Annotated in this window: 57 protein-coding genes (2 of these 57 running past the window's edge); 24 read left to right on the top strand and 33 right to left on the bottom strand. The window is 66.0% G+C overall.

Features of this window, described 5'->3' with window-relative positions; all coding sequences use genetic code 11:
- From NBY65_RS32940 to NBY65_RS32870, 15 genes are all read right to left on the bottom strand, one after another.
- A protein-coding gene (locus NBY65_RS32940; RefSeq protein ID WP_456312501.1) for a hypothetical protein crosses the window boundary here: on the bottom strand, positions 1-585 show its 5' portion. The gene continues 42 nt to the left of window position 1, outside the view; 585 of the gene's 627 nt are visible here — the first part of the coding sequence; its start codon is at positions 583-585; the stop codon falls past the left edge of the window.
- 75 nt (positions 586-660) lie between these two features.
- On the bottom strand, positions 661-4,833 hold the full coding sequence (locus NBY65_RS32935) for a cellulase family glycosylhydrolase (RefSeq protein WP_150041348.1): 4,173 nt from the start codon (positions 4,831-4,833) through the stop codon (positions 661-663).
- A 156-nt stretch (positions 4,834-4,989) separates the two neighbouring features.
- Positions 4,990-6,339 carry a hypothetical protein gene (locus NBY65_RS32930; protein WP_150041349.1) on the bottom strand — a complete coding sequence of 450 codons (1,350 nt, stop codon included), beginning with the start codon at positions 6,337-6,339 and terminating at the stop codon, positions 4,990-4,992.
- A gap of 103 nt (positions 6,340-6,442) precedes the next feature.
- Positions 6,443-7,882, bottom strand: a complete 1,440-nt coding sequence (locus NBY65_RS32925) for a hypothetical protein (RefSeq protein WP_150041350.1) — start codon at positions 7,880-7,882, stop codon at positions 6,443-6,445.
- Positions 7,883-15,154, bottom strand: a complete 7,272-nt coding sequence (locus NBY65_RS32920) for a VgrG-related protein (protein ID WP_150041351.1) — start codon at positions 15,152-15,154, stop codon at positions 7,883-7,885.
- Between the two features lie 49 nt (positions 15,155-15,203).
- The gene (locus NBY65_RS32915) at positions 15,204-15,584 is read right to left on the bottom strand and encodes a hypothetical protein (protein WP_150041352.1); all 381 of its coding nucleotides are present in this window, start codon (positions 15,582-15,584) and stop codon (positions 15,204-15,206) included.
- Positions 15,585-15,597: 13 nt separating this feature from the next.
- Complete coding sequence (locus NBY65_RS32910) at positions 15,598-15,909, bottom strand: hypothetical protein (protein WP_150041353.1); 312 nt, start codon at positions 15,907-15,909, stop codon at positions 15,598-15,600.
- Positions 15,910-16,015: 106 nt separating this feature from the next.
- Positions 16,016-16,468 carry a hypothetical protein gene (locus NBY65_RS32905; RefSeq protein ID WP_150041354.1) on the bottom strand — a complete coding sequence of 151 codons (453 nt, stop codon included), beginning with the start codon at positions 16,466-16,468 and terminating at the stop codon, positions 16,016-16,018.
- 62 nt (positions 16,469-16,530) lie between these two features.
- Positions 16,531-18,270: a phage tail sheath subtilisin-like domain-containing protein gene (locus tag NBY65_RS32900; RefSeq protein WP_150041355.1), complete on the bottom strand. Its 1,740-nt coding sequence runs from the start codon at positions 18,268-18,270 to the stop codon at positions 16,531-16,533.
- A gap of 38 nt (positions 18,271-18,308) precedes the next feature.
- A complete protein-coding gene (locus tag NBY65_RS32895; protein ID WP_150041356.1) occupies positions 18,309-18,602 on the bottom strand; it encodes a hypothetical protein in 294 nt (97 codons plus the stop codon).
- Positions 18,595-19,470: a hypothetical protein gene (locus NBY65_RS32890; protein ID WP_150041357.1), complete on the bottom strand. Its 876-nt coding sequence runs from the start codon at positions 19,468-19,470 to the stop codon at positions 18,595-18,597. Before NBY65_RS32890 ends, NBY65_RS32895 begins: the two co-directional genes overlap by 8 nt.
- A 39-nt stretch (positions 19,471-19,509) precedes the next feature.
- Positions 19,510-20,406: a hypothetical protein gene (locus NBY65_RS32885; RefSeq protein WP_150041358.1), complete on the bottom strand. Its 897-nt coding sequence runs from the start codon at positions 20,404-20,406 to the stop codon at positions 19,510-19,512.
- Positions 20,403-21,065: a hypothetical protein gene (locus NBY65_RS32880; protein ID WP_150041359.1), complete on the bottom strand. Its 663-nt coding sequence runs from the start codon at positions 21,063-21,065 to the stop codon at positions 20,403-20,405. The genes NBY65_RS32885 and NBY65_RS32880 overlap by 4 nt, the downstream gene beginning before the upstream one ends.
- A 1-nt stretch (position 21,066) precedes the next feature.
- Complete coding sequence (locus tag NBY65_RS32875; RefSeq protein WP_150041360.1) at positions 21,067-21,810, bottom strand: hypothetical protein; 744 nt, start codon at positions 21,808-21,810, stop codon at positions 21,067-21,069.
- A 33-nt stretch (positions 21,811-21,843) separates the two neighbouring features.
- Positions 21,844-22,281, bottom strand: a complete 438-nt coding sequence (locus NBY65_RS32870; protein ID WP_150041361.1) for a phage tail fiber protein — start codon at positions 22,279-22,281, stop codon at positions 21,844-21,846.
- 258 nt (positions 22,282-22,539) lie between these two features.
- Between NBY65_RS32870 and NBY65_RS32865 the strand changes: the two genes are divergently transcribed.
- Positions 22,540-23,070: a hypothetical protein gene (locus tag NBY65_RS32865; protein WP_150041362.1), complete on the top strand. Its 531-nt coding sequence runs from the start codon at positions 22,540-22,542 to the stop codon at positions 23,068-23,070.
- Positions 23,071-23,103: 33 nt separating this feature from the next.
- Positions 23,104-23,469: a hypothetical protein gene (locus NBY65_RS32860; protein WP_150041363.1), complete on the top strand. Its 366-nt coding sequence runs from the start codon at positions 23,104-23,106 to the stop codon at positions 23,467-23,469.
- A gap of 118 nt (positions 23,470-23,587) precedes the next feature.
- Here the strand turns inward: NBY65_RS32860 and NBY65_RS32855 are convergent, their stop codons facing one another.
- From NBY65_RS32855 to NBY65_RS32805, 11 genes are all read right to left on the bottom strand, one after another.
- On the bottom strand, positions 23,588-23,875 hold the full coding sequence (locus tag NBY65_RS32855) for a hypothetical protein (RefSeq protein WP_150041364.1): 288 nt from the start codon (positions 23,873-23,875) through the stop codon (positions 23,588-23,590).
- The gene (locus NBY65_RS32850) at positions 23,872-24,108 is read right to left on the bottom strand and encodes a hypothetical protein (protein WP_150041365.1); all 237 of its coding nucleotides are present in this window, start codon (positions 24,106-24,108) and stop codon (positions 23,872-23,874) included. The genes NBY65_RS32855 and NBY65_RS32850 overlap by 4 nt, the downstream gene beginning before the upstream one ends.
- A 62-nt stretch (positions 24,109-24,170) precedes the next feature.
- Positions 24,171-25,631, bottom strand: coding sequence for a hypothetical protein (locus NBY65_RS32845; RefSeq protein ID WP_150041366.1), 1,461 nt, complete (start codon positions 25,629-25,631; stop codon positions 24,171-24,173).
- A 47-nt stretch (positions 25,632-25,678) separates the two neighbouring features.
- Positions 25,679-26,353, bottom strand: a complete 675-nt coding sequence (locus NBY65_RS32840; RefSeq protein WP_203330508.1) for a hypothetical protein — start codon at positions 26,351-26,353, stop codon at positions 25,679-25,681.
- Positions 26,350-27,267, bottom strand: coding sequence for a hypothetical protein (locus NBY65_RS32835; RefSeq protein ID WP_150041367.1), 918 nt, complete (start codon positions 27,265-27,267; stop codon positions 26,350-26,352). The genes NBY65_RS32840 and NBY65_RS32835 overlap by 4 nt, the downstream gene beginning before the upstream one ends.
- Positions 27,268-27,329: 62 nt before the next feature.
- Positions 27,330-27,593 (bottom strand): hypothetical protein, encoded by a 264-nt coding sequence (locus NBY65_RS32830; protein ID WP_150041368.1) that lies wholly within the window; start codon positions 27,591-27,593, stop codon positions 27,330-27,332.
- Between the two features lie 45 nt (positions 27,594-27,638).
- Entirely contained in the window at positions 27,639-27,941 is a 303-nt protein-coding gene (locus tag NBY65_RS32825; protein WP_150041369.1) for a hypothetical protein, read from the bottom strand.
- Positions 27,938-28,339, bottom strand: coding sequence for a hypothetical protein (locus tag NBY65_RS32820; RefSeq protein WP_150041370.1), 402 nt, complete (start codon positions 28,337-28,339; stop codon positions 27,938-27,940). Before NBY65_RS32820 ends, NBY65_RS32825 begins: the two co-directional genes overlap by 4 nt.
- Positions 28,340-28,418: 79 nt before the next feature.
- Positions 28,419-28,598 (bottom strand): hypothetical protein, encoded by a 180-nt coding sequence (locus NBY65_RS32815; protein ID WP_150041371.1) that lies wholly within the window; start codon positions 28,596-28,598, stop codon positions 28,419-28,421.
- A 103-nt stretch (positions 28,599-28,701) separates the two neighbouring features.
- Positions 28,702-28,926 carry a hypothetical protein gene (locus tag NBY65_RS32810; protein ID WP_150041372.1) on the bottom strand — a complete coding sequence of 75 codons (225 nt, stop codon included), beginning with the start codon at positions 28,924-28,926 and terminating at the stop codon, positions 28,702-28,704.
- An 18-nt stretch (positions 28,927-28,944) separates the two neighbouring features.
- Positions 28,945-29,211 (bottom strand): hypothetical protein, encoded by a 267-nt coding sequence (locus NBY65_RS32805; RefSeq protein ID WP_150041373.1) that lies wholly within the window; start codon positions 29,209-29,211, stop codon positions 28,945-28,947.
- 495 nt (positions 29,212-29,706) lie between these two features.
- On the opposite strand from NBY65_RS32805, the gene NBY65_RS32800 reads away from it, so the two are divergent.
- From NBY65_RS32800 to NBY65_RS32720, 17 genes are all read left to right on the top strand, one after another.
- Positions 29,707-30,339, top strand: coding sequence for a hypothetical protein (locus NBY65_RS32800; RefSeq protein WP_203330509.1), 633 nt, complete (start codon positions 29,707-29,709; stop codon positions 30,337-30,339).
- 25 nt (positions 30,340-30,364) lie between these two features.
- Positions 30,365-30,634 carry a hypothetical protein gene (locus tag NBY65_RS32795; RefSeq protein WP_150041374.1) on the top strand — a complete coding sequence of 90 codons (270 nt, stop codon included), beginning with the start codon at positions 30,365-30,367 and terminating at the stop codon, positions 30,632-30,634.
- Between the two features lie 14 nt (positions 30,635-30,648).
- The gene (locus tag NBY65_RS32790; RefSeq protein ID WP_150041375.1) at positions 30,649-31,098 is read left to right on the top strand and encodes a hypothetical protein; all 450 of its coding nucleotides are present in this window, start codon (positions 30,649-30,651) and stop codon (positions 31,096-31,098) included.
- Positions 31,095-31,499, top strand: coding sequence for a hypothetical protein (locus tag NBY65_RS32785; RefSeq protein WP_150041376.1), 405 nt, complete (start codon positions 31,095-31,097; stop codon positions 31,497-31,499). Before NBY65_RS32790 ends, NBY65_RS32785 begins: the two co-directional genes overlap by 4 nt.
- Before the next feature lie 19 nt (positions 31,500-31,518).
- The gene (locus NBY65_RS32780; RefSeq protein WP_150041377.1) at positions 31,519-32,031 is read left to right on the top strand and encodes a DUF6011 domain-containing protein; all 513 of its coding nucleotides are present in this window, start codon (positions 31,519-31,521) and stop codon (positions 32,029-32,031) included.
- Positions 32,032-32,033: 2 nt separating this feature from the next.
- Positions 32,034-32,216, top strand: coding sequence for a hypothetical protein (locus NBY65_RS32775; RefSeq protein ID WP_150041378.1), 183 nt, complete (start codon positions 32,034-32,036; stop codon positions 32,214-32,216).
- 2 nt (positions 32,217-32,218) lie between these two features.
- Complete coding sequence (locus tag NBY65_RS32770; RefSeq protein ID WP_150041379.1) at positions 32,219-32,659, top strand: hypothetical protein; 441 nt, start codon at positions 32,219-32,221, stop codon at positions 32,657-32,659.
- 2 nt (positions 32,660-32,661) lie between these two features.
- A complete protein-coding gene (locus NBY65_RS32765; RefSeq protein WP_150041380.1) occupies positions 32,662-32,946 on the top strand; it encodes a hypothetical protein in 285 nt (94 codons plus the stop codon).
- Between the two features lie 91 nt (positions 32,947-33,037).
- Positions 33,038-33,640, top strand: coding sequence for a hypothetical protein (locus NBY65_RS32760; RefSeq protein ID WP_150041381.1), 603 nt, complete (start codon positions 33,038-33,040; stop codon positions 33,638-33,640).
- Positions 33,640-33,969 carry a YjbH domain-containing protein gene (locus tag NBY65_RS32755; RefSeq protein WP_150041382.1) on the top strand — a complete coding sequence of 110 codons (330 nt, stop codon included), beginning with the start codon at positions 33,640-33,642 and terminating at the stop codon, positions 33,967-33,969. The genes NBY65_RS32760 and NBY65_RS32755 overlap by 1 nt, the downstream gene beginning before the upstream one ends.
- Positions 33,970-34,311: 342 nt before the next feature.
- The gene (locus NBY65_RS32750; RefSeq protein WP_150041383.1) at positions 34,312-34,995 is read left to right on the top strand and encodes a dual OB domain-containing protein; all 684 of its coding nucleotides are present in this window, start codon (positions 34,312-34,314) and stop codon (positions 34,993-34,995) included.
- Positions 34,992-35,675: a DUF488 domain-containing protein gene (locus NBY65_RS32745; protein WP_203330510.1), complete on the top strand. Its 684-nt coding sequence runs from the start codon at positions 34,992-34,994 to the stop codon at positions 35,673-35,675. Before NBY65_RS32750 ends, NBY65_RS32745 begins: the two co-directional genes overlap by 4 nt.
- A complete protein-coding gene (locus NBY65_RS32740) occupies positions 35,665-36,108 on the top strand; it encodes a DUF488 domain-containing protein (protein ID WP_150041384.1) in 444 nt (147 codons plus the stop codon). Before NBY65_RS32745 ends, NBY65_RS32740 begins: the two co-directional genes overlap by 11 nt.
- Complete coding sequence (locus tag NBY65_RS32735; protein WP_150041385.1) at positions 36,075-36,281, top strand: zinc-finger-containing protein; 207 nt, start codon at positions 36,075-36,077, stop codon at positions 36,279-36,281. The genes NBY65_RS32740 and NBY65_RS32735 overlap by 34 nt, the downstream gene beginning before the upstream one ends.
- A 491-nt stretch (positions 36,282-36,772) precedes the next feature.
- A complete protein-coding gene (locus NBY65_RS32730) occupies positions 36,773-46,066 on the top strand; it encodes an SNF2-related protein (protein ID WP_150041386.1) in 9,294 nt (3,097 codons plus the stop codon).
- Entirely contained in the window at positions 46,063-46,422 is a 360-nt protein-coding gene (locus NBY65_RS32725) for a hypothetical protein (protein ID WP_150041387.1), read from the top strand. The genes NBY65_RS32730 and NBY65_RS32725 overlap by 4 nt, the downstream gene beginning before the upstream one ends.
- Positions 46,423-46,590: 168 nt before the next feature.
- A complete protein-coding gene (locus tag NBY65_RS32720) occupies positions 46,591-47,055 on the top strand; it encodes a DUF2157 domain-containing protein (RefSeq protein WP_150041388.1) in 465 nt (154 codons plus the stop codon).
- Positions 47,056-47,240: 185 nt separating this feature from the next.
- On the opposite strand, the gene NBY65_RS32715 is transcribed toward NBY65_RS32720, so the two are convergent.
- The 4 genes from NBY65_RS32715 to NBY65_RS32700 all read right to left on the bottom strand — a co-directional run bounded on the left by NBY65_RS32715 (position 47,241) and on the right by NBY65_RS32700 (position 49,416).
- The gene (locus NBY65_RS32715; RefSeq protein ID WP_150041389.1) at positions 47,241-47,474 is read right to left on the bottom strand and encodes a hypothetical protein; all 234 of its coding nucleotides are present in this window, start codon (positions 47,472-47,474) and stop codon (positions 47,241-47,243) included.
- 6 nt (positions 47,475-47,480) lie between these two features.
- Entirely contained in the window at positions 47,481-47,861 is a 381-nt protein-coding gene (locus NBY65_RS32710; RefSeq protein WP_150041390.1) for a hypothetical protein, read from the bottom strand.
- Between the two features lie 110 nt (positions 47,862-47,971).
- On the bottom strand, positions 47,972-48,934 hold the full coding sequence (locus tag NBY65_RS32705; protein ID WP_150041391.1) for a hypothetical protein: 963 nt from the start codon (positions 48,932-48,934) through the stop codon (positions 47,972-47,974).
- 17 nt (positions 48,935-48,951) lie between these two features.
- Positions 48,952-49,416, bottom strand: coding sequence for a hypothetical protein (locus tag NBY65_RS32700; RefSeq protein WP_150041392.1), 465 nt, complete (start codon positions 49,414-49,416; stop codon positions 48,952-48,954).
- A gap of 264 nt (positions 49,417-49,680) precedes the next feature.
- Between NBY65_RS32700 and NBY65_RS32695 the strand changes: the two genes are divergently transcribed.
- The 3 genes from NBY65_RS32695 (at position 49,681) to NBY65_RS34240 (ending at position 50,553) form a co-directional block, all read left to right on the top strand.
- Complete coding sequence (locus tag NBY65_RS32695) at positions 49,681-49,899, top strand: hypothetical protein (protein WP_150041393.1); 219 nt, start codon at positions 49,681-49,683, stop codon at positions 49,897-49,899.
- Positions 49,896-50,381 (top strand): dUTP diphosphatase, encoded by a 486-nt coding sequence (locus tag NBY65_RS32690; protein WP_150041394.1) that lies wholly within the window; start codon positions 49,896-49,898, stop codon positions 50,379-50,381. The genes NBY65_RS32695 and NBY65_RS32690 overlap by 4 nt, the downstream gene beginning before the upstream one ends.
- A gap of 61 nt (positions 50,382-50,442) precedes the next feature.
- Positions 50,443-50,553 carry a hypothetical protein gene (locus tag NBY65_RS34240; RefSeq protein ID WP_150041439.1) on the top strand — a complete coding sequence of 37 codons (111 nt, stop codon included), beginning with the start codon at positions 50,443-50,445 and terminating at the stop codon, positions 50,551-50,553.
- 256 nt (positions 50,554-50,809) lie between these two features.
- Here the strand turns inward: NBY65_RS34240 and NBY65_RS32685 are convergent, their stop codons facing one another.
- The 3 genes from NBY65_RS32685 to NBY65_RS32675 form a co-directional block, all read right to left on the bottom strand.
- Complete coding sequence (locus NBY65_RS32685) at positions 50,810-51,730, bottom strand: replication protein RepA (RefSeq protein WP_150041395.1); 921 nt, start codon at positions 51,728-51,730, stop codon at positions 50,810-50,812.
- Between the two features lie 597 nt (positions 51,731-52,327).
- Complete coding sequence (locus NBY65_RS32680) at positions 52,328-54,022, bottom strand: methyl-accepting chemotaxis protein (protein ID WP_150041396.1); 1,695 nt, start codon at positions 54,020-54,022, stop codon at positions 52,328-52,330.
- A gap of 626 nt (positions 54,023-54,648) precedes the next feature.
- Positions 54,649-55,554: an EAL domain-containing protein gene (locus NBY65_RS32675; protein ID WP_203330511.1), complete on the bottom strand. Its 906-nt coding sequence runs from the start codon at positions 55,552-55,554 to the stop codon at positions 54,649-54,651.
- 276 nt (positions 55,555-55,830) lie between these two features.
- On the opposite strand from NBY65_RS32675, the gene NBY65_RS32670 reads away from it, so the two are divergent.
- Both NBY65_RS32670 and NBY65_RS32665 read left to right on the top strand, forming a co-directional pair.
- On the top strand, positions 55,831-56,133 hold the full coding sequence (locus NBY65_RS32670; RefSeq protein ID WP_150041397.1) for a hypothetical protein: 303 nt from the start codon (positions 55,831-55,833) through the stop codon (positions 56,131-56,133).
- Positions 56,134-56,683: 550 nt separating this feature from the next.
- Positions 56,684-56,724: the 5' portion of a hypothetical protein gene (locus NBY65_RS32665; protein ID WP_150041398.1), read on the top strand. It continues 184 nt past the right edge of the window; 41 of the gene's 225 nt are visible here — the first part of the coding sequence; it begins with the start codon at positions 56,684-56,686; its stop codon lies beyond the right edge, outside the window.

Here is a 56,724-nt window from a genome sequence, read left to right as displayed (position 1 = left end):
CGCGCCGGCGACGCCATCCAGCGCCATCGCCCCGCCGACAAAGGCGGTGGCCGCGTTGATGGCCGCATTGATCGGATCCGCGACGCCGGTTGGCAGCGCAAGGTCTTGTAGAACCAGCAGTTCTATGTTGTAGCGTTGCAGGAGCGGGCTCGTCTTGCTGCGCTTGAGCGTGAACACGCGCGGCGCGACCAGCGCGGCCCGCATGTCGAGCGCGTCCACGAACTCAAGCCGGACCACGTTCGGGTCGCCGCCGCCCCGGGCAATGGCCGTGCGCGTGTCATTCCAGACCTGAAAGCTCGTGTCGCGGAGAGAGATGAAGGCGGCTTCGCCCCCGCCGCCCCCGCCCAGGCCGCCGGTTGGCCGCCAACCGGTGTGACCGCTGATTCGGATCGTCTGCACCGCCCGGTCCCAATGGTCCGCCCAGGCGCCGCCCAGCGTGTTCTGCACCGTTAACCGCGTGGGCTCGATCCACGTCAGCTCCTCCGGCCGGAGCGCCATCATGTGCAATGCCCCGGCCCCGCCTCCGGAGAGGCGGAACCCGATGGGGCGGAGGCTCTGATCCGGAGGGGTAATCCCGTAAGGCATGGTGGTGAGCGAGCACTCGAAAGCTGCCCGCCCACCTTCTCGTCACGACCTCGCCGGCGGCATAGCCGCCGCGGGTCAAGTCATGCGGCGGCGGGTCACGCCGCTGTTGTCGAAGTAGTAGCCGCCGATCAGCACCTTGGAAGCCGCCGCCGCATCGTTGGCGAAGGGGCCGGGCAAGGCCGTGATGCGGGATTCCGCGAGATCATTGCGCAGGCTCGCCAGCTCCGCAGCCTGGGCGTCGTTCTCCGTCTCCAAGGCCGAGACGCGGGCCTCCAACGCCGAGATGCGCTCGCGGGTGTAGGTGTGGAGGGCGATCAGCTCCGCCAGCAGGTCTTTCAGAACCTCCGTCAGCGCCGCGAAATAGGCGCCGATCGTGTTGAAATTGTCCTGCGCCTTCCGGATCGTATTCCGGATCGTGATCTGGTTGAGCTGATTGAACGGGTCGGTGCCGTCGAACAGCCCCTCCAACTGCGGCGGCAGGGGGATGACCACATTGCCGCCGGGGTCGCTGCCAGGATCGCCGCCGTTGCCCGTGTCGCCCAGGTCCGCCCGGATGGCCGCGGCCAGATCCTTGAACCGCGTCAGCAGGTCAGGCCCGCCGTCGCTCCCGTCCTTGATGGCGGCGTCCGAGGCCGACTTGTTGAGGCGATAGGCATTGCCGTAGGTCACGGCCCAGAAGCCCGGCCGCTGGCTGTGCATGGCCGGGAACATGGCGTCGATGTTGCGCATCCAGGCGACAGGGTCTTGCTCCTGCCCCTGGTGGTAGACGCCACCGCTGTCAGTCCAGCCGCCGTAGCCGAGGCCGGCTTCCGTCCAGATGGTGACGAGCCCACCATTCGCGGCGGACCACGCCTGAATCTGCCCCTCGATCGTCCCCCACTCCGCGGCAGATTTCGCGTCGTAGCTGTGGTGGTCCCAGAGCACCCGCCCGTCTGCGACGAACGGGCGCTTGGAGATCATCGCGCTGTAGTGCTTCCAGTTGTTCGCGCCGCACACCAGCACATAGCCGGGGAGAGCTTCGCGCAGGATGCGGTGCAGCGCGACTTGGTGCAGCGTGTAGTCGGAATTGCCGCCCCATTCGTTCGCCGGGCCACACGCGAACTTCGTCCGGTCAAACTGGCGCTCCGCAATCCAAGTCGTGCAGTTGCGGATGTGCTGGTAAATCACCGCCTCGTTTGCGGTGAAATCCTCCCAGGTGGTGAGCACGTCGGCGCAGTCGAGAATGACCTTGAGGCCGGCATCCATGTATGCCTTCGCGGCGTCGAGGATGCGCGTGAACTGCGCCTTGGTCGGCGGGCTTTTGCCTTCGCCCATCATGTCATATGCAGGGCGCCAGCCATAAAACAGGCGGACGTAATCGAAGCCCTGCGCCTTGAGATACTTCCCATAGGTCAGGGCTCCGCCTGGGACGGCCCAGGCCCACCCGCGCTCGATGTCGGCCCCCATGTAGATGTCTTTGACCCAGGCTTTGGCGAAGGCGATATCCGCAGGATCGAGCGGCGCGCCGCCGGTCGGGTCGAGCGCGACTTTGCAGAGGCCGGAGTCAACATAGTAGGCGAGATCGTTGGCGTCGTAGACCTTCACGAAGTCGCCGGTGGCGACCATCCGCGCCGTAACCTGAATCTGCCCCGTGGTCGGCACGACATTCAGCGCGGTGCGCCATGAGAAGTCCGACGACTTGACGACAACCCAACCGATCTTGCTGATGCCGGTGGACTTGACGGTGAAGGTGTAGGGCGCGCCGGCGCCGGCCGTCATCTCGTAGACGGTGCCCGGCTGCTGCGGCGTGATGGAGAGCGAGCGCGTGCCGCCGCCCGGCGTGGAGGTGGCGATGGTGCAGACGCCGGAATCCGTCGTCACATTGAAGTCGTCGGCGTCCCACACCTTAACGAAATCTCCAGTCGCCATCAGCCGCGGCGCGATCATGACGGCTTTGGATGGCGGGACTGACACGACCGTCGCGGAGCTGCGCCAGGAGAAGTCAGACGACTTCACGACGACATAAGCAACCCTGGAAACGCCGTTGGTATCAACCTGAACGTTCCAGACGGCCCCCTGCCCCTGGATGCTTTCGACCAGGGTTCCAGGGCTCCATGGGTTGAGGCGCACATAATGCCCGGCCTGCTTGCTCGCCAGCGTGGCCGCGCTCGTTGCCTGCGCCTTGGCGACAATGCCCCAGGACGACACCGAGATGAGTGTGACCTTCTGGGAATAGAACTTCTTGCTGTCGTCGCCGGGTTTCCTCACCACGAGGTAGTCGCCGGAGGCGCGGAACGGCACTTTGATCTGCTTGCCGGTCGAGGAGCCCGTGACGAGCGCCCAGGCGTTGCGGCCCCAATTCTGGGCGGTGAACACCGCCCACTCGAAGCTGTCGCCGCCCTTCGTCGTGACCGTGATTGTCCACTCGGCGCTGCCGTCCGGCGCCGCGGGCAGGCTGTCGGGAGACGACGGCGAGAGGGTGGCCTGGAACTCCACCACGGGCGGGACATAAGGGTTGACCGTGACCGGATCGGAGTAGGTCCGAACGGAATCGGTCCCAGGCTTCCGGACCGTGAGGTAATCGCCCGTCGCCAGGAACGGTACAGCCAGCGTAGCGCCGGCCAGGGTGCCGGTCAGGGTGGCCCACCCGGAGCGCGCGGCGTTCTGCGCCGTGAACACGGCCCATTCGGCGCTATTGCCGGCCGTCGTCGTGACCGTGGTTGTCCAGATCGCGGTTCCGCTTACCCCGGCCATGATGCTCCCGGGACTCTGCGGGGAAAGCACGATGGCGAACGGATCGACATAGGGCGTGACCGTTACCCGGTCCGAATAGGCTTTTTTGCTGTCGTCCCCGGGCTTGCGGACAATCAGGTAATCGCCTGTCGCCCGGAACGGGACAGAGAGCTGGGCGCCCGCCGCGGTGCCGGTCAGGGTGGCCCAATCGGCGCGCGCGCCCTCGCTCAAGTCATGGATGCACCACTCGACGCTGTCGCCGCCGGTGGTGGTGGTGGTGATGGTGGTGGTCCAGGCCGCGGTGCCGTCCGCCGCCGCGGCCAGGGTGCCCGGGCTCTGCGGGCTCAAGCTGATCGTGTAGGGCACCGTGCCCTCTGCCGTCTCGGAGGCAACGAGCGGCAGGAACGTCCCGGCAATCGGCAGGTCGAGGGCGAAGCTGGCACTCATGCCGGCCGGCGGCGTGAGAGTGCTGGCGTTGTCGTAGATGCAGCCGTTGCGGCCCGTGCGTTCGCCGAAAAGGCAGTAACCGATTTCACGCTGGGCCGCGGTGCCGGCGCAGGCCGCATGCGTGATCCGGACCTTGTTCGCGCCGATGATCGCGGCCGCCGAGACGGCGCGGATGGCGCCGTTGTCGCGCACCGACCAGCCGCGCCCGTCCAGCGCCTTGGCGTCCAGGGTCTTGAGCTGGGTGCCGCGGTCGTGCGTCACCGTTATGACGGTGGTGGTGGCGGTTTCCGCCCAGGCGTGCGTGATCCGCGGCCCGAGGCCGCCATAGTCCGCGGCCGGGCCGATGCCATACAGCGCCCGCATCCACCGGCTGACAGACAGGGCAAGGCGCAGGCCCCAGGTCTTGAGATCGGGGCCGTCGATGTGGCTGGTGTCAGTCCCGCCCCGCGGTTCGGCGTCGCTCGTGTTCCGCAAGGCGATGTGGAAGTTCATCGCCGGATCGGTGGCCAGCTCGTGGAACACCTCGCGGATCATCCGCTGCGCCGCGGTGTTGCTGGGTGCGTAGGGGATCGGGAGCGGGGCGAATACAGGGAGCCGATCGGCGCTCTTACCCACCCAGGACCGCAGCAGGGTCAGCCAGCGAATGACCGCGGCCTTGTAAGTCGCCTTGTCCGCAGTGGTCCGCAGTTGGCTGTCAGTCTCCGTGTTGAGCCACCAAATGAGCGGGATGCGGTTGCGGTCCGTTGCAGTCAGCAGGCTCGTGACGAAGTTCCGGACGCCGATGCCGGCATATCCCGGCCCCCAGGTGGACGGATCGCCACCGGCGGACGCATCGAGAAACCCGCTGTTGCTGCCAGAGACGTAAACCGGCGTCCCACCGTATGTTGACCACGTATTGTCAACGGCCCCCTGTTGCAGAGCCCAGCCGTCCGGCCCGGTCCACCCGCCAAGGGTATAGACCGCCCGCGGCACCCCCCACGCCGTCGAAAGCCCGCCCAGCAACTGCCCAAACGGCCATGGGTCGCCGCCGATGAAGTAGCCTTGATTCGACTGTCCAACCGCCAGCGCACCCGCATGGGTGACGGTCATTGTGCCGATCGGGGACGACGGAGGATCGAGGAGGAGCGCGGACATACGCTCCGTTGTTCCGTCACGACCAAAAAAGACGGGGGCTCGCTTCCGCGGCCCCCGCAAGTTTCTGATCTTAGGAACTAGCTAACAAAGCTAAGGGGAGAATCATAACGGCTAACTGTAGCCAGGGCCAGTCCTCTGGCCAGTGCCCACGGCTTTGTCAGAGGATTCCTTCGCCAGACGTGCATGCTCCTGCGTATCGGCTGTCGCCGCCTCCGCGTCTGCCTGGGCCTTGGCCGCCTGTTCCTGGGCCGCATCCGCGGCCGTCGTGGCAGCCTCCTCCGCCTGTGTGGCGGACAGCTCGGCGGCGATCCTCATGCGGGTGGCCATCTCGCCCGGGTCGCCCAGGTCGAGCCCTGTCATGGCCTCCAAGGCGGCCTCGGTCACGACATCGCCCACCGGACCGAGTATGGCCTCCATCATGTCATCAAGGGACGATGTCTCGATGATGTCCCCAGTGACCACCATGGCCTCGCAGTTCACCAAGACGGCCTTGGCGTCCAGCACCAGTAGCTCTGATGAGGCCACCGCCACCGGGCCGCCGCCGCCCACCTTGGTTGTGCCGGCCGCCCGCACGACAGCGTCCCCGCCGGTGCTGATCAGAGAATCGCCGACGATCTGAGCTGTCAGGTCCCCGCCTGCATTGACCTTGACCGCGCCCGCCGCTTGCACGCTCGCGTCGCCACCGGCAGCGATGCGCGCGTTGCCGACTGCCTGCGCCGTGACATCGCCGCCCGCCGTGACCGTGGCGTTGTCGGGCGTCTGCACCGTGATAGGCCCTCCTGCCGACACGTCCGCGGAACCGGCCACATGCACGGTGGCGTTGCCGCCCAGCTTCACCGTGCCGTTGCCGGTATAGTAGATTTCGAGGTTCCCGCCGCTCTCGATCAGCGTGTCCCCGCCTGGGCGGATGCGGGCCTTGAACGTCTCCGTGACGATGGTGATCGTGGGAGGATCGTTCTTCGGCAACTCCCAATTCTCGTTCGCCCCGTAGGGCGTCAGATCCTCGTGCTCGTCTGCCGGCCCTGATTCTGAATCGAAGCCGATCCGCACATAGGCGCCGCCCGTGTGATGAAATTCATAGCTACCATCAGGAGCGATCTGTTGCAGCGTGCCAGAGGGGTGCCTCCACAGCAGGTCACGGTCCTGCTGATCCTCCGTGAACATGATCTGCGAGAGCGGGTGCGGGATGAAGCCGATCACGACCGACCGCCCCTCGACCTTCGCCACCATGGCGAGCGTTGTTCGCTCCTCGTCGTTGGGATGCAGCCCGCCAGCTTCCAGCTCGGAAGGCGGGCGAGGGAGGTTATGCATTGACCATGCGCCCGTATCGGAACTGACGAACCAGTTCAACACGGGGACATTGTTCTCGCGCCAGCCGTCGTCGCAGTAGACGATTTCGACGCACCGGCGCTGCGGCCACACGGCAACGACCTGGGCAAAGCGGAGGTTCATATTGGTCATGGTGCCCAGGTTCCTGTCACGACTTTCCCGTGTTTTCGCCTACGAGAATGCCGGGCGGCAGCGGCGAAGCTCGACGCCTCCCGCCCCCAGCCAGATATAAACTTTAGCGCGAATATGGACCTTCCCTTCCCTCCTGCCAGTACGGACGCGCGGCCTGATCCCTCATAAGGAATCCGGTGCCGCGCTCAAGCGTCAGCGCAGTTTCGAACAGCTTGAGAGGACGGAAGATGTGGGACACACGGGTAATATAGGCTTCCGACACGATTGTCCCGCGCGTGAGCTGGAAGTATCGTCCGATCTTGTATTCCTCATGGCCTTTCATGACAGCCGTGACTTCTTCAAGCGCCGAGTTGTCACGATTCATTTCCTTGAGTTCGATCGCCCGATGGCGATGCCACTCGATCACCTTGTTGCCTTCCTCGATGCGCCGCTGGCCGTTGAAGCGGATTGGCGTGTCCGTCACGTCATTCGGCAGCAGCCGCGTCTCGACAGTCATCTTGCGCTGTCCGAAAAGGGCCTGTGCAGAGTTGGGATAATCGAAATCTTGCAGGTCGCCGTTCTGTAGCGAGGCAACATTTGCCTGCACGCTGGTATCGAGCATCGAACTTCCAGGTGGCACCCAATAAAAATTGGACACCCGATAGTCAGACCGCTTCGCATCCCAGGAGACGACATCTTCCTCAGTGCGAGCGATCAGCCCCGGGTCCTCGGCGCCCTCCATGATGAAGCCGCCGCCGTAGACGTGCTTGAGCGGCGCGGGGCGGAAAACCAAGTCCGGCCCTTCCTCCGTGTCCTCGACAAACAGCTCGTTCCACGGCCTGTCCGCGACCAACTCGGCAAGGCGCCAAAACGGCCCCGTGAAAGGCGCGACGAGCGAGCACGAGACGATGCCCTCCGGCACGCGCGGACCGACGAGGCGGAAGGGAGGGACATAGGCGCTCGCGAAGGCGGAGAGCTGCTCCACCTTCTCGTTCATGACGATTTCCACAAGCTGCTGCATGAAGTCGAACACAGGAAGATATGCGACCTCGATCCCGGTGGCCGCTTGCAGCCGGTATGTGTCGAGGTATGGCGACGTTTCCGATGCATAGATCGTTTCAGGCAGGAGCTGATGAATCTGCCAGAGCTTGCCCATGTCCTGGCCCGTGATGATGACTGCCCGCTGGGGCTTGCCCTCCTCGCCGGCCAGGGTTTCGGAGCGGCGCAGCTCGGAGACGAAGCCGCGCATGACCAGCGGCAGCGTGCCGCCGGCATAGCGCCACGGCTCGCGCGCCATCCGGATCTCGATCATGTCCATCGGCTCGATCAGCCCGTACAGCGTATCGAGGCCCGCCGGATCCTCTCGGTCGGCAAAGCTGATTGAGAAACCGCCGCACGGATCAAGCAGGCTTTTCGTCGTCCGCACCACGCCGGCGTCGCCCAGCATGGAGGTTATGTTGAACTCGGCATTGGCCGTCTGCCAGCGATAGGCGACGCCATTCGCGACGCCCACCAGCTTGATGAGCCGGATCTCTATGCCGGGACTGTCGCAGCGCACTACCATTTATGCTGAAGCTCCCCACGCCTTCGGCGCTTCGTATGCAGTGACGGGCAAGAACTCCTCGCCCCGGTCTTCGCCCTTGTCGGTTTCGTGGACCACGCGCAGCGGGGCGATGTTCGCGCTCGTGGAGACGCTGATCTGCTGCGCACCAGCGCCGGCGCCGGCCATGCCGGGCGAGCCCTGCTCGGCCAGCCGTGCGCGCTCCTCCGGCGGGAGCGCGGTCCCGTAACCCGGCGATGGGACGGCCCCAGATGCCGCGGTTGCCGGTTCTGGCGACGGCATCCCGGTCGGGGCCTGGGGCAGATCGGCAGCAGGCTGCGGCGCATGAGCGGCCGCCGGCAGGACGATTGCCGATTCCGGCGGGCGGGGGGCGCCCGGCGGGACGATTGCCGGCCCTGGGGGACGAGGAGCGCCAGGGGGGACAGCCATGGCGGCGCCCGGCGGCATAGCCTGGGCGCCCCCTTGCGCAGCTCCGGCCGCCGCCTCCGGCCGCGGGACCTGCGGCGCGGCAGCGATGGCCGCCCGCTCCTCCCCGATCCGGCGGAGCGCCAACGCCCCCTCTTGGTCGAACCGCCGCATGACGCTCGCCCGCTCGTTCGGGGTGGAGTTGCTGAAGCGGGTCCTGCGCTGCGCGTAGATGGCCTGCGAGATTTGCTCGTCGGTCAGACGCGCGACCTGTTCCGGGGTGCGCGCGCCCAGGCTCCGGACTGCGTCTTGCAGCACGCTCGCGCCGCCGGTTGGCCCCCGACTGCTATTCAGGCTCCGTCCAGGCCCGTGCTGCACGGCCGTAGACCAGACCACGTCACGCAAGGCGGCGCTGCGCCCCTGTAGGTCGATGCCCAGCTCGCCAGCGGTGCGCGCCAGCGGGTTATAGTGCGTGGCCTGGATGTGGGCGTGTTCGATGCCGGCGAAGCGCGGGTCGGTCGCGGCCTGCTGCCACGCCTGCCGGAACTGAGCCGTCCCTGCCAACGCCGCCCGGCTGCCGCCGGCGGCATCGAGCCGCGCAGCAATGTCGGGGGCCTCGCGCCGCAGGGTTGCCAGGAACGGCTCGACAGAGCCTCGCGCGCTGGCAAATTGATAGGTGCCATAGCTCCACCCGCCGGTGCTGTCCCGGCCGATCGCCGTGGCGCCGGCGCGCGCGCTCTCGAATCTGGCCGACAGGCTCCCTATCGGCGCGCCGTTGCCGGCTCCCCCGCCGGCGCCGGGGGGCGAGAGCTGCGGCGCCTGAGACACCCCGCCATTGGCGCCAGGAGAGAAGGCGACGCGCCCAATCCCCGGCTGCGAACCCGGCGCGCCCTCCTGCGCGCCCATTACGCCCGGCGGCACGCGCCCGCCCGCGCCACGCCCCGGGCGCGTCAGCTCCGGAGAAACAGCGCCGCCCTCCATCGGCGTGCCCGCCGCCGGCCCGTGTTCCTGACGCCGGATGGACGGCCCGATCCAGCCGCCTCCCTGCGGCCTGTTCTCAGGCAGGCGCCAATCGCCGCGAGGCTGCTGCGGCACCTGGGCGCTCGGCCCCGGCTGCCCCTCCGGCTGCGCCGCGCCGGGCGCGGCTGGTGCGCCAGCTCGACCAGCGGAGCGCGGCTGCGCAGCCAGCCCGGGCGGCCGCGCCGGCGTGCCGGGTTGCGCCGGGCCGGGCGCTGCGCCGGGGCCTCGATCACCACCGGCAGGCCCAGCATTTGCGCCAGTTTCGGGCGCTGCGCCGGCGCCTCCCGTCACCGCCCCAGGCGGTTGCTGGGGCGCGCTGGGGCGGCCCAGGTTCGGGGCCGGGGCGCCCGCCGGCGCGGCCTGATTTCCGCCCGCCGGCGCCGAACCTCCCACCGGCGCGCCCGGCAGCGGGGCCGGGTTGGTCAGGGCATAGCGTTCGCCTGGGTCGCGGACGATCGCGGCCTCGCTGGGCGGCGGGACGGCCTGCTCGCCAGCAGTGCGCGCGGCCTCGACCTCGCCGGCCTGGGCGATCGGTGCGCCGGCGGCGGCTTCCTCCGCGGTGCGAGGCGCGCGCGCGAGCGGCGGCGGCTGGGTCGGCCGGCGCACGGCCGCGCCCGGCGGGCGGGTCGGGGTGGCGGGGAGAGGTGGAGCCGCCGCGGCTGGCGCCTGGGGCTGGCCGGCTGCCGGGACGGCAGGAGGCGCGCCGGGCGGTGCGGACTCTGCCGGGGGCGCCACCTCATGGCCGCCATCGAGAGGAGGCGCCGTGACGGTCCCCGGCATAACTTCGCGGCCAGCCTCCGGGACCGGCACGGCCTTGCCGTCGCGCTCCGCCCAGCCTGGGGCGCTCCATCCGGCGGGGACCGGGTCGCCCTCGATCGGTCGCCAGGACGGATCAACATGCGTCGGCGTGACGCCGAACAGGCGGCGGAAGCGATCGCCGAGCGTGCGCTGCTGCGCCGGCGGCGGGGCAGTCAGAGGTTGCGGGTCAGGCGGGATCGGCTGACCGGTCGGCGCCGGTGTCGGAGCAGGCGCGGGGGCGATCGCTCCGGCGCCGGCGACGCCAGCCACCGCACGAGCGGAGGGAGGCGCCGCCGCAGTCTGCCCACGCCCCTGGGCAGGAGGCAACGCAGGGAGCTGCGAGCCCGCACCCGGCGCGACAGAGGACGGCAGAGCGGCAGGAAGCGAAGCATCGCGCCCGTCGCGGCCGCCATCACCGGGCGCGCCTTCACCACCAGCTCCACCCGCACCGGCGGCGCTTGGAGTCTGCGGCTCCTCGCCCTGGCGCGGCACGCGCGAAGGCCGACGCGGGAGCGGCGCGACAGCGCCGCCGGCAGGGGGAGGCAGAATAGGCGCCGGAGAAGCCGGCAGGGGCGCATTCTGCCCCCCATCGGCCCCGGGCGCCCCCGGCTGACGTGCGTATCCCTGATCGGCGCGGCGGATAATGTCGGACGACGGCCGGACAGATGCCGGCGGATAGCCGGACACCGCGCCGGGGCCGCGCTCGCCAGCGGGGCCGACAGCGCCGGATCCGCCCTCGCCGCCCTGGGCGCCGGCGCCACCGGCACCGCCAGCACCAGCACCAGCGGCTGGGCCAGCACCGCCGCGGCCGACTTCCGGCGCCACGGGCGGCGCAGAAAGAGGTTGCGGCCCGATCACCTGGGGGCCGGCGCCGCCGGCGCCCGGCCTGAGAACGGGCGCGGCCCCCGGCGCCGCCGGCGGGGCAGTCATGGGTTGCTGGGGTTGCGAACCGGGCGGGACCGGCTGCGCGCCAGGGCGGCCAACCTCCGCCGGCGCGGTCGGCGTCGCCCCACCAACACCCGATGCCGCCGGCGGGACAGTCAGCGGGGATGGCCCAGGCGGAATTGCCTGCGCGCCGGGGGCGCCGGCCAGCGCCGAGGCGGCGTCGCGCCCGCTCTGGCCCGCCACGCCCTCCCCGCCGGCACCACCGGCACCCGGTTCGAGAACAGGAGCTGCGCCAGCCCCCACCGGCGCGGTCGGCACTATTCCTGGGTGTCGCGTGGGCGCCCCAGGCGCGGCCGGCGTCGTCCCACCAACACCCGGCGCCGCCGGTGGGGCCGCCAGAGGAACCGGCCCGGGCGGGATTGCCCGCGCGCCAGCACCAGCGCCCCCCGGCGCCGCATTGCGCCCGTCCCGCCCTGCCGTGCCTTCGCCACCGGCACCGCCGGCGCCACCAGCGCCAGGGGCGCCCGGCGCCGCCGGCGGGGCAGTCAGAGGCGGCGGCCCTGGCGGAATCGCCTGCCCGCCGGCGCCGCCAGCACCAGGGGCACCCGGCATCGCCGGCGGGACAGTCAGCGGGAGCGGCGCGGGCGGAATCGCCTGCACGCCAGGGCGGCCGGCCGGCGCCTGGGCAGCGTCGCGCCCATCGCGGCCGCTCTCACCCGGCGCGCCAGCACCACCGGCGCCGCCAACACCACCCGCGCCACCGGCGCCAGCGCCAGCACCGGGGCGAAAAACAGGGCCGACGCCCGTTCCAGCCTGCGCGCCCGGCACCACCGCGGGCGGCTGCTGCGGCAGGGCACCGGCGGTCGATTGCCCGGGAGAAGGCGCGACCTGCCCCGCGGCCGGAGCCGGCCCGCCGACCGGACGGCCCAGCGCGTCAACCTGCCGCCCCCGCCCGTCAACCGAACCGGGCGCCTCGACAGCCGGAGACGCCGCCGGCGCCGCGCCAGCGTTGCTGGGATCCGGCGAGACGCGAGGCTCGTTGCCTCTCATTTCCCCCGGGTTCTGAGAGACAACGGGCGGCACCGGCACCGCTTCGCGGCGCGCCTCCGGCTGCGACGACACGGCCCCGACCAGAGATGCAGGGGCCTGCGTGCCCGGCGCGGGAGGGGGCACGGTCACGTTGACGCTGACGTTTGGCGGCGGGGCCGGCCGGCGCGGCTCGATCGCCGTTGGCTCGCCGCGGGGCGGCCCCTCGACCAGCCCCATCGGCGGCACGGTGGCCAACGGCTCCGGCCCGGGCGGCGGCGGAGGCGGCAATGGCGGGACTGCCGCGCGCTCTGGCGGAGGAATCGGCACGTACCAATCCGGCCGCTCCGGCGGCGGGAGCGTCGGAAGCGGCTGCGGCAGGTCGGCCGGCTCGCGCGGAGGAATCGCCTGCGGCTCCGCCGGCTCGGGCGGCTCGGGCGCGGACTGCGGCGGGACAGTCGGCAGCGCCGCCGGCCCCTCCGGCAACGGCTCGCCCTCCGGCGGCGCAGGCGGACGCTCGACCAAGGGCGGGTGCGGCGGGCGCTCGTTCGGCTCCGGCAGGGGGCTGGCCGGCGGCACCGGCACAACATCCGGCTTGCCCGGCAGCTCAGAAGCCGGGGCGGGCCGCTCCTCCTCCGCCGGCGCCTCCGCCTGGGCGCGCGGCCGCTGCGGCGCCATAGGCTCCGGAGGAGCGACGGTGGCGGGACGAGCCGACGCACGCGGGGAAAGCGCAGCCTGGAAGGCGCGGCTGATGTCCTCTCGCGTTGCACGCGCCTGCGGAGTCTCCGGCTCCTCCTTCTCCTCCTCCCGGGGACGCTGCGGGACGAGCGGGATCGGCTCCTCCCCGCGCTCGCTCTCCGGCAGCGCGCCCTCCGTAACCTCGATCCCCTGGGCGCGCAGCTCGTCAGCCGAGAGAGGCGGGAGCTGGCGCGGCCGCGTGACGGGCGGGACCTGCTGCGCCTGCCCGCCCTGGCCTGCCGGGCGCTGCCAGGATGGGATGGCGGAAGGCTGCGCTGCCCCCGGCTGGCCGGCGATCGCGGCCGGAGCTGTGACGCCGGGCGGCGACGCCGGCTTGTCCTCGCCCTTGCCGTTCCACCACTCCCGCAGCCACGATCCCAGCTTCTGACCGGCCCCCTGGACCGCTTCGATCGGGGGGCGGTTGTAGCCCTCGCCCAGCGCCTCGCTGATGCGCGTGAGCGGGCGGGCAATGGCGCTGATTACGGTCTTCAGATCGTTGATGGGGGCGACGAGCCCCGTCATGGCCCCCGTCAGCGTGTTGCTGAACGAGGCCATCGCTTCGACGGTGCGCGTGCCATCGTTGGCTTCGAGCCCGCGGGCGTTGATGGCCTGGGCGAGAGCGGTGCGCAGCTCGTCATCTGTGCCCGCGCGCTGCAATGCTTCGCGCCGCTCGGGTGGAAGCGCGATGGTGGAATCTTCGAGGAGACCCCGCCGGCGGGCCTCCATCTGCTCCCGGTTCTCCCCGGCCAGCGTGATGAGCGGCTGTAGAGCGCCAGGGTTCACGTCCGACATGGAAATGCCGGCACGCTCGATGGTCGGGAACAGTCGGCCGATGTCACCGCCGGGCGCGGCCTGCTCGAAAGCCTCGACCTGCCGGATGGTCAGGCCCATGTCGCGCGCGATGCCCGCGCGCCGCCGGTTCGCCTGCTGCTGCGTCTCCGTCCTGGGCGCCGGCGTCTCCGGCCGCCCTGTGTACATGCGGTTCGCTTCTTCCCACTTCGCCTCGAACAGCGTCGGCGCGGTGGGATCGTCCTCAAGCTCGCCCCGCTCATTCCGGCGCCGGCGGATGCGGGCGAACATGCCGCCCTCCTCGATCCGCTGCCACTCCCAGGGGTCCGTGACACCGGCGCGGGTCAGCGCCCGATAGGTCAGATGCCGCGACGCCTCGCCGGCGCCGCCACCCTGCGTCAGCACCGCGTTGATGCGGTTCAGAACGTCCTCTGCTCCCTGCCCCTGCAAGCCGGGCCGGCCCAGGGAGGAGAGCGAGGAATACATGCCCGCGAACAGATCGACGTTGCTGCGGTCGGCGAGCTGGCGGTTGCTCTGCTCGGTCCAGCGCACGAGGGCGTCCATGACCTCGCCGAAGCGGCCTGTCATGCCGCTCTCGCGCACCGCCTCGCCCACCAGGGCGGCGAAGCGCCGCGGATCCTCCCCCTGCTTGGCGGCGCGGCCCAGGCCCTGCACCACCTCGCCCGGGTCCTGGCCGTAGGAGCGCGCGACACCGGCTGCCCAGCTCACGCCAGCCTGCGTCGCCCTGCCGCTCGTCTCGTTGGTGAGCCGCGCCCATTCCAGGCTGTATCTCTGGGCCTCTTGGAAGGTCAGCCCGAAAGCGTCGGCCGTATCGCGGACCTGCCGGCGAAGCGTCTCGAAATCAGTCCCAGCATCGCGCAGGGTCTTGGACAGGCGATCGTTGGAAACCGCCTCGTCCTGGGCGTTGCCAAGCCCCTTCACGGCCATACCGCCCAGCGCCGAGATGCCAGCCAGCGCCAACCCGAACTTCGTCGCCTTCAGCAGTCCGCCGGCGCCGCCCATGTCGAGGATGCCGGACAGGAGCCCCTTGTCGGTGCCTCCCTCCTCGCCCCCTCCGCTCCCGCCACCGCCACCGCCGCCACCACCACTGCCGCGGCCGGTCATGCCCAGGCGGCGGGAGAGCCACGTATCGAGGCCGTAGAGCCAGCCAGTGCGCGTCTGATGCTGCGGATCGGGCTGGCCCGGCGCTGGGCTTGGGCCTGGGGATGGAGGAGGCGCCCATTGCGTGCCGCGAATCAGGAACGCGCCGGCATTCGCCTCGTAACGCCGCAGGTCCCGCTGGTCAGCGAAGATTTGGGCCGCGCGATCACGCAGATTGAGGACATCGACGTGCTCCGGACCGCCCGCCTCGTGCGTGATCTGCCGGGTAGCAGCGCCGGTATCGCCGCGGGCGCGCCGGAGCTGTTCGAGCTGCGCCTGCATCCGCTGCAAGTCGTCGCGCACCGGCGCGAGGGCCGGGTGCGCGGACGCCAGCACTTCCGCGAGCCGCTTGCCTTCGAGGCCGGCCGCTTTGATGGCCGCCTGGATTTGCGAAAACGCCTGGGTCGCACCGCTTGGATCGGCGCTGATCCCGATAGATACCCGACCTGCCACGCCGCAACCCTTTCTGCGCTCGCAGAGAGGGTTGCGTCACGACCGGCGGCTATCTGCCGGCGTCTCCCCAGCGGCTATCCGCGACGGTTTCCCAGGCGTCCCCGTCCGCCTCGTTCGCGGCGTGGACGGCGGCGACCTGGGCTTCGTGCTGTTCCGCCTTGGCGATCTGGTCTGCGGTTGGCTCCGGAGCCTTGGCGCCGGAGGCAGCGATTTGCTCCTCCAACATCGCTTCCAGCTCCGCCATTTCCTGCTCGAAATCAGGGTTGATGTGCTCGTCGCGGAGCTTGGGATTGTCCGTGACGGCGTGAGCCCAATAGTCGAGGACGATGTCCTCAACGGTCATGTCGAGGAAGCGCGGATCGGTCGGAGGAAGGCCGTAGCGGCGCCGGACATGGAAGTCCATCCGGTCAGCCAGCTCGAAGCCCCACATGCGCCCGTTGCGCTCAAGCTCCGCCGCGAAATCGGTCCTCCGCTACGCGGAGCGCGCCAAATACCTTCCAGAGTTCCGCAGACACGTCCCTGTCCAGAGGATCAAGGTATTCCACGTTCCAGCCGGCGGGAGCCTCTTTAATCAGGACGATCAGCGTCGCCATCGCAAGGCTGATGTCTTTCAGGTCCGGATCGTCGGTCGGCCCGCCTGTGATCCGCACGGCCTCGGCCTGGATGCGGATCTGATCGCGGATCAGACGCTTGCGGAATACGAAATGGCCGACGCCTGGGACATCGACCGGATAGGTGCGCTCTGCGGCTTGCATGGGAAAGCCCGTCCCTTGTGAGAGGGACGAGCTTTTTCGTCACGACCTGACGCGCGCTATGCTGGGAGCGGCGCCAGCTTACCCAGGCGTCGCAACCGCAGGGGGATTAAAGGCCCTGACCGCGCACATCCAGGGCGCGGAACTGACCGGATTGCATCGTGATCCGGTGCGCCGTGATGTCCACGTCGCCGCTGTCGAACGAGCAGCCGATGATCTCGCGCAGGATTTCGCCGGCGCCGATCGCCCGGGGGCCGGGACCGCCCTTGGACAGAATGACGATGTCAAAGATCAGCGCCCGCATCACGGCTTCGCCGTTCTCGTTCATCTGCGCGAGTTCGGAGCGAAGATTTTGCCTGACAAGCGCCATATTAGAGATACTGACGGAATGCACGGCCTTGGAAGGGACATGCTCCACGACATGGATGTCGCCGATTCCAGAAGCATCTTCAAGGCCATAGTTGTCCGACAGGCGAACGGACTGGATCAGGCCGATAACCCTGTCGTCCACGCGGACCTCAATGCGGTTGCCGCTGAACGTTTGATGATTCTCGCGAGGCATACTCTATGCTCCTCTGCGGAGCGCGGCTGCCCACCGCGCCCGCCTGTGCGGTTGCGGTGCTGTTAAGTCAGGGTCGCCGTGCCGCTGTAGGGCGTCACGGAGATACCAACGGTGGTGAAGTTATTCGGAATAACGGGCGAGCATTGGAAGGTGATGCCCGTCACGTCACCGTTGATGCTTGCAGCAAGGTTTTTGTAAGCTGGGCTTTTCGTGTCGCCAACAAGGATGCCAGGGCCGGCCGGCTCCTCTTTGGCGAGATAGTCCAGCACCGTCCGCGTGATGGACAGCCCGCGCGACATGAGAGACGGGCTGGCCTTCTGACCGCGCAGCACATCGAGGGCTTTGCGCACGCTGCGGGCAACATAATCGACCGCAGAGCCGCAGGAGTTCTCGACGCGGTTGTAATTGTCGTCGGACAGCCACGTCGAGATGTCGCGCACGACCTTGAACCCGTCCTCCCCCGCGTTCTCCACGACGCAGATGCCGAACCGGATCAGCTCGTCAGTATCGACGGGGTTGCGCGCCTCGAACTCAAGCCCGCCGACACGGACCGGCTTGTTGGTCAGGCTCGTGCCCGGGTTTACGCCGGCCGCCATCGCCGCCAAAAGAACAGCGGTCATGTAGCCCGGCAGCACCACCCGGTTGCCGCGGTTGTCGAAGTCATAGTGCGCCGGCCAGCAGAAAGAGGTCCGGTCGGAGCCGATCGCGGCCGCGAGCGACTTGGCCTCTTCCATATCGGTCCCGGCCGGGCCGCCAACACGCGCGCGCCGCTCGCGCTGCCCCGCATCGCTCATGAAGATGCAATGCGCATCCACCATCGCGTGAACCGCCGAGTCGGCGGAGAGCGGGACGATGTGCTGGATGTCCAGCCGCTCGCAGGCGTCGATGGCGGTTGACCAGTCCTCGTTCGTCACGGCCGGATCAGCCGCGCCGGTGAGGAAGGTCCAGGCGACGTTTGCCGGCGGCGAACCGGCGCCGGTGGCGCGCTCGCCAATCGCAAGGCCGGAGGCCGGGCTGTTCAGCCAGTCCACCACGGCCTGCAAGTCCCCCTTGACGGTGAACGAGGCGGTTTTCACGTCCTGGGCGGTCACGAAGTCCAGGGCGGACGCCGCGCGAAGCAGCTCGGAGCCGGAAGCAGGCGTTGCGGAGAAGCCGGCGACGGCGTTGATGCGGTCGCAGACCTCCTGAATGGTCGGGAAGTCCTCGAAGGCGATCGTCGCGCGGACCGCGGCCGTGCCGGCGTCGGCGCCCGACTTGAGGACAACGTTCGCGCCCGCCACAGTGATGTTCGCCACCGCATCAGCGCCGGTGTAGTGGACGCTGAAGGCGTTCCGCGCGAGGTTGTCGCCAACGCTGTATTCGTTGCCGGCCTGCACGGTGATCTTCTTGCCGCGCAGGGTGCCGGCCTCGACCTTCGCGCGAATGGTGTTGGCCGGGATGCCATAGAGCTTCGAGCGCAGCACGATGGAATCGGCCGCCGAGCCATCCTTGAGGGTCAGGCTGGAACGGGTCGCCTGACCGACGCGGATCAGCGTCAGGGTGCGCGGCCCGCCCGTGGCAGAGCTGGGGCCGAACGCCTTGCGGGCGGCAACCAGCAATTCGCCACCGCGCACCTTGCGCTTGGCGTCCTCGGGGGACTGGACCCGGATGGGCACGTTCGGCTGGCCGCCATCGGCGCGGCCGACAATGACCATGTCATTGCCAACCGCGGGGTTCCGCGGCGACATGTCCTCGTCATTGACCTGGGAGAACGTGCCCGGCGTATAGTGCAGAATGCCGTTGAAAAAGACACTGGAAGCCACGGAGTTGCGCTCCTGCGTTCAGAGTTGCGATCAGGCGATCAGGCGGTCGGGCGACGCCGGAAGCCGACGAACCGGGCGCGATAGGCGGCTTCCGTGTCGCGGAGGCGTCCCGCGGCCTTCTCTTCGGCGTGGAAGGCAGAGACGAGCGTTGCAGAGCGGATGCCCTGCGAGATCGCTGCTGCGGCTTCCTCAAGGGAGACAAGCGGCGCTTCATCGGCTACGGGAGCCGGCGCCGGACCGGCCGTGGTCGGCTTCGCCTTGGGCGCCGGGGCATCGGACGCTGCGGCGGTTTCTTCCGCCGCAGCCGCGGCAGGAGTTGGGTTCTTAGCCATTGCCTTCGTTGCTCTCCTGAGAAGGGAAGAAAGCGGACGCGGACACTTCCACGTCCCTGATCGGCCCCACGCGATGCGACGCATAGGACGGCGCGATGCACGAGAACTGCCCCACCGACATGAACAGAATCGCGTTGCTGTTCTTCGGCCCTTCGTCCTCGTGGTCGGACAGCGAGAACTCGACTTGATCCAGGCCCGCGGCCTTGAAAACAGGCAGGTTCGCGATGACGATGCGCTTGATGGCGCGGCGCAACGCGATGCGCTCGTCCCCGTTCAAGGAGACGGCGACGACGCGCAGCACCACGCGCGAGAGCCAGCCTTCGCCATCGTCCCAGCCCACGCCCTCGATCACCTCGCCGTCGCCGAACGACTCCCCGATGCCGCGGTAGGCGGGCAGGTCGCTTTCGAGGTGGACGGACACGCAGGGAAAGGTGACGTGCTCGACCATCGCGAAGGGCGCGGTCACGACCTGAATCTTGCCGGACTGCGGCAGCAGCGCCCCGCGCTGCACTTCGGTCTTGAGCCCCGCTTCGAGCCGGTCGCGAAGGACCGTCTGCGGGTCCGCATCGTCGCCGGCATAGGACGCCTGGGGCACCCCCTGGCCTTCGTCATGGCCGATCCAGGCGCCGGTGCGGCCCCGGTAATAGACGCGGTAGTGGTAGGTCGCCCCGTTGGACAGCCCCTTGGCGTCCATCACCACGTTCGCGTCGGTCCGGTCCACGACCATGGCCGCCCCGGGATCGTCCGGCCCGGTGAAGGCCGCCGGGTTCGTGCGACGAAGCACGCGCCAGCTCGTCGCCTCGTTCGGAGGCGTGAGATAGAGGCGCAGCGCGCCGCCGGCCATGAGTGTTTCGATGTACGAAATCATCGTCCGCAGCTTTCCGTCACGACCTGCCCCGCGGAGGCCCTATTCGGAGCCAGATCCCAGGTGGCGCCGCATGTCGCGCGCGACGGCGGCCGCGAATGCCTTCTCGGCGTCGGGCTGGATCTCCTGGGCCGTGGTCCGCGCCGGGTGCAGCCCCGGCCGGGCGGGCGCCTGCCAGCCAGAACTCCACTCGCCCATGACCCTGAACGTCAGGCTCTTGCTGTGCGAGCTGCCGCCGCGGCCGCCGGGCTTCCTGAACTGGACCATCCCCTCCATGCGGCGGGCCGCCTGCCCGGTCACGCCCAGGGACGCCAGCGTGTCCTTGTCCAGCCGCGTGCCCCATTGGTAATCGCGCTGGCGGACCTGCACGACCTGCCCGCGCTCCGTGCGCCAGCTCTGCCCGCCGCCGCTGCGCCAGCCGATCGCCCCGGTGCCTGAATCGCGCCAGCCCAGCCCCGTGACCTGGGACGGCTTCTGGCTATGCCACCAGTTCTGTACCGCCTCCGGCATCTCGTGCCGGCCGGCTGCCGCGACCGTCCCCTCTCCGAACCACCGGAACGGGATGATCAGATACCGCTGCCCCTTGTGCGCCCCGTTCTGCACCACCCGGGTCTTGAGCGAGCTGCCCAGGATGCGCTTCATGTCCCGGGCCGGGGCGCCCTCCTCGATCGCCCAGGCGTAGGCTAAATCGCTGTAGACCTCGGCGCCGAAAGGCCCCGTCTGCTGCAACTGGATGCTGCGCAGGTAGGTGCCAGAGCGCGGCTCGATCGTGCCGCCGCCGGGCAGCGGCGCCCCGGAGGCATAGTCCTGCCACTTCGCATGCGCCGCTTCCGAGACGGCCCGCACCGCCTGGGCCAGCGACGGGAACAGCTCCGCGGTCAGGGGCGACCTGTCCGAGATCAGGTGCCCCATGTCCACGCTGATCCGAAAGCCGGTCATGTGCGCGGACCGATGTTGCCGAACAACTGGAAGCGCCGGGCCGCCACGCGCCGGGGCAGCGGCAGGCCGCCATGGTGCGCTCTGTCCTGCGGCAGCTCGATCAGCAGAAAATACTCAGGGCGGCGCCGGCCGACGATGCTGAACTGCTGTCCCGGCTCCGGCGCGTTGGCGCCGGCGGCCCAGGAGAGCGTGCCATCCGGAGCTGCGACGGGGGCGTCCCCCTCCACGATCGCATCCCCGGCCCCGAGCCAGAAGCAGCGGTCAATCTGCACTACCAGCCCGTCGCGCACGCATGCCGGCGCGTCCGTGCCATCGTGCGTCAGCACGAGCTGGAACGGCTCAGACGAGTCCATCATCAGGATTCGATCATGCTCGCCGGCGGCGAACAGAGGCGAGGCCCCGGGGATCGTCAGCACCACATCGCCAGATTCCCAGCGCCCGAACGCCGCATACTCCCGGGCCAGCTTCATGCCGGAGAGGCCGGTCCATGCGGGGATGGGATCGCCCCATATCGTGCCAAGGCCGCGGCAGCGCAGGCAGCCGTAGCGCCCCTGCCCCGTGTTCGGGTCGCGGCAGGGGCACGGCGCGGCGCGGCGCCAGGACACACGCTGCCCCAGATCGCGGAGCATCCGGTCGAATCTGGCCGGAGACAGCCGCATGCTACAGCCTGCCCATCACAACGCCGCCGATCAACTGCCGGAGGCGGGCCAGCTTCTTCTCGATGATGTCCTCGTATTTCGAGGTGTCCATCGACAGGGACTGTGAAAGGCCGTCCGCGGAGACGGAACCGGAAGCCGGGAAGAACTGATCCTCGACCACGCCCAACACCGCCATCTTCTTGACCACGTCCAGCAGGTCGGGATGCTCCTCCGCCGCATTCTTCAAGCCGGCTCGGTAGCGGACCTGAATGGAGAGGGGCATGGCGGAGGCAAAGCCGATCGCGGACAACACGAACCCGCCGAGCTGACCCTGCATGTAGGTCCCGACCGGCACGAACTGCGCCACACCGTATTTTCGATCGAGCCGTAGCCATTGCACCGGCACGTCGAAAATCGGGTTTTCGGTGCCCGGGTAGACGAACTTGAGGCCATGGACCTTGATGACTGGCCGATGGCGGAGCCGCAGAGCACCCCAGGTCCCGGCGGAAAACAGGGCCGGGTCGAAGTCATAGCCGGGCTCCGGGACAACCGCTTCCCCGGCGTCGCGGAGCGCCTGGATCTCGGCCTCCGGCGTGTCCTGCGGCACCACTTCCCGCGGTGTCAGAAAGGTGCGCAGCGCCTTAGACGCCTGGGCTTCGGCCGACAGGAGCTTGCCCCACAGGTAGTCATCGCTGGTTTCCACGTCGGGGAACAGGTTCTGCGAGACAGCCAGCAGACGGTCCCGCCGCATCTCGGCGAGGACCACAGCCCGGTCCGCAAAGAGCGTTAGGACCGGCATTTAGTTGTCGATCTGGATGCTGATCTGTCCGGCCAGGAACTGCGGCGCGGCATCGCCGGAGTTGACCGTTTTCGAGGTGGTGAGCGCGCCATACCAATGCAGATTGCCGCCGGTCGCCGCGTCCCAGACGCCCCAATGCGTGATGTTGCCCCAATTGGCCGTGGGGACGGCGAAGTTCACAGCGATGGCGTTGGTGGTGGTGCCGTTGGTGCCGGAGCTGTTGCCGGAGGTCGAGCCGTGGGTGCCGTTCCAGCTCGCCGTGGCGCGGGAGACGGACACGCGGGCATATCCGGCGCCCGTGACCTCGGTGCCGGGGCCAGTATCGGAGGGAGCCGCCGTCATGAGGCCGATGTAGAGATTCGTCGGCAACGTCGGCGCGACGCCGCGGAAATAGTAGTCGATGAGGATGTTTTCGAGGGTATCGGTCATGGCCGTCATAGGCGGAATCCCCTGATTGCGCCGGGACTTCCCCGCCGCGCTGCCGGTTCAGGATTCCGTCACGACCAACAGAAAGGTCGCGCCATAGCCACGGAAGCTGGGCTCACGTTAAGTGAAACAAAATAGGAATAAATGCTGGTTTGCTGTTGGTCATCGTGAACCACGCATACTTTATAACGTTAATTATCGATGTATGTGGATGTCCTACTCGCAATGTTTCAATCCAAAATTTTGACTTCGATATAGAAAATAATTTTGTTGGCGACACAAGCGCTGCGCATGGCTATAATTTTAATCTGCAATGTTGCAAAAATACTAGTAATACAGCATACAAATCTACAAGGCATAACAATGCGAGATAAATATATATTAATAAGTGATACAGAATTTGGTTTAAACCCTGCACGTAAATGCAAAACAACTTTTGTTGCTTTTAGCATTTACATTATTTCGTGTTTTTTAAGTTTAAATGGCATGGCTCAAACGGCGGATGAACGCTGGTTTGCTATAGGAATTTTGAGAGGTGCATCAAAAGTTCTAGGACCATTCAAGGCTTTGGACGATTGTGAGACGTCACGAAAAGCTGAGGCGGCAAAATTTTACAATCTTTATAAATCTTCTGCTCAGAAGATCCCCGCGATGGAAAAGCGGACTGTGAAAGCTGCGGGCGATGGACGAGCAGCGCTTCTAACTGCACGCGCTGAACTAGAAGATCTCATGGCCACTACGTCTGCCTATCAGGCCATTGCAACTCTTTGGGATACAGGTGCAATCTGTGAGCGGCGCTGATCCTAGCATGAGGAAGCGCCAGGGTTCGGCTTCATGAAACCGTTGCATTGGATCATCATCGTTGGGGTGAGCGCTTTCTTGCCGACTAACGTTCAGGCGGCGAAAGAAGTAAATAATCACAAAATTATAGGCATGGGCAGCGTCAGTTGCATAAATTGGTTAATGTCAAGAACAAAGAAAACCGAAATTATAGCTCAATGGTCCGATCTTTCTGAGCAATGGGTGTTAGGCTATATTTCTGGAATAGGATGGACAGAAAAATTTGGTGATCCTTTAGCTAAAGTAAATGCTAACGATGTTTGGAATTGGATCGACCATTACTGCACAAATCATTTTGATAGCAAATTAAGTGATGCAGCAAACGAGTTCATTTTTAAGCACGCAACACAGAATCGATAACATTTCCTTCTCCGTGATGGATGCTGTCAGTTCGTCGGCTTATGGTGGGACCAGCATCCGTTTTATGGCGAGATCCCAAAGGGGCCTGGGGAAGGGCGCCCCAGGCCAAGCAACCAAATCAGGCTGTTGGGACCTCTTTGGCGTGGGCCTTGCCTCCGCGCCGAGCCTTGCCATCCGCCACGGCCTCGCTGTCGCTGGCCGGGGCCGGGGCCGGTGGCGGGGCAGGCTCCGGCTCGGGTTCGTCCAGGGAGACGATCTGAAAGCCAGGGATGCCACCGAACAACAGCTCCGCGCGCTCCTGCGGAAGCTCCTCGGAAATCATCGCGCCCCGATCGCGGACGAACTTTACGTCGCTGATCGTCTCGGCCGCGTGCGGCAGAGTGCAGATCACTCGCGCCGCGGTCATGCGTTCTTCCGATCCTCCGGCAGCTTCACGGCGGCCGGCAGCGCCAGGGTCGAGACATAGTCGGTTGCCCCAACACCGGAATCTCCGTCCAGCTTCGCCAGCAGGGCCGCGATCACGGCGCGCTGGGCGTTGACGGTGGTGATCAGGTCATAGACCACATCGCCCAGGGAGGCGGCATGAGCCGCCGGGTGGGAGTTGTTCAGCTCCGCGCGCAAGCTGCGTCGGCGTGGCATCGTTCGTTCATCCTTTCAGCGTGAGGGGGAGGCCGGCGACCTCCCCCTTACCGATCCGCAGCTCACTCGTCCGCGAACGGACGCCACACCTGATTGCGGGTCACGATGTTCCGCACCATCACATGCTGCTTGCGCTTCGACATCCGGAGGAAGCCGAAATACATCTGCGCCCAGGGGATGATCGGGCTGTCGGTGGGGTAGAGCTGCCACTTCAGCATCGGCATGAGCTGACGGAACGTGATCGCCGTGTCGCCGGGCGACAGGTTCAGCACGTAGGCTTCCTGGCTCCCCGGGACGATCCGGTTCACGTCCTCGAACGTGGTGGTCGCACCCACGCGCGGGATGCGGCAGACCTCGCGCAGATCGGCGACGGCAGCCGGGCCATTCTGGCGGCCGCGGTAGATCACGTAGCCGGTTTCCTGGCCGGCCGCAGATGCGGCGATGGTCAGGACCACCTTCTTGCCGGCGGCGACAGCAATCTGCCCCGTCAGGCTGACGGTCGAAGCCCCCTTCTCGCTCACGCCGGCCACCCCGTAGACGTAGGTGCCGGCGCGGGCGGTGGTGAACTTAGAGTCCGCGGCGTTGCCCGTGGCGTCCGTGGTCACGCTGGTCGGGGTCATGCCGGCATTGGCGGCAGCGATGGCCGGCTTGATGAGCTGGAAGGCCCGCTTCATGCCCTCGTGGCGGATGAACACGTCCTGATTGGTCGCGATGTTGCCGTTGGACGTGCGGATGCCCACCACCGGCGCGCCGATCTTCGCGCCCGTATCACCAACGTTCGAGAGCGGCACGCGATAGGCCGGATCCAACCTGTTGTCGAAATCCTGCTGTGTCGCCTGATTCATGAACAGATCGGTCGCGGTGCCGAACTGGCCGTAGCCGGCGATGTGCGCGGCGGCGGCATTCAGCTCGTGCTGGCTTTCCAGCGGCTTGCCGTCCATGTCGATGATGTTCTCGGGCGGCACGCGGCCGCTCGCGACCCCAGCGAGGAGCTGGGCCTTGATGCCAGAAAACTCAGTTGGGACAACCCCATCGTCCCCCTCGAACAGCAGGTATTCGAGATCGGAGAGGAGCTGCTTCGCGCCGTTGCTGTATTCGGTCGCCTCCGCGTCCGCGATGGCCTTCTGCAAGGTCACGACCAGCGAAACCTGCCGGCGGGCCATGAGAAACTTGACCATCCCGACCATGCGCTGATAGGCGCCGGTCGCGTCACGGATCACGCCCGTTTCCGTGTTGGTCGAGCCGCCCAGGAAGCCGCCGATGTCGTCCTGCTCGGTCCATTCGTCCACGGTGCCCAAGGGCTTGGTCTTGGGCAGGCGGTTGAACAGCACGAAATGCTTGTTGGTTTGCAGGGCGACCTGCATGACGGGGTCCAGCGACTGCACTCGGAGCGCAGCGCCGCCGGTCAACTCCGGCGCATTGGTTCCGTAGCCAGCGGTCAGGGCTTTCTGTAGCGCCTCAACATCAGCCTGCGCCATTGCGCCGGTGATGGCGCCCGACGCGAAGATTGCGGGATCGAGCATCTGTCAGCCTGCTTTTGTGAGAGGTTGCGTTGCGCGGCGCCGGGCGGCTACGCGAACAGGTGCCGCAGCTCGTCGGGGATGCCGAGGCCGCGGGATTGATAGGTGAACACGCGATTGGCCGCGGTTGCGTCGATCTTGCCTTCGCTCAGGAGCGAGTGCGCCTTCGCCAGAATCGCCTCGCCGGAGGGGGCTTCCGTGCCAGTTGGCGTCGCCGGGCCGCGCTTCTCGTGGACCGTCAGCACCGCCTTGCGGCCGGAACCAGAGCCGGACAGCTTTGCGATGTCCGCTCGCATGGCCTTGATGAGCTTGCCCTGCTCCTGAATCGTGGTGAGCATCGGCTTCATCAGCCCGCCCAGGGTTTCGAGCGACTTCGCGAGCTGGGCGCCCTCACCTTCGCGGGCATCCATGCGGGTCATCAGCGCCTTGAGCATGGCGGTGCCGTCGAAGGCTTCCGCCTTCTCGCCATTGGCAAGCGTGACCTCGAAGGACTTGCCGAACGCTTCCCCGCCTTCGCCTTCGCCCTCGCCTTCACCCTCGCCCTCGCCGCCACCATCGGCAGCTCCGGCGCCGTCCCGGGCGGCGGCCTCGATCTTTTCGTCGGTCGCGGCATCGTCGCTGCCCGAATCCGGCAGGGCCTTGGCCAAGGTTTCGAGATCGGCCAGTAGCGCGGCAAAGCCGCCCTCGGCCTCCGCCGGAGCGCCGGCGGCGGTCTTTTCAGTCATCGAGCTTTCCTCTTGCTGAGAGCGGTCCGCAGATCGCCCAAGAACCGCTCCGTCCAATCCGCGGCCTCGTCATAGGCGAGGCCGTACGCGGAGATGGCGTGGTCGGTCAGGGCTTCGACGGAAGGGGGGACGCGCTTGGCGCGCACGTCCGATGCGATGCGGTCCCGGAAATCCCAATAGGATTGCACACGCGGTTCCAGGCTTTGGTGCCGCAGCGCGGCTCCGCCTGTCAGGCTGGCGGAATCGGTCCCGTAGCCGGCCACGAGGCCCGCCGGCGCGCCGCCGTCTGATTTGGTGAAAATGAAGCCGCCGAGCGACTTGGCGAACGTGCCGACCGGCGCGACGCTGACCTCTGGCACCGATTTGTTGACGGGACAGCGATCCAGCGCCGTGTTGTTCCAGCGCACGCGCTCGACCACCGCCACGCGGTTCTGCGACTTCGGGTCGAATCGCACGGACTTCGCCAGCACCGCGCCGCCCACGCTGGCGAACCACTTCGCGGGAGGCTGCTGCTTGGTCAGGCTGTCCCAGACCATGTTCGCGTTGCGCGCCATGGGAGACGAGCCGGTATAGAGCTGGGCCTTAACGAACGTCCGGTTGCCGTCTATGCGGACCGCAACCGGGCGCCCAACCTCATAATCGTAATGGTTGGGGATGCCAGCCTTTGGGCCAAGTATAGTGTAGTGCGATAAATCTACATTGCCGTGGCGTATGTAATAATCTGAGCTATCCGCCAGGGCCTTTTGTAATACAATTTCGCCCTGGTGGTCGGGATCCTCGTTCGACGCCTCGAAATAGAGGAAACGATTGCCGCCGTCCTCAGACGGGGACGCCTTGAGGACGACGCCAAGCGCCACCCATTCGGGCACCCCAGACAACAGCTCCTCGTCCCTGCGCGCCGCGCGCTCGTCCACAGTGGCAACCCCTTGCTCGTGGGGTCCACGATTGCGTCACGACCTGCGCAGGGAGGAGGAAATCAGCCGCCGATGATAGGCGGCTGTGGGTCAAGGATGGACTTTGCCCGGGCGATGACGACGGCGAGCTGGCCCTTTTCGAGCGTCAGATCCCGGTAGCGGTCGCCGGCGACGGGGTCGAGGAGCGCCCGGGGGGCGAGCCGGACAAGATCGGATTGGACCTCGCCCAGCCGCGCCTCCGCCGCGGCGAGGATTTGCCTCTCGGCCGCGGCGGTCTGCTGGGCGAGCCAAGCTAGGTGAACGAGCCGACGACGCGCGCCGGCCATGTGCTGGTCAGGGGATGGAGCTGCGGCCATGGTGGCAGGCTGCCGTCACGACCCGGGCTCGCCGGGCTCACCACCGCCTTTCGGCTTCGGCGGCGCCACCAGATCCAGCTCCGCCATCAGCTCCGCCTGCTTCTTGCGGGACAGCTTCCGGAACGCCAGCACTACCGCCCATGCGTCGCGGGGGACATCCCGGTGGTCCTTTTCCCGTTGGCGGCACCAGCGGTTCACGGTTGGGATGGCCCAGCCGCCCAACTGCGCCACCCCCTTCTGCCCCAAGCCGGTCTCATCCACAGCGGCGTCGAAGTCACGGGGCAGATCCATGGCCTCCCCGTCCGCAGTCTCGTTCATGCCTCGCCCTCGTGCTTGAGCACGAATTGCCCGCGCTCCGTGACCTCCAGCCGCGCCTCCGGGTCGAATGCGCCGCCCGCCCAGGCCCCCAGTTCGCGCGCGGCGAGGTTCCGGATCGTGGCGAGGCGGATTGGCGGCGAGGCCGCCGGCCCCGCGCTGCCGGATCGGTAGGCTTTCCCGTCCCGCACCAGGGCGCCGGCGCGCACCAGCTCCGCCAGGGCCGCCCGCTGCGGCGCAGAGAGCGCCGCCCAGGTCGCCCTGGCCGCGGTCAGGCCCAGGCGGTTGTCCCGCATGGCCGCGTCGAAGTCGGCGAGCACGTCAGCCCGCCCAACGTCGCGCAGGAGGGCGCGCACGCCCTCCCTCTCCCGCTCCGCCCTGGCGTCGAGCAGGGACGCCACATCATCGTTTCCCTCGAACCAGCACGGCGGCGTGCCGCCCGGCTTGCATCGGACGGCGCATCCGATCGGGCAGCGCCGATTACTCATAGTGGGGCTTTTCCGCGGGACGCGCCGGCGAGTTCTCCATCTCATCGGCCTCCTCCTGCATCGCCTGGATGCAAGATTCGCAGTAGGCGGGCGCATCGGCGCTCGTTCCGGTATCGGCGTCGCAGCGCAGGCAGCGAGTGGCGATGATGCGGATGGTGCTAATTTCGGACACGGCAGCCTCTAGGAACGAGGGCTTGAAAGTGTCTTGGGCACGCATAAGCAGCGTCGTTTAAGCAGCCCGGCGTTGAAAGGAATACCCCAAGGCTCTAGGGACCTTAATCTTCTTCGGGATCAGCCTCACCGATCAGCCCATTGTACCCAAACTCCGCTTCAAGATATTCAAGCGCGGACCAGTCCTGGTCAGTCGGCTTATAACCTGGGCTGGGTTCTTCCCAGTAATCATCATCGTTCAGCTTGTACCCGGCACCTTCCAAATGCTGGCGCGCCTGCTTCTCGCCACCGGGCCACTCCGCGCGAAGTTTGTCAGATTCTTTAGACATGTTTGTTCCTTTCATGGATTAGCTGGAAGGGTTGGCCTTGAACGCGACGGCGTATGATCCATCCCGCTTCCGCAGCAGGACGAGAGAGCCATCTGCTGTCTCCGTGAAGGCGCGAGCCGACCACAGCTCGCCGAGTGGCGACGTGGCCCAATCATCGAGCGGCGGATCGACACGAACCACACCCAGCATCGGCGCCGCGCGGAATGCTAGCGTTTTGGCATAGCGCAGGGATCGCGCCTGAAGCGGTGTCCACGTCAGACCGGCGCCAGGGTAGCCCAACGTCATGTTCGACCTCCGGCTTAGCGGGAAGCGTCGGATTTGCGCAGCACGGAGATCAGGGCCTGGGCTTCTGCAATGTGGCGCTGCCTTGTTCTTGGTGTCGGAGACACTACACCATAGGCGCATTGATGGCGCAAGCCATGCCACAAAGAAAAATGCACCAGAGGCGCGTTTTTCTTTTGCCAGACCGCGGCGACGAAGGCCCGCGCCTTGGCCCCCTCGATCGCCTCGACGCTGAACTCTGACGAATTGGTCCGTGCGCCCTCGTGGGCAGCACGAACTGTCCCGCGGCGATTCTTTCACCGCTGATCGAACGCGAATGAAAGCTGCTGGAACGGCCCGGCCTCTGTGCGGAACATCGCTGACTCCTCTTTGCAGGCAAACAACACCACAGGCGCATTGCGCGTTCAATCCACAACCACAAAAAATGCACCAGAGGCGCATTTTTATTTTGCAACATTGATGCGCCTGTGGTGTTGTTGGTGCCGAAGGAGAACGGCGATGTCGAACCGCAAACTTGAAGCTGCGATCAGCCAAGGTAGCTTGTTTGACCTGCTGGCTGCCCAGGCCCCCCAAGCCTCGCGTCGCCTTCTGATCCTGCAATGCGGGAAGTCGAAGAACCCGGCCGAAGGCAAGATACCGGCCCGGGACCGCTACACCGGCCCGCTGTGGACGACGCTCCGCAACGCCGATCCCAACGGAGAGCGCACCCAGGTTGCGGCGCTCTCGGCCAAATACGGCCTGATCCGCGGCAGCCGCGAAATCGATAACTACGATCTAGAAATGACAGACCGGATTGCCGAGCAGATGTTGTTTGGCGGCGGAAGCGCCCTCTATCCCGTCGCCGAGCCCTGCAAGGCCAAGACCGAGGCCGGTCGGGACCGCTACCGGGCGAAGCTGGCCGCCATGGGCCGGACCTCCCCGTTCCGCGAGATCGTCCTGACCGAGCGCGCCGCCGGCGCGCCTCTCACCGAAATCTGCATCGTCGGCGGGCACCGCTATTGCCGCGTCGCCGAAGCCCTGCTGGCCGAGTTTCGGCTGATGGGCATCCTTTCCCCGTCATGCAAGATCACCATCATCAACGACGAGATCGGCATGATGCGGAAGCGGATGAAGGAGTGGATTGCGGCTTAATCAGAAAAAACGAAAGGAACTGGCTATGGCCACGAACGCACCGTTCCCCCTGGCGGCTTCCGACAAAGCCCTGATCCTGGCAGCCCTCCGGGCCTACACCCCGCCGGCGCTCCTCGATCTTGAGGACTTGGGCGGGCTGATCGACAGCATCGAACAGGCCGGCAACGTCTACCTCGACTACGCGGACGCCCCGCCCGCCTGCGAGATCGACATTGAAAAATTCGATGACATGGACTGCCGGCCGCTGCGGGACCGCGGCGAGGAGCAGTTCATGCACAACGCCTGCGACTGGTGAGAAGGGAAGCAGACATGACAATCGCACGCGAATCCTATCGCGCCACCTACCGCATCACCCGCGTCATGTGGAAAGGCCAACGCCAGCAGAATGACATGAGAGGTGCCCTTCGCGAGCGCCTGGGACTGTCCTTGGAGGAGGCCATCGCCTCCGCCGCCGGCGCGCACCCGCGGGCCTGGGATGCGGCCTGGAATGCCACGTTCCGCCCCCTGCCGTCCCAGCAGTGGAACCGGGTTGAGGCCGCCTGGGGCAACGTTCACGGGGATTGGGACATCTCGTTCCGCATGGCGGTTCGCCGCCAGCTCAAGATAGCGCGCCAGATCCGCCATGAGCGCCAGATGTTCGTGCGTGGGCTGCCGGAGCGTGAGCAGCGGTTCTGGGAGTTCGACCGGCACGCCAAGGCTATCGCCCAGGGGAAGCCGGCGCGTAGCGGCATCGCCTCCGGCACAGAGCTGGCGGCATGACCACCAGCACCGTGCAGCTCACGCTCGCGGAGGCCGAGCTGCTGGAACACCGCCTGTCGATCCCTGACTGCATCGCCGACGCGATCGGCGATTACCGCGAGGACGAGGACGGGAACGAAGTCCCCTGCCCGTGGACGCGGGATCAGATCGAGGCAAGTACCCGCGGCTTGCTCGCCCAGGTCGAGAGCCGGCGCTGCATCGACCTGACGGACGATCTGGCGGTTGAGATCGCCGAGGATTGCATGAGCGGTTCGACGTTCTTTGCTGACATTGACGATGCGGTGGCGACGGGAGAGCTGACGAAGGAGCAGGCCGCCGCCTACCGGAGTGCCGCGAAAAGCCTCTGCCGCAAACTCAGCAAAGCCGCCGGCCGCAAGCTGGATGGCTTCCCGCCGGCCTGAAATGCCCCGCATCCCGGGCATGAACGACCTGTTTGCTGGGACCGCATACAGCGGCCCCGGCGCAGTCTGCGGCATCTGCGGCCGCGCCCTGAAAAATCCCGCCAGCATCGAGCGGAGCATCGGCCCCGTCTGCGCTGGCAGCGCCCATCCAAAGACCACCAGCAAGGAGGCTGAGGAAATGCGCGCTCGATACACGACGGAGGTGGAAACGGTGCTCGGCATAGCCGCCATCACCATCCGCGATACCGGGCACGACAGCACCAAGAGCGTGACCAATGATGCCGAACGTGTGGTCCTCGATCTGCGGGAGCGTGGCTTCAAGCTGAACATGCCCGTCATCTACTGCGACAGTATGGGCCGCTGGGACGGTCTGACGATCCGCAACGGCGTGTTCGCCGGCTTCTACCCGCTCAATTCCCCCGGCAGCACCGACTACAAGGAAGCCAGGGTGATGCTCGCCACCATGATGGCGTTGCGCGATCAGCGCCTGGGCGACGCCACGCCCCGCGGTCCGGTGTCGGTGGAGGATTGACCGTGAGCGACCCTCTTTTTCTCATGTTTCTGGCGTGCGCTGCCAGCCTCGCCGGGGGGCCGTTCATGATCCACGGCACACGCTCCCTCAAGGTGGGCGCGCCGGATTGGGGCGCCATGAGCATCGGCATAGCCTTCCAGGCCGTGGCTTTCCTCCTCGTCATCGTATCCATTCGGAACACTTGACCGTGCAACGCGAAGAAAGCCCCAGCTCTGATCCGGCGCCCAATGCGCCGGAGGAGCCTGTCCTGATCTTCAAACACAACCGCGGCTACTACCGGCCGAACGAGTGCGGCTACACCAACTGCACCCGCTACGCCGGGCACTACCCGCGGCCCCAGGCGGAGGAAATCGCGGCGATCGAGCCGGAGAATTTCACCCTCTACCCGGTGCCACAGGACCCGCCGGAGCTGGAAGCCCTGGCGGAGTCCATGTTCCTCGCCGACTGCGAGGAGCCTGATGCGCACAAGCGGAAGATCGGAGGCGTTCCGGCCGAGTATGCCCGCTGGGGCGAGGGGTGCGGGACGCAGATCGGCATGACAGCGTGCGAGAGCTACCGCCGCCGCGCGCGCATGGTCCTGTCGCTGCTGGCCCAGCAGCGCATCAGCATAATCCGGGGAGACGGCTAACCATGCGATCCCGCTACACGACCGAGATCGTCAACAACGTGATCTGCATTGAGGACACGGGCGACGAACATTGGGACGAGACGCGCAGTGTCACCGATGACTTGGACAACGTCATCGCCGACCTGAAAGAGCGCGGCTTCGATCTGACCCTTCCCATCATCTACAAAGATACAGAGACGGGACTCTGGGATGCCGTGATGGTCCGCGACGATCGCTTCGATGGCTTCCAGCGACTCTGCGTGGAATCGCGGTCTGCCGCCATCTTTGAAGTCACGCGCGAGGACTGAGATGTCAGGCGCCCCACGAGAGCAGTACCGCGGCGCCGCCCTCGTGGGGCGGGTGTCTGGGGGAGCACCCCTGCCCGTCTGGATGGATCTCGTGACGATCGAGTGGCCCGAAGTGCCGGAGCTGCACCGGAAGGAACTGCCGAGGCAAAAGGCGAAGCTCCTCGTGGATTGGGCCGTGGACTGCGGGCGGGACCAGACGAAGCTGCCTCCCCCCTACACGGCCATTCACCCCAACCCGGGGCCGGGCGCTGTGGCCACCGCGCCACCACCGCCTCCGGATCCGCCGCGCCTCGCGCTCGACCCGCCGAATCCAGGCGCGGCAGAAGCTGCGGCGCAGCTCCGCGCCGCGCTGGACAGCGGCCAGCCGCTGAAAGCCGGGGCGGCCATGCACATCAAGGCCGGGCGCAACAGCGGGTGGTTCCTCACCTTCCCAGCCGTCTCCGGCCTGCGCCGATTCCATGGGCAGAATGGAGCAGCCTACACCCACGCCCTCCTGCCAGCCTGGGAATACCAGCCGGCCGAGCTGCGGGAGATGCTTGGCGACTTGGAGGACTTGGCTGCCGGCAAGGGGCAGCCGACGAAGGAGACGACACCGGTGAAACCGCCGCCGGTGAAGCCACCGCCAGCGAAGCCCGCCGCAGCCGGCGGGAACCGCAAATACCAACGCGACGAAAATGGAAGGCTCGTGTTCTGATGAACATGCGACGCATCATTCTGGCCGCCGTCTTGTTCTGCGCCACGTCAGGCCCCGTGCTGGCGAAGGCCGCACCGCAGGCCGTCTGCGCCGACTATGCGGCGATGGCTCAACAATTCGCGCAGGATCGCGACGAAGGCATAGCCGAGGACGAACAGCGCAAGACCGTCCGACTGCTGTACCAATACAGCCCGACCCCAGGCGCCCAGGAACGCCTCGCCCTCGCGGAACAAATCATCACTGCGGTCTACAGCACCGCGGTTGATGTGCCGCCCAACGCTATGAAAGGCATGATCTATAACCAGTGCATCAACGGCGGCCGCAGGTAGCATTACCGCAAAGCAGGCGCGCAAGCTGGTGCTCCTGCGCGATGCGGACGGGTGGCTCCTCTGCCCATATTGCGACGGCCGTGCGAAGCTAGTGACCCTTCTCTGACATTTTGTCGACGAGACCGAATGGCCGGTCTTAGCCGGAAGCGGAATGGCGGTTTTGCGGGGGGTTCGTCAAAGAGCGGACTTCATGGATCGTCACTCTGGACGACGGGTGTTTCAACGAACCCCAATATGTTATGCTCTGTTCGGGGTAGGCTCCTGATCGCTTTCCCGCCGCAGTAGGGGTAAGCTCTGCCTCCTACGCGCGACATTCAGGCGCAAAGGAGAGGAAGAGGCAACTTGGCGACCTACAGCAAGACGATCATCTGTCTGGCGAACTCGTGGAAACTCGGCGCGCGATGCATCGCCGGAAAAGTCGTAACCCCGCAAGGTTTTGGCGAGTGGATACGACCTATAGGTACAGCAGACCACGGCGCGGTCTCGTATCAAGACCGCCATTATGACGGAGGCGCTGACCCCGCCTTGCTCGACGTCATTGAAATCCAGATGTCGTCGAAGTCTCAGCATGCATTTCAAGTTGAAAACCATAATATCGACAATCAATGGTATTGGAGGCTGGTCCGAAGAGCCGCACCTGCGGAACTCGACAAAGCCCTAGACCCGCTTCAACGCGACCTATGGGGCACTTCTCTCTTTTCCAGCGGCAGCGGCGCCAACGACCGTGTTGCGGAACATATCGCGCCGAACTTCGGTTATTCCTTGCGGCTCATACATGTAGCTGACCTAGAAATTCGAGTTTCTGTAGAAAATCCGAGTTTTACTAATAAAAAGACAGTGCGAGGTTATTTTACGTACTCCGGAGCCAGGTATGGATTGGCTGTCACTGACCCAGAGACTAGATCGCTCTATATTTCTAGACCAGAAGCAACTTACCCTGTTGGGGCAGCGATTTTATGTGTTAGTCTTGGTGAGCCATTAAATGGGTATGTCTATAAGCTGATTGCAGGGGTGTTCCTGCCTTGAGCGCGTCGTTTACCAGAGTAAGCGAGGAGGAAGCCGTGGAGCCAAGAGAGGGTACCAAGGTGCTCACAATTGGGCACTCCACGCTTGCCCTCGATTCATTTCTCAATCTGCTTAAAAAGGCAGGAGTAACAGCCGTTGCTGACGTGCGAAGCACGCCATTTTCACGGCGCTCCCCACACTTCAGCCGTGACGAATTTCGTGCCGCGCTCAGGGAAATCGGAATTAAATATGTGTTCCTCGGCAAAGAGCTGGGTGGTCGCCCTCGCGCCAGCAACCTCTATTGCGACGGAGTTGCGGACTATGAAAAAATGGCTGTGGAGCCTGCCTTTCTGAAAGGCATTGAGCGGATTGTCAAAGGCTCCAATGAGCATACGATTGCGCTCATGTGCTCGGAACATAACCCGCTAGATTGTCACCGCTGCCTTTTAGTCGGGAGAGCGCTAGCAGCGCGTAAAATTTTACTCGGGCACATATTGAGTGATGGAAAGACCGTTACCCAATACCAGATAGAAGAAAAGCTTTTAGCTTTATCTGGTTCTGAAAATAAAGACATGTTTGCAACTCGCGAAGAACTACTGGCTGCTGCCTATCGGTCAAGGGCGAGATCCGTCGCCTACCGGGAACCCGCGCGAGAACTGATGGCGCCGGCCGCACCGCATTGGTCTGATCATGCCTTTTGACGTTACAACTATCGGCTTCACTAAAACCAATGCGAAGGGATTCTTTGACCGCCTCGTTTCGGCTGGCGTCAAAGTTCTCTACGATGTTCGGCTGCACAATACGTCGCAGCTTTCGGGTTTTGCTAAGGCCGATGATCTTGCTTTTTTTCTCCAAAAAATTGGCAACATAAAATACCAGCATCAACCGCTACTTGCTCCTACAGATACTATGCTGAAATCATTCAAACGCGATAAAGGGGATTGGGATGAGTATCAGAAAAAATTTCTTGACTTGATGATAGAGCGCAGAATTGAAGACCGTTTCAATCCATCTTTATTTGACGGTGCCTGCCTTCTTTGTTCCGAAGCCACCCCACACCACTGCCACAGGCGACTGGTCTGTGAGTATCTTAATTCCAAATGGGGCGGCGCCCTAAAAATAAGGCACCTATAGCGGTTGAAGTCGCGACGCGCGAGGCCCGCATCGCTGCCCACGCGGCATTCGATCGGCTGTGGCAGGCGAAGATGCGCCGCGACGGCTGCACGAAAGGCGTTGCGCGCAGAGCCGGGTATCGTTGGTTGGCCAGCCAGCTCTACATGGACCCGGCGTACTGCCACATCTCGTGAATGGACGCCGATCTGTGCCACGAGGTGGAGCGGATCTGCATGGCCGTTGGCCGATGAAGCGCCGTCGCCAGAACCGAGCAAGCGGCGTGGCGACGGCGCTTTATTCATTTGAGAGAACGTATCGTGCGGCCTTGCCGGCTAACCAGCAAGCGACGGCAATAAAAAGGCACAATGCCGTGAAATAAGAGACTTCATCCAGCGGGTATCCAAACAGCACCATGGCTGCGTTACGGAAGGCACATACAACGAATATCGCGGCCAAGCAGACCCCGAGCCAGTAAAGGACCCTGCCCAAGCGAACAATCATAGATCAGCCCCACTAACCGCCCGCACCCATGCGCGAGGCGTAACGTAATCGTAACGGAACCGGACATCCGCCTCAAGCAAAGGTAAACGTTCCCTGGTGGCGATGGCGGAGCCGAAAGCCTGAGCGCGCGGCCCGTGCCGCGGCTGAGACGGTCGGCGGTCGTGACGGCAGCCTTCGCCGCATCATGCAGACCGACACGCCGCCACCCGTCCTCCTGTTCTTCGCCAAGGCGGTAATCCGCGGCGGCGCCAGCTCTGACCTGTTCGCGGATAAGGTCGAAGTCGCAGGCTACACGAACACCCACGGGACGTTCGTGGCCCCGCACAAGGCCACCCGGCACAAGCGCCGGGTGGTCCGCGCCGTGCCGGAGGCCGCCAGGGTGCATGTGCAGCCGGATCTGTTCGGCGCCCGGCTGGCGGCCGAGGCCCCAGCGAAGCGCACCCCCAAGACGGACGATCGGCAGACCATGCTGTTCGGCGCGCCAGCTCCGGCGCCAGAGCAGCCTGCCGCGACACCGGAGGCCAAGCCGCAGGACATTGACCGCCGGCTGGCCGCGCTGAAGGAGCGCCGCGCGCCGCATCCGGAGGAGGTGGCGCCGGAACCGGCCGCAGCTCCGCAGCCGGCGCCGAAGGCGCAGGAGGCTCCGCAGGCCGCGCCCGCGCCCCAATCCATCGCTGACCGGATCGTCCAGACTTACCTCAAGCTGACCGGCGGGCAGGTCAACCGCCGCGCCCGGCTGGCCGACATCCGCGCCGCAATGCCCGACGTGCCGCGCGAGGATCTGGACCGGGCGCTGTTCGCCCTGGCCCACGGCGGCGATGCCGGGCTGCTGCGGAACGACGATCAGGCGATGCTGCGGCCGGAAGATCGGACTGCGGCCGTTCAGATCGGCGATCAGGAACGGCATCTGCTGTGGCTCGACCGGCCGGACCCGAAAGTGGCCGGGCAAGAGTCCCCGGAGCCTCCCGCGCCAGCCCAGGAGGCACCGAAGGCGACGGAGCCGGCGGCGAAGGTGCCGGACGCCATCAAGGGGCGGCTGAAACGCGCGCTGGCCGCCCTGGCGGACGTGGAAGCCGCGATGGAGGGCGCCCGCCGCACCGACGAGAAATTCCAGGGCGACGGGCGCTACGAGTACGACGCCTACCAGAACCGCGCCACCCAGCGCGAGGCGGCGCAGGCCATGCTCGCCAAATTCCGCGAGCAGGCCCGCAAGCTGGGCATCGACCCCGAGGCGACGATCCGCGAGCTGGGCGGCGAGCCGAACGTGTCCATGTCCCAGGCGGGGCAGGCATACGCCGCCGGGACCGGACAGGAGCCGGACGTATCCAAGACGGAAGTCGGACAAATGCCGGCAGCACCGGCCGAGCAGAAGCCGTCCGCTGACCCGCTGCATGCCAGCGACGAGGAGTGGCGCCGGGCGATCTACGACGCGATGCAGGCTCGGTGGGACGCCGGCAAGGACGTGACGGTCCGCACCGCCCTGCGCGTGACGAAGATCGGCCCGAAGCACCGCGATTCCGTCCGGTTCCGCGACGAGCAAATCCAGATCGCCCGCGGCAAGGGGTGGGACACCCTGCTGGGGATCGGGCGCGAGATCGACCAGCTCGCGCACGAGCTTGGCCTCCCCACCGGCCAGCAGCGGGCGGATGCGCAGCAGGCGGCGCGCACCCCGGAGGACGACGCCCGCGACGAGGCCCAGCTCGACGCGGCGGCGCGGGAGCTGCGCCCCCTGGTGGACGCCCAGGACCGTGCCCGGGAGAAATGGGCCACAAGCCGCAGCTTGGAGGACGAGAAGGCGCTCGATGCCGCCGGCGCCCCTGTGCAGGAGGCCGGCAAGCGGCTCGGCCTGACCGAGCTCCGCCTGCATGACGCCATCGAGCTGGCGTCCAACATGGACCCAGCGCCGGCCGGAGCCGGACAGGAGCCGGACGAACCCAAGGCGGAAGCCGGTCAGAAGCCGGACACACCACCGGCGGCTGCCGAGCCGGCCCCGGGGGCAAAGTCGGAGCCGATCAAGCTGCGCCAGGGCGATGGCGAGGCTGCCTCCGTCCTCCTCCATGCCGCCGCCAGGGGCGACAAGGAAGCCGCCGGGCGGATGACCGCCAAGGAAATGCTCGAAGCCGCCAACCGGCGGAAGTTCGACATTGCGCAGCGGAACCAGCGCGATCCGAGCCTGCAAACCTATGCCGACGCGCTGATGAACCTCGTGGTGGAGCATGCGAACGCGGACGGGAAGCATGACGCGTTCCTGTCTAGCCTGAAGGGGCAAGCCGCCTTCAACTTCCTGACCGACGCCATCGGCGAGACGCTCGCCCAGGCGATCGAGGAGGCCCAGCCGCAGAAAAAAGGGCGGAAGAAGGCCGGGAAGGAGCCGGCGCAGGCCGGACAGCAGGCGGCGGACAAGCCGGACGAAACGCGGGCAAAAGCCGGACAAACGCCGGCCGAGCGCCCCAAGAAGGGGGCGAAGGGCGACCGGGCCGCGGTGGTGGCCGCGGTGCGCGATGCGCTCGACCGCGACGACGCTCCGGCCGCCATCGCCGCCCTCGAATCCCTCACCTACCAAGACCTGCAAGCCGCGGCTGACGCCCTCTCCCTCCCCTTCACCGCCAACCCCAAGGGCAAGAAGGAGCTTGTCGGGCGGCTCCACAAAATCATCCCGAAGTTGACGCGCAGCGCCGTTGCCGCCTTCCAGCGCGAGAAGCACATCGCCGGAATCCGGTCCGAACTGAAGAAGGACGAGCACGCCCTGGCGGACCGCGAGGCGTGGGAAGCCGGGAGCAGTCCCGACGATCCGGCGTGGGCCTATGCCCGTCTGCCCGTGGGATTGACCAAGGATCAGCTCAAAGAGCGGATCGCGCAGCGCCGCCGCGAGCTGGCGCAGGCCGAGGGGGGCGCCAGCCCAGAGGAGCCCCAGCCGGAAGCGCCGGCAGAGTCCCCGCCCCCGGCCGCTCCGGCGAAGCTGACCAGTTTCGGCGTCCAGCCCGGCACCACGAAGGGCGAGCGGAAGAAGGCGAACAAGCGCGCCCTCGCCATCCTGGCCGAGAAGCGCGACGAGGAGATGACGGACGAGGACCGCGAGGCCCTGGCCCGCTACACGGGCAACGGCGGCGTCGGGGATTCGCAGAGCGAGTTCTACACCCCGCCGGCGGTTGCCTCCTCGATGTGGGACATGCTGCGGAATGCCGGCTTCTCCGGCGGGAGCGTGTTGGAGCCGAGCTGCGGAACCGGCGTCTACCTGCACACCGCCCCCGAGGCCGCCCGGGTTACGGGCGTGGAGATGGACCCGACCAGCGCGCGGATCGCCGGCATCCTGCACGGCCCGGCCGGGCACGACATCCACAACGCCAGTCTTGAGCGGTTCGCGACCCAGGACGGCCGGCAATTCGACGCGGTGATCGGCAACGTGCCGTTCTGCGGCCGCGGCAGCCTCCTGAAAGACGACAAGCCGGAGCTGCCGCGCGCTGAGCAGTACTTCGTGGATACCGCGCTCGACAAATGCCGGGACGGGGGCCTTGTGGCCGTGATCGTCCCGACCGGCATCATGGACGCCCAGGGCACCCGCAGCTTCCGCGAGCGCATCATGGCGAAAGCGGAGTTCCTGGGCGGCCGGCGGCTGCCGAATACGTGCTTCCAGGCTGCCCATACCGAGGTGACGAGCGACATCCTCGTGTTCCGCAAGCGCCCCCAGGAGATCGCCGGGGCGCTGGGCGCGCTCGATCAGGACCAGCTCAAGGCCGCAGGCGTATGGGACGCCGAGTTCCTGGCCGGGACCTACTTCCAGGGCCGCGGCGCCCCGAACGTCATGGGCCGCGTGACGACGAAGATGGGGCAATTCGGCGAGGAGGCGACCGTCGCCGGCAGCATGGAGGGCGTGCCCGAGGCCCTGTCCACCTGGGCGCCGGAGGAGCCGGTAGCCCCCTCCCCGTCCGTGCCTGCCATCCTCGAAAGCCTGGGCGACGACGCGGCGGCCCGCCGGCGCGTGACCAACGCGGCGCTGCGCACCCCCTATCAGGTCGCGCAGCCCGGGGACGTGCGGGTGGTCAACGGCGTCCGCTATGTCCTGCAAGGCCAACCGCCACGATGGAACCGGGCCGAGGAGGAGGTTCCAGAGGCGGTCGAGGACGCCCGGCACATCGCGGAGCTGCTGGACGACTTGGCCGAGGGCCGGGCGCGCGATCCGAAATTCACCCGGGCGGGGCTGATCGAGGCCCTGGACTCCTGGGTGGCGGCCCACGGCACGCCAGCCAGCAACAAGCAGCTCCGCGCGTGGCTGGCCGCGCCGTTCATGCCCCGGGGCGAGGACGTGCATCCCGAGGACCACGCCCATCAGGTGCAGCAGGCCCAGCGCCACGTCGCTCGCATCTTGGGCGCGGTCAACGCTGACGGCAGCTATTCCGACCTCGTGACCGGGCGCGTGCGCGAGGCCGAGGCCGCAGACCTTGAGACGGTGGCGACGCGGCTGGCGCTGGAATGGGGCGGGTTCACAGCCGACCAGCTCGCCACCGCGGCCAACGCGCACGTCGATACCGTGCTGGATCGGCTGCACGCCTCCTCCGACTTCGCGGTGGAGGCGGACGGCAAGACGTGGACGACGATCGACGGCTACATGACCGGCGACCTGTGGCCGAAGCTGGATGCAGCCCGGGCCGCCGCAGCGGAGCCGAGCGTCGCGCCCGAGCTGCGCGCGAAGTATCAGCGGCAGGTCGCCGAGCTGGAAAAGGCCATCGACCCCAAGAGCCTTGAGGACGTGGAAGTCACGCTTTCCTCCGGCTTCGTCCAGCCGGGCGACATCGAGGCGTGGTTCACGGCGCGGAACGACGCCTACAAGGAGCGCAATCCTGGCCGGGCCTGGGAGCCGGGCGAATACAGCGTCACCTATGACAGCGGCGCATGGTCGATCCGGAGGGCAGACGACGGCGGCGCCCCCTTCCGCGGCAACGATGCGGAGCTGGTGGAGCGTTTTCTTAACCGCGATGGCGTGCGCCGGACCGAGACAGAAAAAGTCGAGGCCCTGAACCGCGAGTTCAAGACGTGGCTGCTGGGCAGCGAACGTCGAGAGGCGATGGAGGACCGATACAACAGGCTGTATCGCGGCTTCCGCGCACGCGAGTTCTCGAACGCCCCCATCCACATCGCCGGCATGAACACGGAGGGCTTGAAGGCTTTCCAGTACGGCGGCGTTCGCTGGGCACTGGCAGCGGGCAAGGGCATCGTCGCCGCAGATGTCGGCCTTGGCAAGACGGTGAGGGGCCTCATGCTGGCGCGCCTCGCCAAGCAGACAGGGCAGGCGAAGCGGCCAACCTTCGTTGTCCCCAAGAGCGTGGTCGCGAATTGGGTTGCAGAGGCCGAGAAGTGGTTCCCCGGCAGCCGGGTCCTCGTGATCGGCGAGAGCATGGTCAAGGGGCGGGACGGCACGATGAAGGCCGTGTCCGACGACGAGGCCACCCGGAAGCAAAAGCTCCAATCGCTGACGCAAAACGATTGGGATTTCGTGTTCATCACGCAGCCCGCCTGGAACGAGCTGGATGTCTCCCCCGAGCTGCGCGACCGCTACGAAAACGACAACTTCTGGACCCAGCGCGCCGACGCGCTCGACCGGGCCAAGAGCGACAAGAAGCGCGGGAAGATCCGGACCGCGTTCGAGCTGCAGCAGGCCAAGCAGACCTTCACCAAGCGCGAGGGCTCGATCTTCTTCGATGACCTTGGCGTGGACATGCTCGTCATGGACGAGGCGCACTGCTTCCCGGCGGGGACGCTGGTGGACGGGCGCCCCATCGAGAGCTTCCATGCCGGGGATTTGGTGCGGGCCTTCGACCACGCCGCCGGTCGCATCGTCCTTTCCAGAGTTGCCAACCTACAGATCCGCGTCCCCCGCGATCTCTATCGGATCGAGATGGACGACGGCACGACGCTGATCTGCACAGGCAAGCACCCGATCTTCACGCCGCACGGCTACATCTTTGCCGAAGATATCGCTGTCGGTGACGTGGCGTTCAAAAACAAGCGGGGACCGGCGGATGGTGAAGAAGAAAGGCGACCCATGGAGGCGGAGCGTTCCTCGCCTGGAAACGGCGACGCTTCCATGCGCGTGGTGCGGCACGCCCTTGAAGCTGACGCCGCAGCAGGATTGGAGGCGCCGCGAGGGGCAGCGGAACTTCTTCTGCAACAAGACCCACTCGGCGCATTCCAGGGAAGCCCGGAAGAGGCCGAATCCCTCCGCCATGGAAGCAGAGATTGCGCAGGCGAAGGCGCGATTGCTGGCCGTGCTGGGAGATGGTTGGGTGGCGGAGCACATGGTCAAGGAGCCGTATCCGGAGAACGGCATCCCGTTTTGCTACAAGGTGGACATCGCACACCCCGGGCTGCTGATCGCCATGGACGTGATCGCATTGCACCCATCGTATTCCAAGCAGGGCCGGGACCACAGGAGGGAGGCGATTTTATGGAGGTGCGGGTGGCGCGTGTTGCGCCTCTCGATAGGGGAGTTGACGAAACGTTTGGAGGAGTGTGCAAGGGCGGCGTCGTCTACAACATCGAAGTAGAGCGCCATCACAACTACATCGCCGAAGGCATCCTCGTTCATAACAGCTACAAGAATCTGTTCGCCGCACGCCAGCGGTTCGGCGAAAGCCCGAAGTTCCTGGGCGGATCCGGGCAGAGCAAGCGCGCGCTGGACACCTTCCACAAAACCAGGGCGCTGCGCGACGCGAACGGCGGGAAGGGCGTGTTCATGCTCACCGCCACGCCCACGAAGAACAGCCCGCTTGAAGTTTACTCCATGCTTTCGCACATCGCGCCCGAGGCATTCGAGCGCATGGGCATCCGGAACGCCGAGGATTTCCTCGACCGATTCTGCGTGTTCGAGACACGGAAGATTCTCGGTCTCAACGGCGAGTATGACGACGATCTGTGCGTGACAGGCTTCAAGAACCTGTCCGAGCTGCGCGAGGTAATGCGCCGCTACATCGACCACAAGACCGCCGAAGATGTCGGGCTTGAGCTGCCGGAGCGCGACGATCAGCAGCACATGGTCGATATGACGCCGGCCCAGGAAGCCGTTTACGAGGAGCTTCGCTCGCTCATTGCCGGCAAGGACGATGCCGCTGGCAAGATCGACGCCGAAGGTGAGGCGCACATCTTTTCCGTCATGGACAAGATGCAGAAGGCGACGCTCGACCTGTCCCTGCTGGGGCCGGAGCATGCAGGCGAAGCAAGCCCGAAGATGGAGCTGTGCGCAAAGAACGTTGCCAGGGGCGCAGCAGACGGCGGGCAGGTTGTGTTCTGCGAAGCGATCGACACGCACGAGAAGATCGTGGACATGATCGCCAAGCATGGTATCCCGCGCGAGCGCATCGCCATCATCAACGGCAACACCGCCAAGACCGGCGATGCGCGCCAGAAAATCAGCGACGCCTTCAACTCCGGCCGCATCGACGTGGTGATCGCCAACAAGACGGCCGAGGAGGGCGTGAACCTCCAAAAGCGCACTGCCGACATCCATCATCTCGATCTGCCGTGGGAGCCTGCGACCCTACAGCAGCGCAACGGGCGCGGGCTCCGCCAGGGCAACACCAACAAGGCGGTGCGACTGCACACCTATCTGGCCCGCGGCAGCTTCGACGGCTATCGCTGGCAGACGATCAGCGCAAAGAAGGATTGGCAAGACCTGCTGTGGAATGGCGGGGACACCGTCGAAAACCTCGTGTTCGAGGGCGGCGGCACGCGCGAGGAGATGATGATCGCGCTGTCCAAAGATCCAGACGCCACTGCGAAGAAACTGTCGGAGGACAAGGAGGCGCAGCAGGCGCGCACCGAAGCGGCGGAGCGCGGGAAGGCGACCGATCAGTTCACGCGCTATCAGGAGATGCGCCGCAGCCTTGCGGAGTTGCGCGCCAAGCACCCGCAGGGAGCCGAGCCGAGCGCGGCAATGCGGCGCCTCGAATACCGGTCCGACGTGCTCGCTGACACGCTGCGGCACTCGAAATGGTTCGCACACAAGGAGCTGCTGGACAGCGTCGAGCCGGCATACATCGAGCCGAGCACCAACGTCGCATGGACGAAGGGCAGGGGGTTCGAGCTGGCCGGCGGCTCCGGCGGGCCGATCCACTACAGCTCCTCGCCGACGCGCTGGGTGGTCGAGGGCGTGGACCTGGGCAATGATGCCGGGCCGCAGATCATTGCCCGACAATGGGGGGCCACCCCAGGCGATGACAGCAAGACCGTCCGCATGGACGCGGCGAAGTTCAAGGCGGGCGTGACGCCGATCGCCTACAGCCAGGAGGAAGAGGAAAAGCACATCGCGGCGGAGAAGGCCGCCCGCGAGGCGAAGGCCAAGAAGGAGGCCGAGGAGAAAGGCGTTGCCCACCTGGGCGAAGTCGCGGCCATGCCGCCCGTCGTGGTGCAGGCGCGCGCCGCCGAGCTGCAACGCCAGCTCAAGGCATCCGCGGCCGCCTACAAGGATTACGGCTGGGATGGCCCGCTGCCGCTGGTGCGGCCGGATGGCAGCGTGTTCGCCGCCGAGAGCTACGATGCGCGCAAGCGCCTCGCCGACAACGACTTCCTCCTGCCCACCCCGGAGAACCGGGAGAAGGCCATCGCCGCCTATGCCGACCTCGCATCGCGCCGCCGCATCCGAAACAACTTCGTGTCCGGCCGCCGCGGCAAGACCACCCATGTCGGCGTGAAGGCCAGCTATCCGGACAGCAACCGGGAATACTCCGGGTTCGAGGCGAACCCGTGGGAGAAGATCATCCGGCAGCTCTACGGGGACGGCGCGGTGCAGGAGGCGCGCGCCGCCGCCGACAAGCGGATCAGGGAGCGCATCGACGCGGCGCCCGACTTCCGCTCCGCGGTTGAGGCCGCACAGCCGGCGGTGCAGCTCCCGCAGTATGGCGGCTCGCTGGCCGCCGGGGCGTGGCCGGCCGATGTGGTGGCGAAGCTGTGGGACAAGGCCGCGGCCGAAGGGCTGCTGCACACCCCGCTGCGGCAGGCGGCGCCGAGCGATTACCAGGGCAGCATCAACCACCACACGTTCAGCATGCCCGTCCCGGGCAGCTCCTACGACCGCACCAACCCCGGCATGAAGGTGGGCGACTTCCTGAACGCCGTGGGGGCGGGCAGGGAGATGCCGCCCGCGCCGGAGCCGGCGCCCAACCCCAAGCCGCAACCGGCGGCGATGCCAGCCGCAGCGCCCACCCAGCCCCCGGAAGCCGGACAGAAACCGGCGGAAATAGCCGGACAGAAGCCGGATGCGATATCCGGACAAAAGCCAGCGTTTCCCGGACAGAAGCCGGCGAAAGCCGGACAATCGGCGAACAGGCCCGATGGCGGGCGCCAGCTCGTGGAGCACGTCACGGCGAATGGCAAGACGATCCGGGGCGTCATCCGGCGCGATCTGTCCTACCATGAGGCCAAGAAGATCGACCCCTATACGTTCCGCAAGGACGGGGGGATGTTCATCAGGGAGAAGCACCTTTGAGCGACACCCCAGGCCAGATCGACGTACCGACCGCGCTCCGGAACATCATCGGCGTGTTGCAGGAGAACCCGGCCAACTATCGCCTGTTCGGCGTGTGGTGGTGGCCGGTGAAGCTGGCCCTGCACGTCACCGGGCATGGCCAGGAGGTGCCGGGCCTGTCCAACCTGCCGTCCGGCAAGAAGCCGTACATGGACGAGGAGCAGGCGGCGCTGGTACCGAAGGGCGGGGTGCAGGAGATCCTGGCCGCGGCCTTCGAGGAGTATGGGCACAACGCACGTTTCGGGCGCCCCAACGGTCAGGTCGAGACGCCCGATGGCGAGGTGGTGACGATCTACGACCCCGACATCGGGTTTTAGGATCCGTGCCCGAATACCCCTTTCGACATGCCGGTCAGCATTCATTCCATAGTTGGCACGACATGGTCCAAGGTGCCAAAGAGAAACGAAACCGCTATGATCGCTTCACCTCTTGTCAGAGGCTGGATCTGGGACTGCGTCGTCCCGTTGCACGAAAGAGCGTGAGTCTTGCAATTAAATATAGCACTTTTACTATTTGCTATCGTGCTGTTTGGCTTGCTGATCTGGTTAATGGCTCAGATCCTGCCGTCTACAGAGGAGAAGCCAGAATCTGCCCCACCCAAGATATCTCCACGTAGCAACAAACCGATCCGCCCGCGCTCTGTCGAAGAGCAACTTCGTGATGAGATAGCAGCGGTTCATAATAAGCTGGCATTCCTACAGGGCGAACATGACCGTTGGAAGGAGCGAGCTAAAGCACTGGCCACTCGCGTTTGCGAGCTTGAAAGTGCTCATGCGGAAAGCATTAAAACTGATTCCGGGGATCGCTCTCAATACCGGCGCCTGCGCAGCCTAATCGCAACCGAATTTCATCCTGACCATATCAAGGTTGAAGGTATAGAAAAGATAGTCCGAACGGAGATATTCAAGGCAATCTGGCCAAAAGTGCAGGATATTGAAAAGACTCATTAAGTCATATCATGGTTGTACAAAACTGAAAGTGACAGAGAGGACAAGATGCCTATTTCGGCCACGGGTTCACCATTAGGATCCGAGCCAAAATAAACTTTTTTATGTGCCTGTCAGTATTCTCATGGCGGCAACGTTACTTGCACTCGAAATCCACTGATTTGGATCGTTTGTTCAAACTTGATCCTTTAGCGGAGCGTATCCGGCCGCCGCCGGGCCGCATCGAAGGCCCGGCGATCGCGGTCCGCTTCGCGCTCCCGAGCGGACCGGTCCTGTTCGGCCTGGAACGCCCGCTCCTGGGCGGCGCGCTTGTCGCGGAGCCACTGATCCGCGCGCCACTCCTCCTCCGCGGTCGGATCGCGAGCAGCGGCCGGGAGCGCCGCCAGCAGGGCCAGTGCCAGGAAAGCGGCGCGCAGCATCATGGCCTCCTACCCGGCTGTGAGCCGGAATGCGATTGCAAAGCCGATCAGGCACCCGATGACGAACACGCCCCCGAGCACCGCGGCCACCACAGCGTACGTCCGCCGGTCGAATGCCTTCTTCCAGCCGGAGGACTCCCGTTCGATTGCCGCGCCGACGCGCGCCTCCATCGCGGCGATCACCCGCGCCTGGAACGCCTCCATCGCTGCCGGCGGGAGCGGTTGCCGGGCCTCGAACATGATCCGCGCCAGGGCAGGCATCAGCTCCACGAAGGCCGCCTGGGCGACGAAGATTTCCCGCCAGTAGGGATCGCCCTTCACGCCCGGCGCGCGCGCCGCGGCGACGATCCGTTCGAGCGTCCGATCCACCCGCCCCTGGAAATCGGCCATCAGCTTCGCTGCGTCAGGCCCGGGCAGAGCAGACGGGGGAGAAGGAGGCGTTGCCTCCTCCTCCCCACGCGCCACAGCATCCATCAGGGCGCGTATTCCCTCCGGGCCGGCTACGCCAGCCACGGTAGGAAGCCTTTGCCTTCCAGCGGCGCTAGCTCCTCGTTCACCGCTTCGAGGTAGCGGCGCACGACGGGCCGGTAGACGCCGGGGATGGGCGGGTTCTTGTTGCCCTCCGGCACGATGCCGTCCCGGGCCTCGTGGAACAGGAACCGGCGGCTCTCGATCCACAGGGCAAGATCCTGCGGGGCCAGCCGAGGCCACCACAGCTCGACCGCGCCTTCCTCAAGCGCCCGCTGATATGCCGGGGTGCGGCGAATCGTCTCGAACGATGCCGGGCTATCCGCGCGCCCCAGGTTCAGGATCAGCAGCGAGGCCGGCCATTTGACGCCGAGGCGCTGATGCTCGGCGAGCTGCGCCACGTCATCGACCGCGGGCGTGAGCACATAGGCCCCGATCAGCGACACCGCGCCCTGGCGGAGCTGATCCGGCAGCGTCGGGCCGCTGGCGATCAGCTCGCCGAAAGCGATAGCGTCGGCCCCCAGGTCGAAATACCCGCCCAGGAACTTCCCCTTGCCCCGTGCGGAGGGCAGCGCCCCGAACACCTTCCGCTGCCACTCGACCACCTGGGCAATGTTCCGGCCCGGGGGCTGCATAACCTGGGCGAAAAATTCGACCAGCAGCCGCGCCCCGGGATCGGAGGCGAGGAGGATGGTCCGGTCCAGCGACTCCGGGGCCGATTCGAGCTGCTTGCCGCCCAGGGTCCGGGCGATCGTCGTCTTGCCGCTGTCCCCCGAGCCGATGAGCGCCCAGACGGGCGCGGTGCCCGACAGGTCAGGGATTGGCTTCGTGCGCTGGGTGCGCTTGGGGCCGGCGTCGGTGGGGAGGCTCGCGGTCGCCGGGACCACTACCTCGTCCATCTCCTCTGCCAGCAGATCGGCCAGCGACTTCCCCTCGTCCTTTTCGGCATCCGGGGGGTTCTCCTTCACCACGTTCAGCTTTGGCGCTTGCGCCATACCAGTTCCCTTTCAGATCAGACTTTTCGGCCGCCTGCGAATTGCAGCACGTCCGTTTCGTCCTCCTCCTCCGCGGCGGCGGCCGCGGGAGGAGGAGCAGTTTTCCGCCGCGTCTTGGCCACCGGTGCCGCGGCGGCGGCAGCCGGCGCCTCTGGCGCTGGCGTCTCTTTTGCGACCGGGCGCGCCCTCGCGGGCGCCCCATCCCCTGCCAGCCGGGCCTTGTCGCGGCGGACCTGCCACCACGCCTTGCGGACCCGCTCGCCGGTAGGAGGCTTTCCGTCGCCGTCCGCGATCTGCGCCGCGGTTTCTCCCGGATGCAGCGCGCGCAACGCGGCCGCAACCCCGTCCCAATACGGGCGCCGTGGCGGGTTCAGCCCTGGCGCCAACTCTTCGTAGTGGTCCCACAGATGCTCGTAGAGCGGCGAATGGCCTCCCCGCTTCTCGGGAGGCCGCTGACGAGCCGCTTCGAGGATCGCGTCCACTACCAAGGCACCTCTCTTCCGTCCGGTCATCGTCCCGCCTCTGTCCAGGCATGCGGGGGGACCATGCCGCGATTCGAGAGTCGAATCATCCCCCAATCCGGGCAAACTGTCCAGCATACATCCGGCTTCTATCCGTAGGTGTATCCGTCAAAAATCCGGTAAGTGTCCGGCCTTTGTCCTGGTCCGTAGGATGGAATGGTGGTAGTCAGATCGAGGCGCCGTTTCCAAACGACGCAGCGGGGAACAGCAGAAAAGGAGTTCGACGTGCCGAGGGACGTTCACAAACTCGCCGCCGCCGCAGTCTTGCAGGGCCAGGAATCCGAGGATGCCGCGATGCTGGCGCATTGCAGGGAGCAGGCAATGCGCCCGACGCCGGAGGCCGGCAGCTTCGCCACCGCCTTCGCCCTTCTCCGCCTGACGGACATGGCGCGCCGGCTGATTGTCTCGGATCTGCGCGACGAGGCAGCGGAGGCCGGCCGATGAGCGAGCCAGCCGCCGAGACGTTCGGCTTCCGCCGCCTGACCATGACGGCCACGGTACCGACCCGGGCGCACCCCAAGGATGCCGGGCTCGACCTGTGCGCCGACCTCTACAAGCGCGACGGGGCGGAGAGGGTGGCCGGTGGCATCCTGTGCCTGACCGTCCCACCGGGGCAGCGCCGGCGCATCCCGACCGGGCTCGCCATCACCCCGCCGGAGGGGACCTTTGCCCATCTGCTGGACAAGTCGGGCCTCGCCGATCGCTACGGCATCACCATCCTGGGCGGCGTCTGCGACGAGGGATACACCGGCGAGTATCAGGTGATCGTCCTCAACACCGGGAACGAGCCCTGGCACGTCATCCACGGTGTGAAGCTGTGCCAGATCGTGTTCCAGCGCATCTCCTACGCGGTCGGCGAGGAGCGGGAGCTGCCGCAGACCGCCCGTGGCGCCAAGGGGTTCGGCAGCACGGGGGCGATGGGATGACGGCAGTCCTCCTGGCGCCTCCGCGTCAGGCCCCACCGCCGGATGAGAAGGGCGTCATTGGCTGATCTGTGGCGGGGAGAGCGGCCCGAAGGCGCGCCCGATGGATCCGACCTGGGCGTCCCGTTCTTCTTCAAGCAGACCGGATCCCGCCGCGAGGCGTGGCCGGGCGTGACCGGGAAGGGCGATAACCCGGCCGAGTGGCCGGACGAGCTGCGCGTCCAGCAATTCCCGGGGGCGCCGTCGAAAACGCCGGGCCGGGTGCGGAGCGTGAGCCAAGACGGGGCCGGCCCAGGCGTCGGCCTGAACCGGCAGAGCCGCCGCAAGGGCGGCCCAATCTGGGACTTCTTGTCGCGCCCCTACCGGTTCGCCGGCTCGGATCGACAGGCCAGCGGGGCTGGGGACTCTGTGGGCGGCTGGCTCGCGGCGCTTCAGGAGCCGGGTGCGAGTTGGCGCGGCGCGACCGGAGGCCGTGAAGGGTGCAGGATCATCCCGCCGTCCCCTACTTCTATCTTGGCGTCCGGATAAACCGCCAAAGCGAGTTGCACGTTGGCCAGGAACAGCCGCCGGAAATCAACCATTCGGCCGATGCCAAGCCCGAATTGCGCCTTCAAAGCCTTCCAGCTCACGGGCTGCGGCTTCGATAGGGCGTGGAGCCTGTAAGCCAGCCACGCATACACATCCAGGCCCTGGCTATTATTCGACAGGGCCTTCACAGCAGCCTCTTCTATCGGAACGGGATGTTTTTGGAGTTGTTGAAAGAACCCATCTGACAGTCTGGCATTCTCAGCAAGCAATTTGCCAGATCCGTCCATAGATGGCTCAAACATAGCCGCTTCAATAATGTTCTGATTTAATAGCCCGACTTTGCCCCCGCGACGCATATGGAACGTCAGCCGGCAATAGGCGATGCGTTCAGACTGTTCGCGGACCGCCTTCACTACGCCGCCGCCCCACGGAATCCCCATCCGCTCAAGCCAGTCCCGCATGCTTGAGCCGAGCCGCACTTCCGGGCTCTGCGTGCGGAGTGCTTCTGACTGAAGGTAGAATAAAATCATCCTTGCGCGCGCGCCGAATGGGACTCCGACATTAACAGGCTTCCCGTTAAGGCCGGGGCGTGCGCCCGATTCGACAATTAGGCTGATGTTTTCAGCGTCTACTTGCCAATCCTGGCCGTCTGGAAGGCGCTTGTGAGGCAACGCTGCTTGGCACCAGCCCGAGAAAAGAAAGCCGATACCGGTATCTTCATTGCCTAAATACTCGGTTGCAGCCTCGATTACCTCTCGGCGCACGTCGAGATTTAGCGTGCCTTGCTTGCCCTTGGCGACGAGAAGATCGTGGATGGTTCCCATGCCGCGAGCATGCCACATCTGCGGCGGCTCGGAAGTGGGACTTCTTGTCACACCCCCCTGGCGGGGAGAGTGGCGGGGAGAGGTGTCCACAGGCGGGGGTGGGACTTCTTGTCACACGAGCTATTAGCAAGATATTTGATTCTTATATTAGCTTGTGTGACAAGAAGTCCCGGGATAACTCATGTAACCCATTGATATCATTTGGGGCGCTCTGAGGGGGGTGTGACAAGAAGTCCCACTTGCTGTGACAAGAAGTCCCACCCCGCCTGTGGATAAGTTCTCCGCCGGCCGATGCAGCCCCCCCCGCCCGGCATGAAGCCGCAGGGCGGGAAATTGGTTCAGTTCCTTGTTGGCCAGTGTGACAAGAAGTCCCAGGCCGTGCGATGAACGTCGGCGCCTGGAACATCCAGAGTTGAGCATCCCCAGCCGTTCAGGCCGGCGCCCACGGAGTCTCCAGTGGCATCGCCAGCCAGCCACGCACCCGCGAGGCGCGAGAGACGGGCCAGGAAGGCAGGAGCGGATACTGCCACGGCGCCCGTACGCCGGCATAAACCGGGACTCGCCGGACAGGGAGTCGTCCGCGGTGCCGGCGGATACTCAGGCGGCCCTGACCCCGGAGATGAAGCTGCCGACCTGACCAGCGAGCCGCTCAGCGCCCCTGGACAGGCTGTCCGCCACTTCCAGCACCTGCTGCGAGGCCTGCCCGGTCTCCTCGGCCGCGCGGCTGACGCCGCCGATATTGCGGGTCACCTCACCGGTGCCGGTGGCGGCGTGCTGGACGCTGCGGGCGATCTCGGCGGTGGCCGAGCCCTGCTCCTTCACCGCGACGGCGATTGTGCCGGTGATGCTGTTGACCTGATCGATGGTGCGCACGATGCTGCCGATCGCGCCGACCGCGTCCTGCGTCGCCGCCTGGATGCGCGCGATCTGCGCGCCGATCTCGCCGGTGGCGCGCGCGGTCTGGCTGGCGAGATTCTTGACCTCGCCCGCCACCACGGCGAAGCCCTTTCCGGCGTCGCCCGCCCGCGCCGCCTCGATCGTCGCGTTCAGCGCCAGCAGGTTAGTCTGCCCGGCGATGCTGGTGATCAGCCCGACCACGTCGCCGATCTTCTGCGCCGCTTCCGCCAGTGCCCGCACGGTCGCGTTAGTGCGCTGCGCCTCCTCCACCGCCTGATGGGCGACGGTGGTGGATTGTTCGACCTGCCGGGTGATCTCGCCGATCGAGGCGGAGAGTTCCTCGGTGGCCGAGGCGACGGTCTGGACGCTGCTGGAGGCGTCCTGCGCGGCGGTGGCAACGGCGCTCGCCTGGGTGCTAGTCTGGTCTGCCGTGCGGGTCATTTGCCCCGCGGTCGCGGTCATCTGGGTGGCGGAGGAGGCAAGGTGCTGCACCAGCTCGGCCACCTGCCGCTCGAAGTCCTGCACCAGCGCGTCGACCTGCGCCGCACGCCGCTCCTGTGCCGCCCGCGCCGTAGCCTGCTCGGCGGTGAGGCGGTCGGCGGTGAGCATATTGTCCTTGAACACCTGCAGGGCGGCCGCCATCGCTCCGATCTCGTCGCCGCGCCCGGTGCCGACGATCTCGGTGGTCAGGTCGTGCCCGGCGAGCCGGCGCATCGCCGCTGTCATGGTCAGGATCGGGGTGGAAATGCCGCGCACCATCAGCCAGCCATTGAGCAGGCAAAGCCCGCTCATTAGGCCGAGCACGACGAAGATCCAGGTCTGCGCTGATTCGCCAAGGGCGGCGCCGCGCTCGCCGCTGATGCGGGCCTGCTCGGAGTTGTACTCGATCAGGGCATCCAGGCGTGCCTGCAGGTCATTGTTGAACCTCTCGCGCATCTCGCTGCGGTAGAAGCTCGTCGCCTGCACGTGCTCGTTCGCCTGGACAAGGGCTTGGAACCGGTCGTTCAGGGCAAAATACGCAGTGACCGCCTGGGTGAACATCTCCCCCATCTGCTGCTCCCGGCCCGGATTCATCAGAGGGCGGTATGCCAGCAGAGCCTGCTCGATCTGCTCGCGCAAGTCGCGCAGTATTCTGGCGTCCTCCGCCTTGGCCGCACCCTCTGGGGCGAGGAGATAGGCCGCCTGGAATGCCCGGAAGCGTGTCACGAGATAATCGAGGCGACCGAGCGCCTGGATGCTGGGAAGCTGGTCGTCGCGCATCTCGGCCGCCGCGACATTGACCGCCGCCAGCCGTTGCACCGCGAACAAGCCGAGGCCGATCGTGCAGGCGAGGACGATCGCGAAAGCCGTGACGACTTTGGATCGGATGCTGAGGTGATCGAGAATCTGGTTCATCGTGATGTGGCGCCGCTAGGGGGGATTGCACGGGGAGAGGATCTGGACAGCATGTCCGGATGCGAGTGATGACAGAATTCCCGCATAGATAGATATACTCTGAATGTTATACAACTTTTAATGATACAAAATTGCTTTTATATATGGCTCTTATCGGGTTTCGGGGTGATGGGTCGCCGATAGCCGTCAGCCTTGCTGCTCCGCCATGGGTACGCTCGCCAAGTTACTGATTTATTAAGGCAATTCGAGCCAAGATAAGCAGTCGCATTCCGACTCTGGCTCACCACCCCGGAACCCGATAAGAGCCTTATATATTTCAGATCTTATTTTTACCTGATTACATCCTTTCCTCAGCTGGCTTCTGAGCTTGATAAAGGTGCTGGGAATTTGGGATTCCGTGACGAAGGCGGTCAGGCGGCCATCGTTGATGGGCGTCGCTCCCTAGTCAGACGCTCTACGTCCTGGCAGCCGCACAGAAGCCCGCTGACGGCTTTTCTCCGGTCTGACGCGCCCCTCCGATCGACTTCCCAGCCTTCCAACCTCTGCTTCGTTCCCGATCCGCGCCACGAAGCGTGCTTTTCTGCCCGTTCTATGGCGGCACCGAGATCTGGCCTGATAACCTGCCCCTATGGCGTCACCCCGGTTCGGCGATCTCGTCGTAGCCCCAGCCGAGGAACTGGATTAGGCAGAAGCGTGGCCGAACGGATTGGCGAGCATTCTGCCCCACGCGGCGGTCCGGACAGCGGTCTCGACGCGGGCGCCGGCGGTAGGCACGCGGGCACAGGCCAGGAGATCGCCTCGGACGCGACGACGGCCTCGAAGGCCGGGTGCGCGAAGAAGAAGCCCTGCATGTAACGCACACCCGCCTCCCGCAGCGCCTCGACCTCGCCAATCCGCTCGACACCCTCGACAACGAGCTTGACCCCGAGTTGGCTGGTGAGCGTGACGAGGCTGGCGACGATGCCGAACCGCGTGCGGTCCTGGTCGCAATCCACGATGAGCTGACGGTCGAGCTTGATGATGTCGGGCTTCAGCTCGACGAGGCGGGCGAGACCGGAATACCCGGTCCCGAAATCGTCGAGTGCGACCTTGAAGCCGTGGCGGTGGTACTCTTCGAGGATGGCGCGCGTGTGCGCAGCATCGGCGATGCTCTCGTTTTCCGTAAACTCGAAAGTCAGGCGTCCGAGCGAGAAGCCGTTCGCGGCGGCGGCGGCGAGGGTGCGGCGGATGCAGGCGCGCGGCTCGTAGACGGCGTTGGGCAAGAAGTTGATGTTGAGCCGACCATCAAGGCCGAGCCGGGCCGCCATCTCGATCGCCTTGACGCGGCAGGCTTGATCGAAGGCATAGCGGTTCCCGTCGTCGATTTGCGCCAGGATCGATCCCGCGCTCTCGCCGGAGGGGCCGCGCACCAGAGCCTCGTGCCCATCGATGCGCATCTCTGCAAGATCGACGATGGGCTGGAAAGCCATTGTGAAGGGGAACAGCAGCACCTCGTCGCGACACCGCCCACAGTCCCACCGTTCGTCCGTCATGGTCGGCCTCGTTTACAACCTAAGATAGAATCGATTGCCTGCATAACACGTGCAAGTGCCCGCCTCGAAGCCTTTTCAATGGCGAGGGGGCGCGCCATAGAGCGGGCAGGATTGCACGGTTCACAGCCTGCACCTGGAATCGACGGATTGGTTGCGCCCCTGTCAGACGCGATAACACCGCGATCCCGCGGCCGTGCGGTAAGGGGTGGCGATTTATTTACATATGCTATTATATACGTATAATAACTTACATCTGGAAATTGGAGATTATTCGAAATGAACGCCGCCCGTGCCGTAAATAACACTCCAGACAGTGCTTACGATCTCGCCAGCACGTGCCCAAATGCTGAATACAAATATATCTCTGGAATGGAGGCAGAGTATAGTATTACTGGCTTTGACCCTTGTGGATTAGTCGATCAATACGGGCTTGGTGCATGGAGATATTACGTTCATTGTCGTGTTTTTAAGAAAATTTATCGGAGCATACATGCTGACCGCCGAAAATCGGTTGCAGCTATGCTGATGTGGCTAAATAGCGTCAAATGCCCAGGCCATCTGCCGATCCTGCCTCCATGATCCCCTGAGGCTGCGGCCGAGGCAGACAACACTGCCCCCGGATCGCGCCGCAGCCAAGGTGGACCGCACCCGGCCCACACCTTGGGCGGAAGCTTCAAGCTCATCGGATTGATCGAAAGCACGGCAATAGACACGGGGGTTTGTCGTCATCTCGCGTATCTCTTGATAGAAATCCCTTTATTAGCGTGCTCATGATTTGCAGATCAGGGAAGAAAAATAACAAAATATAAGTAGTACACGATGCACTCAGCCGCAAGTATGTCGAACCCTTCCTTTTTGTCTCAGGAAGCCGACCGTTTTCGGTCCCTTGCTAATGGTGCCAGGGACGCAGGGACTCGAAATTTGCTGCTTAAATTGGCTCAAGACTACGAAGACACGGCGCGGGAATGCCCGTCTTGCCCAACCTGGGCGGGCGGCTGCGAGCCGGGCTACTAAACCATCCCCGCGCGCTCGCCTGTCTCACGCAGTTGACTCGATAGCTACCGGTGACGCTAGCCTTGTGACATCTTTTTACACGTATGTTCAACTTGCGCCTGCCATGCTGCCAAGCATGTTCATGGGAGCCGAAGCCGAAGCTGCCGCCATCCGGGA

The sequence above is a fragment of the Rhodovastum atsumiense genome (assembly GCF_937425535.1).
GTDB lineage: Bacteria > Pseudomonadota > Alphaproteobacteria > Acetobacterales > Acetobacteraceae > Rhodovastum > Rhodovastum atsumiense.
This window is presented reverse-complemented; position numbering and strand designations above follow the sequence as displayed.

Excerpts from the sequence above, each read along its gene's own strand:
- NBY65_RS32715 (WP_150041389.1), bottom strand. The coding sequence starts at position 47,474 with ATGATGCTGCGCGCCGCTTTCCTGGCACTGGCCCTGCTGGCGGCGCTC.
- NBY65_RS32930 (WP_150041349.1), bottom strand. The coding sequence starts at position 6,339 with ATGACCAATATGAACCTCCGCTTTGCCCAGGTCGTTGCCGTGTGGCCG.
- NBY65_RS32680 (WP_150041396.1), bottom strand. The coding sequence starts at position 54,022 with ATGAACCAGATTCTCGATCACCTCAGCATCCGATCCAAAGTCGTCACG.
- NBY65_RS32935 (WP_150041348.1), bottom strand. The coding sequence starts at position 4,833 with ATGACCGTCACCCATGCGGGTGCGCTGGCGGTTGGACAGTCGAATCAA.
- NBY65_RS32905 (WP_150041354.1), bottom strand. The coding sequence starts at position 16,468 with ATGCCTCGCGAGAATCATCAAACGTTCAGCGGCAACCGCATTGAGGTC.
- NBY65_RS32740 (WP_150041384.1), top strand. The coding sequence starts at position 35,665 with ATGCCTTTTGACGTTACAACTATCGGCTTCACTAAAACCAATGCGAAG.
- NBY65_RS32755 (WP_150041382.1), top strand. The coding sequence starts at position 33,640 with ATGAACATGCGACGCATCATTCTGGCCGCCGTCTTGTTCTGCGCCACG.
- NBY65_RS32850 (WP_150041365.1), bottom strand. The coding sequence starts at position 24,108 with ATGCCACGCCGACGCAGCTTGCGCGCGGAGCTGAACAACTCCCACCCG.
- NBY65_RS32885 (WP_150041358.1), bottom strand. The coding sequence starts at position 20,406 with ATGACCGGCTTTCGGATCAGCGTGGACATGGGGCACCTGATCTCGGAC.
- NBY65_RS32880 (WP_150041359.1), bottom strand. The coding sequence starts at position 21,065 with ATGCGGCTGTCTCCGGCCAGATTCGACCGGATGCTCCGCGATCTGGGG.
- NBY65_RS32730 (WP_150041386.1), top strand. The coding sequence starts at position 36,773 with ATGCAGACCGACACGCCGCCACCCGTCCTCCTGTTCTTCGCCAAGGCG.
- NBY65_RS32910 (WP_150041353.1), bottom strand. The coding sequence starts at position 15,909 with ATGCAAGCCGCAGAGCGCACCTATCCGGTCGATGTCCCAGGCGTCGGC.
- NBY65_RS32780 (WP_150041377.1), top strand. The coding sequence starts at position 31,519 with ATGAACGACCTGTTTGCTGGGACCGCATACAGCGGCCCCGGCGCAGTC.
- NBY65_RS32685 (WP_150041395.1), bottom strand. The coding sequence starts at position 51,730 with ATGGGAACCATCCACGATCTTCTCGTCGCCAAGGGCAAGCAAGGCACG.
- NBY65_RS32705 (WP_150041391.1), bottom strand. The coding sequence starts at position 48,934 with ATGGCGCAAGCGCCAAAGCTGAACGTGGTGAAGGAGAACCCCCCGGAT.
- NBY65_RS32710 (WP_150041390.1), bottom strand. The coding sequence starts at position 47,861 with ATGGCCGATTTCCAGGGGCGGGTGGATCGGACGCTCGAACGGATCGTC.
- NBY65_RS32670 (WP_150041397.1), top strand. The coding sequence starts at position 55,831 with ATGAACGCCGCCCGTGCCGTAAATAACACTCCAGACAGTGCTTACGAT.
- NBY65_RS32925 (WP_150041350.1), bottom strand. The coding sequence starts at position 7,882 with ATGGTAGTGCGCTGCGACAGTCCCGGCATAGAGATCCGGCTCATCAAG.
- NBY65_RS32825 (WP_150041369.1), bottom strand. The coding sequence starts at position 27,941 with ATGAACGAGACTGCGGACGGGGAGGCCATGGATCTGCCCCGTGACTTC.
- NBY65_RS32845 (WP_150041366.1), bottom strand. The coding sequence starts at position 25,631 with ATGCTCGATCCCGCAATCTTCGCGTCGGGCGCCATCACCGGCGCAATG.
- NBY65_RS32785 (WP_150041376.1), top strand. The coding sequence starts at position 31,095 with ATGACCACCAGCACCGTGCAGCTCACGCTCGCGGAGGCCGAGCTGCTG.
- NBY65_RS32870 (WP_150041361.1), bottom strand. The coding sequence starts at position 22,281 with ATGACGGCCATGACCGATACCCTCGAAAACATCCTCATCGACTACTAT.
- NBY65_RS32805 (WP_150041373.1), bottom strand. The coding sequence starts at position 29,211 with ATGACGTTGGGCTACCCTGGCGCCGGTCTGACGTGGACACCGCTTCAG.
- NBY65_RS32890 (WP_150041357.1), bottom strand. The coding sequence starts at position 19,470 with ATGATTTCGTACATCGAAACACTCATGGCCGGCGGCGCGCTGCGCCTC.
- NBY65_RS32735 (WP_150041385.1), top strand. The coding sequence starts at position 36,075 with ATGGGGCGGCGCCCTAAAAATAAGGCACCTATAGCGGTTGAAGTCGCG.
- NBY65_RS32840 (WP_203330508.1), bottom strand. The coding sequence starts at position 26,353 with ATGACTGAAAAGACCGCCGCCGGCGCTCCGGCGGAGGCCGAGGGCGGC.
- NBY65_RS32830 (WP_150041368.1), bottom strand. The coding sequence starts at position 27,593 with ATGGCCGGCGCGCGTCGTCGGCTCGTTCACCTAGCTTGGCTCGCCCAG.
- NBY65_RS32855 (WP_150041364.1), bottom strand. The coding sequence starts at position 23,875 with ATGACCGCGGCGCGAGTGATCTGCACTCTGCCGCACGCGGCCGAGACG.
- NBY65_RS32915 (WP_150041352.1), bottom strand. The coding sequence starts at position 15,584 with ATGTGGGGCTTCGAGCTGGCTGACCGGATGGACTTCCATGTCCGGCGC.
- NBY65_RS32795 (WP_150041374.1), top strand. The coding sequence starts at position 30,365 with ATGGCCACGAACGCACCGTTCCCCCTGGCGGCTTCCGACAAAGCCCTG.
- NBY65_RS32765 (WP_150041380.1), top strand. The coding sequence starts at position 32,662 with ATGCGATCCCGCTACACGACCGAGATCGTCAACAACGTGATCTGCATT.
- NBY65_RS32810 (WP_150041372.1), bottom strand. The coding sequence starts at position 28,926 with ATGTCTAAAGAATCTGACAAACTTCGCGCGGAGTGGCCCGGTGGCGAG.
- NBY65_RS32675 (WP_203330511.1), bottom strand. The coding sequence starts at position 55,554 with ATGACGGACGAACGGTGGGACTGTGGGCGGTGTCGCGACGAGGTGCTG.
- NBY65_RS32800 (WP_203330509.1), top strand. The coding sequence starts at position 29,707 with ATGTCGAACCGCAAACTTGAAGCTGCGATCAGCCAAGGTAGCTTGTTT.
- NBY65_RS32790 (WP_150041375.1), top strand. The coding sequence starts at position 30,649 with ATGACAATCGCACGCGAATCCTATCGCGCCACCTACCGCATCACCCGC.
- NBY65_RS32690 (WP_150041394.1), top strand. The coding sequence starts at position 49,896 with ATGAGCGAGCCAGCCGCCGAGACGTTCGGCTTCCGCCGCCTGACCATG.
- NBY65_RS32860 (WP_150041363.1), top strand. The coding sequence starts at position 23,104 with ATGAAACCGTTGCATTGGATCATCATCGTTGGGGTGAGCGCTTTCTTG.
- NBY65_RS32895 (WP_150041356.1), bottom strand. The coding sequence starts at position 18,602 with ATGGCTAAGAACCCAACTCCTGCCGCGGCTGCGGCGGAAGAAACCGCC.